This is a genomic window from Streptomyces sp. NPDC060232 (genome assembly GCF_042726555.1).
Taxonomy (GTDB): domain Bacteria; phylum Actinomycetota; class Actinomycetes; order Streptomycetales; family Streptomycetaceae; genus Streptomyces.
In genome coordinates, this window is record NZ_JBHXAG010000017.1 from 1 (window position 1) to 55,245 (window position 55,245).

At 72.5% G+C, this 55,245-nt stretch carries 54 protein-coding genes and 1 other RNA gene (1 of these 55 only partly in view); 29 read left to right on the top strand and 26 right to left on the bottom strand.

The features are described 5' to 3' along the window. Window positions 1–240 precede the first annotated feature (240 nt). On the top strand, window positions 241–624 hold the full coding sequence (locus tag ACFWFZ_RS23385) for a hypothetical protein (RefSeq protein WP_387124744.1): 384 nt from the start codon (window positions 241–243) through the stop codon (window positions 622–624). A 34-nt stretch (window positions 625–658) separates the two neighbouring features. Here ACFWFZ_RS23385 and ACFWFZ_RS23390 read toward each other — a convergent pair whose 3' ends face one another. The 3 genes from ACFWFZ_RS23390 to ACFWFZ_RS23400 form a co-directional block, all read right to left on the bottom strand. Beyond that, a complete protein-coding gene (locus tag ACFWFZ_RS23390) occupies window positions 659–1,669 on the bottom strand; it encodes an LLM class F420-dependent oxidoreductase (protein WP_387124745.1) in 1,011 nt (336 codons plus the stop codon). 97 nt (window positions 1,670–1,766) lie between these two features. After that, window positions 1,767–4,379, bottom strand: coding sequence for a peptidoglycan recognition protein (locus ACFWFZ_RS23395; RefSeq protein ID WP_387124746.1), 2,613 nt, complete (start codon window positions 4,377–4,379; stop codon window positions 1,767–1,769). Window positions 4,380–4,540: 161 nt separating this feature from the next. After that, window positions 4,541–5,362: a hypothetical protein gene (locus ACFWFZ_RS23400; RefSeq protein WP_387124747.1), complete on the bottom strand. Its 822-nt coding sequence runs from the start codon at window positions 5,360–5,362 to the stop codon at window positions 4,541–4,543. A 201-nt stretch (window positions 5,363–5,563) separates the two neighbouring features. Here ACFWFZ_RS23400 and ACFWFZ_RS23405 point away from each other — a divergent pair, with 201 nt between their 5' ends. Continuing rightward, entirely contained in the window at window positions 5,564–6,868 is a 1,305-nt protein-coding gene (locus tag ACFWFZ_RS23405; protein ID WP_387124748.1) for an RNA-guided endonuclease InsQ/TnpB family protein, read from the top strand. 34 nt (window positions 6,869–6,902) lie between these two features. On the opposite strand, the gene ACFWFZ_RS23410 is transcribed toward ACFWFZ_RS23405, so the two are convergent. The 3 genes from ACFWFZ_RS23410 to ACFWFZ_RS23420 all read right to left on the bottom strand — a co-directional run bounded on the left by ACFWFZ_RS23410 (window position 6,903) and on the right by ACFWFZ_RS23420 (window position 10,149). Next, window positions 6,903–7,898, bottom strand: a complete 996-nt coding sequence (locus ACFWFZ_RS23410) for an N-acetylmuramoyl-L-alanine amidase (RefSeq protein ID WP_387124749.1) — start codon at window positions 7,896–7,898, stop codon at window positions 6,903–6,905. 88 nt (window positions 7,899–7,986) lie between these two features. Continuing rightward, a complete protein-coding gene (locus ACFWFZ_RS23415; protein WP_386182911.1) occupies window positions 7,987–8,628 on the bottom strand; it encodes a class I SAM-dependent methyltransferase in 642 nt (213 codons plus the stop codon). A 117-nt stretch (window positions 8,629–8,745) separates the two neighbouring features. After that, window positions 8,746–10,149 carry an SMI1/KNR4 family protein gene (locus ACFWFZ_RS23420; RefSeq protein WP_387124750.1) on the bottom strand — a complete coding sequence of 468 codons (1,404 nt, stop codon included), beginning with the start codon at window positions 10,147–10,149 and terminating at the stop codon, window positions 8,746–8,748. Between the two features lie 130 nt (window positions 10,150–10,279). Here ACFWFZ_RS23420 and ACFWFZ_RS23425 point away from each other — a divergent pair, with 130 nt between their 5' ends. The 3 genes from ACFWFZ_RS23425 to ACFWFZ_RS23435 are packed head-to-tail and all read left to right on the top strand — an operon-like array spanning window position 10,280 to window position 13,063. Continuing rightward, window positions 10,280–11,128 (top strand): helix-turn-helix domain-containing protein, encoded by an 849-nt coding sequence (locus tag ACFWFZ_RS23425; protein WP_387124751.1) that lies wholly within the window; start codon window positions 10,280–10,282, stop codon window positions 11,126–11,128. Next, a complete protein-coding gene (locus tag ACFWFZ_RS23430) occupies window positions 11,088–11,348 on the top strand; it encodes a DUF397 domain-containing protein (protein ID WP_387124752.1) in 261 nt (86 codons plus the stop codon). Before ACFWFZ_RS23425 ends, ACFWFZ_RS23430 begins: the two co-directional genes overlap by 41 nt. 35 nt (window positions 11,349–11,383) lie before the next feature. Then, window positions 11,384–13,063, top strand: a complete 1,680-nt coding sequence (locus ACFWFZ_RS23435; RefSeq protein WP_387124753.1) for a protein kinase — start codon at window positions 11,384–11,386, stop codon at window positions 13,061–13,063. A 324-nt stretch (window positions 13,064–13,387) separates the two neighbouring features. Here the strand turns inward: ACFWFZ_RS23435 and ACFWFZ_RS23440 are convergent, their stop codons facing one another. Continuing rightward, the gene (locus ACFWFZ_RS23440) at window positions 13,388–14,920 is read right to left on the bottom strand and encodes a hypothetical protein (protein WP_387124754.1); all 1,533 of its coding nucleotides are present in this window, start codon (window positions 14,918–14,920) and stop codon (window positions 13,388–13,390) included. 373 nt (window positions 14,921–15,293) lie between these two features. Here ACFWFZ_RS23440 and ACFWFZ_RS23445 point away from each other — a divergent pair, with 373 nt between their 5' ends. The 3 genes from ACFWFZ_RS23445 to ACFWFZ_RS23455 all read left to right on the top strand — a co-directional run bounded on the left by ACFWFZ_RS23445 (window position 15,294) and on the right by ACFWFZ_RS23455 (window position 19,603). After that, entirely contained in the window at window positions 15,294–15,887 is a 594-nt protein-coding gene (locus ACFWFZ_RS23445; protein WP_387124755.1) for a hypothetical protein, read from the top strand. A 350-nt stretch (window positions 15,888–16,237) separates the two neighbouring features. Further along, complete coding sequence (locus ACFWFZ_RS23450) at window positions 16,238–18,370, top strand: acyl-CoA dehydrogenase (RefSeq protein WP_387124756.1); 2,133 nt, start codon at window positions 16,238–16,240, stop codon at window positions 18,368–18,370. Between the two features lie 15 nt (window positions 18,371–18,385). Next, complete coding sequence (locus ACFWFZ_RS23455; protein WP_387124757.1) at window positions 18,386–19,603, top strand: lipid-transfer protein; 1,218 nt, start codon at window positions 18,386–18,388, stop codon at window positions 19,601–19,603. A 79-nt stretch (window positions 19,604–19,682) separates the two neighbouring features. On the opposite strand, the gene ACFWFZ_RS23460 is transcribed toward ACFWFZ_RS23455, so the two are convergent. The 4 genes from ACFWFZ_RS23460 to ACFWFZ_RS23475 form a co-directional block, all read right to left on the bottom strand. After that, window positions 19,683–20,111, bottom strand: coding sequence for a hypothetical protein (locus ACFWFZ_RS23460; protein ID WP_387124758.1), 429 nt, complete (start codon window positions 20,109–20,111; stop codon window positions 19,683–19,685). 125 nt (window positions 20,112–20,236) lie between these two features. Next, a complete protein-coding gene (locus tag ACFWFZ_RS23465; RefSeq protein WP_387124759.1) occupies window positions 20,237–20,521 on the bottom strand; it encodes a hypothetical protein in 285 nt (94 codons plus the stop codon). Next, a complete protein-coding gene (locus ACFWFZ_RS23470; RefSeq protein ID WP_387124760.1) occupies window positions 20,508–21,053 on the bottom strand; it encodes an RNA polymerase sigma factor in 546 nt (181 codons plus the stop codon). The genes ACFWFZ_RS23465 and ACFWFZ_RS23470 overlap by 14 nt, the downstream gene beginning before the upstream one ends. A gap of 158 nt (window positions 21,054–21,211) precedes the next feature. Beyond that, window positions 21,212–21,565, bottom strand: coding sequence for a DNA-binding response regulator (locus tag ACFWFZ_RS23475; RefSeq protein ID WP_387124909.1), 354 nt, complete (start codon window positions 21,563–21,565; stop codon window positions 21,212–21,214). Window positions 21,566–21,772: 207 nt separating this feature from the next. On the opposite strand from ACFWFZ_RS23475, the gene ACFWFZ_RS23480 reads away from it, so the two are divergent. The 3 genes from ACFWFZ_RS23480 (at window position 21,773) to ACFWFZ_RS23490 (ending at window position 24,793) form a co-directional block, all read left to right on the top strand. Then, window positions 21,773–22,627, top strand: coding sequence for a MaoC/PaaZ C-terminal domain-containing protein (locus ACFWFZ_RS23480; protein WP_387124761.1), 855 nt, complete (start codon window positions 21,773–21,775; stop codon window positions 22,625–22,627). Between the two features lie 38 nt (window positions 22,628–22,665). After that, window positions 22,666–23,742, top strand: a complete 1,077-nt coding sequence (locus ACFWFZ_RS23485) for a Zn-dependent alcohol dehydrogenase (RefSeq protein ID WP_387124762.1) — start codon at window positions 22,666–22,668, stop codon at window positions 23,740–23,742. Window positions 23,743–23,851: 109 nt separating this feature from the next. After that, on the top strand, window positions 23,852–24,793 hold the full coding sequence (locus ACFWFZ_RS23490) for a 3-oxoacyl-ACP reductase (RefSeq protein ID WP_387124763.1): 942 nt from the start codon (window positions 23,852–23,854) through the stop codon (window positions 24,791–24,793). A 16-nt stretch (window positions 24,794–24,809) separates the two neighbouring features. On the opposite strand, the gene ACFWFZ_RS23495 is transcribed toward ACFWFZ_RS23490, so the two are convergent. Continuing rightward, window positions 24,810–25,922: a hypothetical protein gene (locus ACFWFZ_RS23495; protein ID WP_387124764.1), complete on the bottom strand. Its 1,113-nt coding sequence runs from the start codon at window positions 25,920–25,922 to the stop codon at window positions 24,810–24,812. Between the two features lie 223 nt (window positions 25,923–26,145). Between ACFWFZ_RS23495 and ACFWFZ_RS23500 the strand changes: the two genes are divergently transcribed. Genes ACFWFZ_RS23500 through ACFWFZ_RS23510 form a run of 3 tightly spaced genes read left to right on the top strand, consistent with a single transcriptional unit; the run spans window position 26,146 to window position 29,179 of the window. Continuing rightward, a complete protein-coding gene (locus ACFWFZ_RS23500; RefSeq protein WP_387124765.1) occupies window positions 26,146–27,003 on the top strand; it encodes a Nif3-like dinuclear metal center hexameric protein in 858 nt (285 codons plus the stop codon). Further along, window positions 27,000–27,743, top strand: coding sequence for a zinc ribbon domain-containing protein (locus ACFWFZ_RS23505; RefSeq protein WP_387124911.1), 744 nt, complete (start codon window positions 27,000–27,002; stop codon window positions 27,741–27,743). The genes ACFWFZ_RS23500 and ACFWFZ_RS23505 overlap by 4 nt, the downstream gene beginning before the upstream one ends. Further along, window positions 27,743–29,179 (top strand): bifunctional RNase H/acid phosphatase, encoded by a 1,437-nt coding sequence (locus tag ACFWFZ_RS23510; RefSeq protein WP_387124766.1) that lies wholly within the window; start codon window positions 27,743–27,745, stop codon window positions 29,177–29,179. The genes ACFWFZ_RS23505 and ACFWFZ_RS23510 overlap by 1 nt, the downstream gene beginning before the upstream one ends. Before the next feature lie 6 nt (window positions 29,180–29,185). On the opposite strand, the gene ACFWFZ_RS23515 is transcribed toward ACFWFZ_RS23510, so the two are convergent. The 3 genes from ACFWFZ_RS23515 to ACFWFZ_RS23525 all read right to left on the bottom strand — a co-directional run bounded on the left by ACFWFZ_RS23515 (window position 29,186) and on the right by ACFWFZ_RS23525 (window position 31,576). After that, window positions 29,186–29,518 (bottom strand): hypothetical protein, encoded by a 333-nt coding sequence (locus tag ACFWFZ_RS23515; protein WP_387124767.1) that lies wholly within the window; start codon window positions 29,516–29,518, stop codon window positions 29,186–29,188. A gap of 499 nt (window positions 29,519–30,017) precedes the next feature. Beyond that, window positions 30,018–30,374: a hypothetical protein gene (locus ACFWFZ_RS23520; protein WP_387124768.1), complete on the bottom strand. Its 357-nt coding sequence runs from the start codon at window positions 30,372–30,374 to the stop codon at window positions 30,018–30,020. Window positions 30,375–30,388: 14 nt separating this feature from the next. Continuing rightward, complete coding sequence (locus ACFWFZ_RS23525; RefSeq protein ID WP_387124769.1) at window positions 30,389–31,576, bottom strand: helix-turn-helix domain-containing protein; 1,188 nt, start codon at window positions 31,574–31,576, stop codon at window positions 30,389–30,391. A 348-nt stretch (window positions 31,577–31,924) separates the two neighbouring features. Between ACFWFZ_RS23525 and ACFWFZ_RS23530 the strand changes: the two genes are divergently transcribed. The 6 genes from ACFWFZ_RS23530 to ACFWFZ_RS23555 all read left to right on the top strand — a co-directional run bounded on the left by ACFWFZ_RS23530 (window position 31,925) and on the right by ACFWFZ_RS23555 (window position 35,682). After that, window positions 31,925–32,134, top strand: coding sequence for a hypothetical protein (locus ACFWFZ_RS23530; RefSeq protein WP_387124770.1), 210 nt, complete (start codon window positions 31,925–31,927; stop codon window positions 32,132–32,134). Between the two features lie 179 nt (window positions 32,135–32,313). Continuing rightward, entirely contained in the window at window positions 32,314–33,324 is a 1,011-nt protein-coding gene (locus tag ACFWFZ_RS23535) for a radical SAM protein (RefSeq protein ID WP_387124771.1), read from the top strand. Then, on the top strand, window positions 33,321–33,962 hold the full coding sequence (locus ACFWFZ_RS23540; protein ID WP_387124772.1) for a thymidylate kinase: 642 nt from the start codon (window positions 33,321–33,323) through the stop codon (window positions 33,960–33,962). The genes ACFWFZ_RS23535 and ACFWFZ_RS23540 overlap by 4 nt, the downstream gene beginning before the upstream one ends. After that, on the top strand, window positions 33,955–34,452 hold the full coding sequence (locus ACFWFZ_RS23545; RefSeq protein ID WP_387124773.1) for a hypothetical protein: 498 nt from the start codon (window positions 33,955–33,957) through the stop codon (window positions 34,450–34,452). Before ACFWFZ_RS23540 ends, ACFWFZ_RS23545 begins: the two co-directional genes overlap by 8 nt. Then, window positions 34,449–35,288: an STM4013/SEN3800 family hydrolase gene (locus ACFWFZ_RS23550; protein WP_387124774.1), complete on the top strand. Its 840-nt coding sequence runs from the start codon at window positions 34,449–34,451 to the stop codon at window positions 35,286–35,288. The genes ACFWFZ_RS23545 and ACFWFZ_RS23550 overlap by 4 nt, the downstream gene beginning before the upstream one ends. Further along, entirely contained in the window at window positions 35,263–35,682 is a 420-nt protein-coding gene (locus ACFWFZ_RS23555) for an NUDIX hydrolase (protein WP_387124775.1), read from the top strand. Before ACFWFZ_RS23550 ends, ACFWFZ_RS23555 begins: the two co-directional genes overlap by 26 nt. A gap of 458 nt (window positions 35,683–36,140) precedes the next feature. On the opposite strand, the gene rnpB is transcribed toward ACFWFZ_RS23555, so the two are convergent. Further along, window positions 36,141–36,542, bottom strand: an RNA gene (gene rnpB / locus ACFWFZ_RS23560) — RNase P RNA component class A. 77 nt (window positions 36,543–36,619) lie between these two features. Here rnpB and ACFWFZ_RS23565 point away from each other — a divergent pair. The 3 genes from ACFWFZ_RS23565 (at window position 36,620) to yaaA (ending at window position 39,065) form a co-directional block, all read left to right on the top strand. After that, complete coding sequence (locus ACFWFZ_RS23565) at window positions 36,620–37,354, top strand: MerR family transcriptional regulator (protein WP_387124776.1); 735 nt, start codon at window positions 36,620–36,622, stop codon at window positions 37,352–37,354. Then, on the top strand, window positions 37,351–38,184 hold the full coding sequence (locus tag ACFWFZ_RS23570; protein ID WP_387124777.1) for a hypothetical protein: 834 nt from the start codon (window positions 37,351–37,353) through the stop codon (window positions 38,182–38,184). The genes ACFWFZ_RS23565 and ACFWFZ_RS23570 overlap by 4 nt, the downstream gene beginning before the upstream one ends. A 77-nt stretch (window positions 38,185–38,261) precedes the next feature. After that, window positions 38,262–39,065 carry a peroxide stress protein YaaA gene (gene yaaA / locus ACFWFZ_RS23575; protein ID WP_387124778.1) on the top strand — a complete coding sequence of 268 codons (804 nt, stop codon included), beginning with the start codon at window positions 38,262–38,264 and terminating at the stop codon, window positions 39,063–39,065. Between the two features lie 64 nt (window positions 39,066–39,129). Here yaaA and ACFWFZ_RS23580 read toward each other — a convergent pair whose 3' ends face one another. Both ACFWFZ_RS23580 and ACFWFZ_RS23585 read right to left on the bottom strand, forming a co-directional pair. After that, window positions 39,130–39,879 carry a bifunctional DNA primase/polymerase gene (locus ACFWFZ_RS23580; protein ID WP_387124779.1) on the bottom strand — a complete coding sequence of 250 codons (750 nt, stop codon included), beginning with the start codon at window positions 39,877–39,879 and terminating at the stop codon, window positions 39,130–39,132. Window positions 39,880–40,049: 170 nt separating this feature from the next. After that, window positions 40,050–40,661, bottom strand: a complete 612-nt coding sequence (locus tag ACFWFZ_RS23585) for a TetR/AcrR family transcriptional regulator (protein ID WP_387124780.1) — start codon at window positions 40,659–40,661, stop codon at window positions 40,050–40,052. Window positions 40,662–40,764: 103 nt separating this feature from the next. Here ACFWFZ_RS23585 and ddaH point away from each other — a divergent pair, with 103 nt between their 5' ends. After that, window positions 40,765–41,652 carry a dimethylargininase gene (gene ddaH / locus ACFWFZ_RS23590; protein WP_387124912.1) on the top strand — a complete coding sequence of 296 codons (888 nt, stop codon included), beginning with the start codon at window positions 40,765–40,767 and terminating at the stop codon, window positions 41,650–41,652. A gap of 23 nt (window positions 41,653–41,675) precedes the next feature. Here the strand turns inward: ddaH and ACFWFZ_RS23595 are convergent, their stop codons facing one another. Continuing rightward, window positions 41,676–42,698, bottom strand: a complete 1,023-nt coding sequence (locus ACFWFZ_RS23595; protein WP_387124781.1) for a small ribosomal subunit Rsm22 family protein — start codon at window positions 42,696–42,698, stop codon at window positions 41,676–41,678. A gap of 58 nt (window positions 42,699–42,756) precedes the next feature. Then, window positions 42,757–44,073, bottom strand: coding sequence for a Bcr/CflA family multidrug efflux MFS transporter (locus ACFWFZ_RS23600; protein ID WP_387124782.1), 1,317 nt, complete (start codon window positions 44,071–44,073; stop codon window positions 42,757–42,759). Between the two features lie 108 nt (window positions 44,074–44,181). Between ACFWFZ_RS23600 and ACFWFZ_RS23605 the strand changes: the two genes are divergently transcribed. The 3 genes from ACFWFZ_RS23605 (at window position 44,182) to ACFWFZ_RS23615 (ending at window position 46,514) form a co-directional block, all read left to right on the top strand. Next, complete coding sequence (locus ACFWFZ_RS23605) at window positions 44,182–44,943, top strand: SDR family oxidoreductase (protein ID WP_387124783.1); 762 nt, start codon at window positions 44,182–44,184, stop codon at window positions 44,941–44,943. 60 nt (window positions 44,944–45,003) lie between these two features. Beyond that, window positions 45,004–45,867 carry a PhzF family phenazine biosynthesis protein gene (locus tag ACFWFZ_RS23610; protein ID WP_387124784.1) on the top strand — a complete coding sequence of 288 codons (864 nt, stop codon included), beginning with the start codon at window positions 45,004–45,006 and terminating at the stop codon, window positions 45,865–45,867. 71 nt (window positions 45,868–45,938) lie between these two features. After that, window positions 45,939–46,514 (top strand): GNAT family N-acetyltransferase, encoded by a 576-nt coding sequence (locus tag ACFWFZ_RS23615; protein WP_387124785.1) that lies wholly within the window; start codon window positions 45,939–45,941, stop codon window positions 46,512–46,514. Between the two features lie 4 nt (window positions 46,515–46,518). Here ACFWFZ_RS23615 and efeU read toward each other — a convergent pair whose 3' ends face one another. From efeU to ACFWFZ_RS23645, 6 genes are all read right to left on the bottom strand, one after another. Further along, a complete protein-coding gene (gene efeU / locus ACFWFZ_RS23620) occupies window positions 46,519–47,379 on the bottom strand; it encodes an iron uptake transporter permease EfeU (protein ID WP_387124786.1) in 861 nt (286 codons plus the stop codon). A gap of 26 nt (window positions 47,380–47,405) precedes the next feature. Next, window positions 47,406–48,698, bottom strand: a complete 1,293-nt coding sequence (gene efeB, locus ACFWFZ_RS23625) for an iron uptake transporter deferrochelatase/peroxidase subunit (RefSeq protein ID WP_387124787.1) — start codon at window positions 48,696–48,698, stop codon at window positions 47,406–47,408. Window positions 48,699–48,738: 40 nt separating this feature from the next. Then, complete coding sequence (efeO, locus tag ACFWFZ_RS23630; protein WP_387124788.1) at window positions 48,739–49,890, bottom strand: iron uptake system protein EfeO; 1,152 nt, start codon at window positions 49,888–49,890, stop codon at window positions 48,739–48,741. Between the two features lie 186 nt (window positions 49,891–50,076). Continuing rightward, window positions 50,077–51,006: a heme ABC transporter ATP-binding protein gene (locus ACFWFZ_RS23635; RefSeq protein ID WP_387124789.1), complete on the bottom strand. Its 930-nt coding sequence runs from the start codon at window positions 51,004–51,006 to the stop codon at window positions 50,077–50,079. Then, window positions 51,003–52,310, bottom strand: a complete 1,308-nt coding sequence (locus ACFWFZ_RS23640; RefSeq protein WP_387124790.1) for a FecCD family ABC transporter permease — start codon at window positions 52,308–52,310, stop codon at window positions 51,003–51,005. Before ACFWFZ_RS23640 ends, ACFWFZ_RS23635 begins: the two co-directional genes overlap by 4 nt. Window position 52,311: 1 nt before the next feature. Then, window positions 52,312–53,319, bottom strand: coding sequence for a hemin ABC transporter substrate-binding protein (locus ACFWFZ_RS23645; RefSeq protein WP_387124791.1), 1,008 nt, complete (start codon window positions 53,317–53,319; stop codon window positions 52,312–52,314). 114 nt (window positions 53,320–53,433) lie between these two features. Here ACFWFZ_RS23645 and ACFWFZ_RS23650 point away from each other — a divergent pair, with 114 nt between their 5' ends. Both ACFWFZ_RS23650 and ACFWFZ_RS23655 read left to right on the top strand, forming a co-directional pair. Then, the gene (locus ACFWFZ_RS23650; RefSeq protein WP_387124792.1) at window positions 53,434–54,876 is read left to right on the top strand and encodes an HtaA domain-containing protein; all 1,443 of its coding nucleotides are present in this window, start codon (window positions 53,434–53,436) and stop codon (window positions 54,874–54,876) included. 44 nt (window positions 54,877–54,920) lie between these two features. Further along, on the top strand, window positions 54,921–55,245 hold the start of the coding sequence (locus tag ACFWFZ_RS23655) for an HtaA domain-containing protein (RefSeq protein WP_387124793.1). It continues 1,115 nt past the right edge of the window; only the first 325 of its 1,440 coding nucleotides appear in the window; the start codon lies at window positions 54,921–54,923; its stop codon lies off the right edge, out of view.

Genomic DNA, 55,245 nt, shown 5'->3' on the forward strand with positions numbered 1-55,245 from the left:
TGGAGCAAGGAGCGGCGTTCGGTGCGTGCCCTCGGCGTGCGGGACGAATGTCCTCGTAGCGGAGCTACTAGGGCCTTTGGCTCGTGCGCCGAGGGTGCGTGCCGGGCGTCGCGACGCCGCGGGGCAACTCGATACAGACCCTAGGCGGCTGGTGCGGTGACCGCCCCTGTAGTCGGACGGCCCCATGGTCGGGGCGGGCGTCACGGCCCGCTCGGCCGTGGGGCTGTTTGAATGGGGCGTGTGATCGAGTACGTGTTGCTTGCAGGCGGGGTCGTCGGAGTCGGTTGGCTGGTGCGGCGCAAGCACCTGGCGCGGGCGGGGGCCGGGCCGGTGCCGGGGATCCCCGGGATGGCGCGGATGCCGGCCGGGCAGGGGCGGTGGCGGCCGGGTCGGGTGTACGCCGACGGGGGCGCGGCCCGCTGGGTTCCGGAGCGCGGGGAGGTCGTGGCGCTGCCCGGGGGGCGCGCCACCGGGCTGCGGGTTCCGTCGATGAAGGAGGGGATCTCCATCCATCCCGGGTCCCGGATCGTGACCTGCTCCTACGACGGCGGCGGGAGCATCGAGATCGCGGTGATGCCGCTGGACGTGCGCGAGCTGCTGGAGGCGGTGCCGCGGGCGGAGTGACCGGCCTCGCGGGGCGGGCCGCCTGCCGCCGCCCTCAGCTGTTGAGTTCCGCCAGGACGCGCAGGGTGTGCGGGTCCGGGGCCGTCACGAGGAGGTCCGTCACCGGGCCCTTGCGCCACAGCTCCAACCGCTCCGCGATCCGCTCGCGTGGTCCGACCAGCGAGATCTCGTCGGCGAAGGCGTCGGGGACGGCGAGTACCGCCTCCTCCTTGCGGCCCGCGAGGAAGAGCTGCTGGATGCGGCGGGCTTCGTCCTCGTAGCCCATCCGGGCCATCAGGTCGGCGTGGAAGTTGCGGGCCGCGTGGCCCATGCCGCCGATGTAGAAGCCGAGCATGGCCTTGACGGGGAGCAGCCCCTCGGCGACGTCGTCGCAGACCCTGGCGCGGGCCATCGGCGCGATCATGAAGCCGTCGGGGAGGTCCGCGAGCGAGGCCTGGTAGATGTCGGTGCGGGTCGGCGACCAGTACAGGGGCAGCCAGCCGTCCGCGATCCGCGTGGTCTGGGCGATGTTCTTGGGGCCTTCCGCGCCGAGGAGGAGCGGCAGGTCCGCGCGGAGCGGGTGGGTGATGGGCTTGAGGGGTTTGCCGGTCCCGCTGCCGTCCTGGCCCCGGTACGGGTGGCTGTGGAAGCGGCCGTCCAGGGCGACCGGGCCCTCGCGGCGCAGCACCTGGCGGATGACGTCGACGTACTCGCGGGTGGCGGTCAGCGGGCTCGCGGGGAACGGGCGCCCGTACCAGCCCTCGACCACCTGCGGGCCGGACAGGCCCAGGCCCAGCATCATCCGGCCGCCGGAGAGGTGGTCCAGGGTCAGGGCGTGCATGGCGGTCGCGGTCGGGGTCCGGGCGGCCATCTGCGCGATGGCGGTGCCCAGGCGTATCCGCGAGGTGTGCGCGGCGATCCAGGTCAGCGGGGTGAAGGCGTCGGATCCCCAGGCTTCGGCGGTCCACACGGAGGCGTAGCCGAGGTTCTCGGCCTCGGTGGCGAGGCCGAGGTGGGCGGGGGAGGGGCCGCGGCCCCAGTAGCCGAGTGCGAGTCCGAGGCGCATGAGCGGGTCCCTCCAGCGCGGCTGACGGTGCGTCAGGTGACTGTACGGGCAACGGCCCCCCGCCCGGAAGGGCGGGGGGCCGCGGCTCCGGGCTCCGCTACTTGCCGAAGTAGCCGGTGATGTCGGCGATGAGGTCGACGCTGCCTGCGTTGTTGTAGAAGCTGACCTTGCCGTCCACGACGGGGACGATGACCAGGTTGGGGATGGTCTGGCCGGCGGTGAAGTTGAGGTTCGAGGCGCTGGTGCGGGTCGTGCCGCTCGGGAAGACCGACACGTAGCTGGACGTGGTCGGGTTGGTCGCCGTCACGTTCAGGATCACCGCGGTGACGCCGGTGGCCGGCACCCCCTCGACGCCTGCGACGGTCAGGGTGACGACGCCGCCCTGGCCGACCGGCGCCTTGGCGGCGCCGAGCCCGGTACGGGTGTCCATCAGGCGCTTGGGGCCCAGGTTGGAGTGCTTGGCGCCCACGCTCGACGTGGTGAAGTAGCCGGTGATGTCGGCGATGAGGTCGACGCTGCCGGTGTTGTTGTAGAAGCTGACCTTCCCGTCCACCACGGGGACGATGACCAGGTTGGGGATGGTCTGGCCGGCGGTGAAGTTGAGGTTCGAGGCGCTGGTGCGGGTCGTGCCGCTCGGGAAGACCGACACGTAGCTGGACGTGGTCGGGTTGGTCGCCGTGACGTTGAGCACCACCGCGGTGAGGCCGTCCGACGCGGGGAGGCCGTCGACGGCCGAGAGGTCGAGGTCCAGGACCCCGCCCTGGCCGACCGGGGCGGTCGGCACGCCGCCCGTACCGTCCCGGGTGTCCAGGACCCGCTTCGGGCCGAGGTTCAGGTGGGTGGAGCCCTCGCCGCTCGCGAGGAAGTAGCCGGTGATGTCGGCGATCAGGTCGACGCTGCCCGCGCTGTTGTAGAACTGGACGATCCCGTCATGGACGGGGACGACGACCAGGTTCGCGATGGTCTGCCCGGGGGTGAAGTTGAGGTTCGAGGCGCTGGTGCGGACCGTGCCGTTCGGGTAGACCGACACGTGGCCGGCCTCCGTCGGGTTGGTCGCGGTCACGTTCAGCACCACGGAGGTCACCCCGTACGCCGGGACGCCCTGGACGCCCGCGACCTTCAGGGACACCACGCCGCCCGGTCCGACCTTGGCCCGCGGCACGCCCACGCCCTCGCGCGTGTCCATCAGTCGCTTGGGGAGGACCGGGACGTACTTGACGTCCGAGACGTCCGCCTCCACGGTGACCGGCAGGCTCGTGGACACCTTGCCGTTCTTCGCGGTCGCCCGGATCTGGATCCGGTGGCTGCCCAGGCCCAGCATGGTGGCGACGCTCGTGGCGTCACCCGCGACCGTCGCGACCGGGGCACCGTCCACCAGCAGCTCGAACGAGCTCACCAGCGGGGCGGCCGTGCTGGTGGAGAAGCCGACCACCAGCTGCCCCGGGGTCTTCGCGGTCCCACCCGGCGCGACGGGCGTGTCGTTCACGGAAACGATCTTCAGTCGGGCCGCGGGCCCCGACTTCCGGATCGTGTCCAGCTGCGGGTACAGCTGGTGGCCCGGGCACTCGGTGTTGAAGCCGTCCCGGTGGCCGGAGACCGTCCTGAACGGGTACGGCTGACCGGCGGTGAAGCTGGTGCCCGCGTAGTTCTTCTGCGTGGCACCCGCCGTCAGCGTCGTCGTGCCGTCCATGTCGACGTCGTACTGGCCCAGCTTGTACGCCGCCATCTTCGAGATGCCTTCGAGCGCGGCGGGCGAGGCCCCGGCGTTCGTGTAGTCGCCCAGGACCGCGACGCTCGTCGACTCCGAGTTGAAGCCGTAGGTGTGGGCGCCCATCACGGGCTGGTCCACACCGCCCTGACGGCCCTCGAAGAGGGTGCCGCACTTGTCGACGAGGAAGTTGTAGCCGAGGTCGCGCCAGCCGTTGGTCTTCACGTGGTAGACGTGCAGACCGCGGACGATGGCCGCGGAGTCGGTGCACTCGTACGGGGCGGTCGCCGCCGTGTGGTGGACGAACAGGGCCTTGATCTTCCCGCCGGCGAGGTAGATCGGGCCCTCGTCGTTCAGGGATTCGTCGGCGCCCCACTGGGCGCGAGATACGACGTCCGGCCGCGGCGCCGTCGACTCCGGGCCGGGCGCCACCGCGGCCGCCGCCGCCCGCGCGCCCGACGCCGGCGCTGACTTCCCCGCCGCGCCGCGGCCGGCCGTACCCGGGTCCACCAGGTCCAGCTCCAGGCCGGCGGGCAGTGCGGCCGAGCCGCCGCTCACCCGTACCTCGGCCCCGTCCGCGGCGCCGACCCACACGGGCTCCGTGGCACCGCGCGCGCCCGGCCGGTCGCCGTCGAGGCCCGCCTTGAGCGGCTCCAGCGTGACCCACTGCGTCCACGCCCCGGTCGCGGCGTTCCGGCTGCGGGCCTCGATCTTCCCCTGCACCTCGGCGGCGGCGTCCTTCCAGGACACGCCCATGAGGCCGAACCGCTCGGTGCCGTGCGCGGAGACGGACGCCTCCGTGGCGCTCTTCGGCTTCAGCGCGAGCCGGCGGACCGTGCCCTCGACCGGGCCGCTCGTCCCGGCGGAAGCGCCGGAAGCGCCGGACGTACCGGAAGCGCTGCTTCCCGCCCGGTCCGGGCCGGGTCCGGCGGCCACGGCCGCCCCCGGCAGGCACAGCGTCGCGACGACGCCGAGCGCGGCGGCAAGAGCCGTTCCGCGCATGCGACTTGCTATCACGTAGTTCCCCACCCGTTGTCAACTCATCGAATATGAGTACTGGTTGGGCCGATGCTACTGACACCTACCGACAGGGCGGCAAACGCACGTCGCCCCACCGGAGAACCGGTGGGGCGACGTGGTGGAGCCGTGAACGCGTCCGCGGATCAGCCGCGCTGGATGCCCGAGGTGTCGTTCAGGATGCCGCGACGGCCGTCCTGGGTCTGCGCGACGAGCGCGGTCCCGCCGCGCTGCTCGACCGCCAGGTACCAGGTGCCCGGTGCGAGTTCGGCGATCTGAGCGGACGAGCCGTCCTCCGCGAAGAGGGGACGGGCCACCGGCACCGCGAACCAGAACGGGCTGAAGTCCGCCGCCGGGGCGGGCGTCGGGGCCGCCTGGTGGCCGGCACCGGAGTCCTGCGGGCCGGGCGCCGGGGTCGGCGTGCCGCCGTACGGCGGGACCGGCTGCGGGGTGGAACCGTAGGGCTGCTGAGCGCCCGGGTAGCCGTAGCCGGCACCCGGCTGCGGCTGGCCGCCGTACGGCTGCGGTGCGGCGGGCCGCGCCTCCGGCACCAGCGAACCGGCGAGCGCCGGGACCTTCGCGCCGAAGACGGCCACACCGGCCAGGGCCAGGGTGGCGAGGAAGGCGATGACGGCGCCCGCGCCCAGGTCGAGCGTGCTCGGGCAGGTGATCAGCGCCCACAGCGCGGACCAGGCGGCCGAGACGGCGAGCACGGTGCCCCACGCCGCCAGCGGCATGCCGATGACCTTGCGGCTCTCCGGCTGGAAGCGGCCGGCGACGAGCAGACCCGCGGCGATGAACCCGAGCAGGAAGACACTGGGGAGCACCAGGCGGTAGGCGTCGGTGTCCCAGGCGCTCGGCAGATCTCCACCCGTGGTGGAGTAGAAATCGAGGAACGAGGCGATGAACAGCAGCGCCGCTGCTCCGATCACCACGCCGTCGCCTCGAGTGAGGGAGCGGATGTTCACGTCTTAGGTGTCCTTCTCGGTCTCGGTCGTCTCGTGGTGCCGCGGTCGCAGCGCAGATCGTGCCTGCAGCAGGGCGGGCGGCACCATGGTACGGAGGTATCCGCGGCTGAAAGGATCGGGGCGGGGTGGGAACCCCGGGAGAGTACCGGAACTCGGCCGTGTGCAAGCGGTCTTTGCAAGTCTAGGCCGTGCCGGCAGTGGATGACGGGCACATTGAACGGCGTGAAGGCAGATGCAGGGCGGAAGTACCGCGCCTACCCCACTGAGGATCAGGCCCGGGTCCTGACTCGGTGGGGGCATACGGCGCGCGCTCTGTGGAACGTGGCGCTTGAGCAGCGGGTATATCTGTGGGAACAGCGACGGTATACCTTGAGGTCGGCCGAGCAGTGCAAGCAGCTGACGACCGCCCGTGCCGATGTCGCCTGGATCGGTCAATTGCCCGCACAAGCCGGGCAGCAGGTCGTGCGCCAACTGGACCGCGCATACGAGAACTTCTGGGATCCCGCGCATCCGGCCCGTTTTCCGGCGCGGAAGAAGCGCGGGCGCCGTCTGTCCGTCTCGCTTCCCGGACAGGCGGTGGAGGTCCGAAAGCTGAACCGCACGTGGGCGGAGGTCCGTCTACCGAAGCTCGGATGGCTGCGGTTTCGGCTCTCCCGCGCTGTCGGGGGGACGATCCGCAACGCCACCGTGTCCCAGGACGGCTACGGCTGGCACGTCTCATTCGGAGTCCACACCGGCCGCAGGCCGGACGCGCCGAACGGAAAGCCTGCGTGCGGGGTGGACTTCGGTGTCACCGCGTCCGCGTTCGTCTCCACCGAGGTCGCACCTCGCCTGATGGCGCCGACGCTCACTGCCAACGAGCGGGAGCGCCTCAAGGCTCTGGAGCAGAGGAAGGCGCGCCAAGTCACTTACGCGAAGAAACACAACGGAGGGAAGTACGGGAACAGGCTGCGAAAGACGATCGCCCAGATCGCCGGGCTCACTGCCCGGGCAGCGAACCGCCGGCGGGACTTCACGCACAAACTCACCACGGATCTGGCCAAGAACCACGGCCTGATCGGTATCGAGGACCTGCGCGTGAAGAACATGACCGCATCCGCGAAGGGCAGCATCGACTCGCCCGGGCGAAACGTCCGGGCGAAGGCCTGCTTGAACCGGTCGGTGCTCGACAACATCCCTGGGGAGCGCCGGCGGCAGCTTGAGTACAAGGCCCGCATGTACGGCTCCGTTGTCGTACCCGTCGCGCCGTTCCACACGTCTCAGACCTGCGCCAGGTGTGGCCAGGTCGACTCGGAATCACGCAAGGGATGCGGTCGGCTGTTCGCCTGCACCCGGTGCGGGTACGAGGACGATGCCGACCACAATGCCTCGGTTGAAATCGAGGCCCGAGCCCGCCGCACGGGTGGCTCGGACATCAACAGCACGCGCAGCATCCCCAGGGTGCGAGTCCCGGCCACCGGTCGGAGGTGGACGCGTGAAGCCCCGAAGCCCGCACGTGCGAGCTGAAGGGAATCGCCCGCGCTCGTCGCGGCGAGGATCGTCACCCGCCGAGGAAGCCGACGATGCCGTCGGCGATGCCCTGGGCCGCTTTCTGGCGCCACTGCGGACTCGTCAGCTGCGCCGCGTCCTTGGCGTCACGCATGTTGCCGCATTCGATGAACACCTTGGGCCGAGTTGACAGGTTCAGCCCACCCAGATCGTCGCGGACCACCAAACCGGTGCCGCCTCCGAGATAGTTGGCGGGCGCCGAGCCGGTGGCGCGGGCGAAGTTCCCGGCGATCCGTTCGCCCAGCTCGCGCGAAGGTTCGACGATCTTCGCCGTGTCGGCGGCGCCGCTCTTGACCTTGGCCGGGAGGATGACGTGGAAGCCGCGGCTGCCGGCCGAGACGCCGTCGGCGTGGACGGACACGACGGCGTCGGCGTTCGCGTCGTTGCCGATGCGGGCACGCTCGGTGATGCAGGGGCCCCAGGCGCGGGCGCCCGTCTCGTGGGTGAGGACCACCTTCGCGCCCTGGGCCTCCAGGGCCGCCCGCAGGCGCTGCGAGACGTCCATCGTGAACTCGGCCTCCATGTAACCGGAATTCGTGGTGGTCCCGGTGGTGTCGCACTCCTTGCGGTTGGTGCCGATGTCGACCTGCTGGTCGATCTCGTCGGTGTGCTTGAAGTTGCCGGTGTTGTGCCCGGGGTCCACGACCACGGTCTTGCCGGTGAGCGGGCCCTTGGCGGGTGCCGGTACGGGGGCCGCCGCGGGCGCGCTCGCCTCCGTACTCGGGCTGCCGCTCGGGGTGGACCCGGGCTTCGCGTCCCGCTGACCCGGCGAGACGGTCGAGTGCGAGGCGGGCTGCGGGGCGGAGGGGGGCCGGTTCTCGTCCGCCCCGGCGCCGGACAGGGCCTGGGTCAGGACCCAGCCGGCGAGGCAGGCCGGGGCGAGCGCGGCGATCCCGACCACGAGCGTGGAGCGTCGGGTGAACCAGTGCCGGTCCGGATTCGCCGATGAGTCGGACTCGGGGGGCGGGGGGCTGTCGTCGTAGCGCACGTCCGCGATGCTAGACCGCTGCCCGCCCGCCCGACCGGGACTGAGCCATCCGGGGGCGTGGTGCGCTTATATGAGCGGCGGGTCGGCGTCAGATGCCCGGGCCGGTGCGGCGCAGGACGCGCAGGGAGTCGGTGACGGAGATCTCCTCGAAGGCCCCGGAGGCGAGGGCGCGCAGGTAGATCCGGTACGGGGCCTGGCCGCCGTCCGCCGGGTCCGGGAAAACGTCGTGGATGACGAGCGTGCCGCCCTCCGCGACGTGCGGGGCCCAGCCCTCGTAGTCGCCGGTGGCGTGCTCGTCGGTGTGGCCGCCGTCGATGAAGACGAAGCCGAGCTTGCCGCCCCAGGCCGCCGCGACCTGCGGGGAGCGGCCGACGATCGCGATCACGTGCTCCTCCAGCCCGGCCCTGTGGAGGGTCCGGCGGAAGGTGGGGAGGGTGTCCATCAGCCCGATCTCCGGGTCCACGACCGTCGGGTCGTGGTACTCCCAGCCCGGCTGCTGCTCCTCGCTGCCCCGGTGGTGGTCCACGGTGATCGCGGCCACGCCGGCCTCGCGGGCGGCGTCGGCCAGCAGGATCGTCGAGCGCCCGCAGTACGTGCCGACCTCCAGCAGCGGCAGCCCGAGCGCCCCCGCCGCGGCGGCCGCCTCGTACAGCGCGAGGCCCTCCCGTACGGGCATGAACCCCTTGGCCGTCTCGAAGGCGGCGAGGGTCTCCGGCTTGGGGCTGGCCATGTCGTTCCTCCTGCAGAGCTGCGTGTGGCGGCCCATGCTGCCCTACCGGCTGGTAGGACGCCATGGGCGGGGTCGCCGCAGGTGCGCGGCGCCGCGCGACGCCCGGGAACGTCGCGGCTACGCCAGTGGTCCGAGGTCGCCTTCGAGGACCGTCTGGATGATCTGGGGCCGGCCCCAGAGGCCCAGGATCTCGTTCGCGAGAGCCACGATCGGCAAGGGGTCCTGATCGCCGTGCACCTCGATGGCTGCGGCCGAAAGGCTGCGGGGTACGGCTCCGGCGTCCAGGAGGACCCGCCACTCCTCCGGGCCGAGTTCGAGGAACTCCAGCCCGGTGAGTTCGGCGATCTCCAACGGGTCGGCCAGCGTGCCGGGGTAGGCGGTCAGTGTGCGCAGGCGGGGCAGGCCGATGACGGGGGCGAGGCTGAGCGGTGCGTCGTCCCACACTCCGATGGACAGGACCTCCAGGCCGGGATGCGCGGCGGCCTCGACGCTGCTCAAGCTTGCGACATTGACCCGGGCGACCGCAGGCGGCCGCCGCTCCCCGGATCCGCCGGGTTCCGCACCGAACCGGCCCAGCACGAGGTCGGTGAGGGAGTCGGCGACCAACCCGGCGCCGACGCTCTCCTCGTGGGACAGCATGATGATCTGGCCCTTGTATCCACCGGGGCCGGGTGTCAGATCGACGGCGAGCCGGTCTCCGCCGCCGTTGTCGCCGAAGGCGATCCAGCCGGGAGAGCCGACGAGGCCCTGCACCATGGCGTCGGGCGAGGTGGCGACCGCCTCCATCGCCGCGAACTCCCAGCGGCAATACCGCGACGCTGCGTCGGCGACGTGCAAGCCGTCGAGATCGAACAGCTCGCAGCTGACCGCCGTGAACGCGGCCATCGCCGCTTCGTGGTCGCCACCCAGGTCCTCCCACCGTGCCCGTGTCACCCGGTAGAGGACCTTGAGCTCATCGGGCAGGGCGACGCCCAGGCGCGCCTCGGCCGCGGCGATCTCTTGCTCCGTCGCCCCGATGGCGTGCGGCAGGCGTTCACGCAGCGTCCGCTCCAGCAGCTCCAGGTCCGCCGAAGGAGCCGGCGCCGCCCCGGGGGCCGGTTCGGGGAGCCGCCGCCAGGGCTCGGGGAGAGAGCCGTCGACCAGGATGAGCGCCCCCGGGTGCGGGGTGCCGATGCCTGGCTCCACGGCCGGGCTGGGACCCAGCAGGCGCAGCGCGGTCTTCCCGGTCGGTTCTATGTCAGCGGTGAACGAGGCGTCGTCGACCCCGGCGTCCGCGAGCGCGCCCCGCACCCGCTCCACCGCCTCGAACTCCTCCTGCATGTCATCCACCTGTGCGGCACGGCCAGGGGGTGGCATCCGGCGGGTGAGAGCGAGGCTCCAGCCACTCCGGCCGATGCGTCCCGCGACGCGCACGGGCCTGGCAGTTCGCCCCCGCGCCTGTTCGGCCCGTAGGAGTCGCAGCACCGGTGCCCAGGTCGCGAAGTCGTTCACCGATGCGTCGGAGCGCCCTTGATCAGCCATGGGCAGACCGTACGCGGGGCCGCTGACATCGACGTCGTGCGGGGGGTTCCGGGCGAATCGGGTCACCGAGAGGTGGTCGGGTGGCTACGCTCGGCCACGGTACCGGCAACTGGCTTGGGGGTGACCGTTCATGGTCGGCGTGCGCGATCTCGATCCCAGCGCCTCACCGCTGGACTACTACGGCTCCGAACTGCGCCGCCTGAGAGAGGACGCGGGCCTCAACCAGGCGCAGCTCGGCAGCATCGTCTTCTGCACGGGCCCGCTGATCGGCCAGGTCGAGACCACGCGGAGGGTCCCGACGCGGGACTTCTCGGAACGGGTGGACGCGGCGCTCGGGACGGGCGGGGTGTTCTCACGGCTGGTCGGGCTGGTGCTCCGGCATCAGCTGCCGACGTGGTTCCAGCCGTATGCGGAGATGGAAGCACGCGCGGCTTACATCTCCACCTTCCAGGCGCAGTTGGTCTACGGCCTGTTGCAGACGGAGGAGTACGCGCGGGCCGTGCTGGGCGTGCGGAGCGAGGGGGACCTCGACGCCAAGGTGGCTGCTCGGATGGAGCGGCAGCGGATCCTCGACCGCGAGAACCCGCCACTGATGTGGGTCGTCCTGAGCGAGGCCGTGCTGCATCAGGAGACTGGCGGGCCAGTCGTCATGCGGAACCAACTGGCCCACTTGCTGGACCTGCGGGGGCGGGAGTGGGTCCGGGTACAGATCCTGCCGTTCGAGGCGGGTGCCCACGCCGGACAGATGGGTTCCTTCAACCTTCTGCGGTTCGACGACAACCCCGACATCGTCTACACCGAGGACTTCGTGCAGGGCCATATGACGGCCAATCCACAAGCTCTCAGGGAGGGTTCGCTCCGATACGATCATTTGCAGGCCGCCGCGCTCTCCCTGGAGGACTCGGCGGCGCTGATCGCCCGAGTAATGGAGGAGCGCTATGGACACCATCCAGAACCTGACGGGCACGCGGTGGCGTAAGTCCTCGTACAGCGCGGAAGGCAACTGCGTCGAGTGCGCCCCGCTCGGCGCACTGGCGTGGCGTAAGTCCTCGTACAGCGGCGACACCGGCGGCGACTGCGTCGAGGTGGCCGTTCAGCCCTCCCTCGTCGCCGTCCGGGACTCCAAGGTCCCCGAGGGGCCCGTCTTCACCGTCCGCCCCGCCGCGTTCGCCGCGTTCGTGAAGGCCGTCTCTGTATGATCCGCTCCCGACTCGGGGAGTAGGGGGCGGGGGACATGGAGCAGGTGGGGCCGGGGGGTCCGACGCAGGTGGGGCCGTTCGAGGTCGTCGGCGTGCTCGGGCAGGGCGGGATGGGGCGGGTGCTGCTGGCGGCCGGCCCGGACGGGCGGCTCGTCGCCGTCAAGCAGGTCCTCGCCCACTTCGCCGACGACGAGGGCTTCCGGGCCCGTTTCCGCCGTGAGGTCACCGCCTCGCGCAAGGTCTCGGCCGCCTACACGGCCGCCGTGATCGACGCCGACCCGGACGCCCCGACGCCCTGGCTGGCCTCCGTCTTCGTTCCCGGACCCTCCCTCGGGGCCGTGGTCAAGGCGGTCGGGGTGCTGCCCGAGGACGTCGTACGCCGCCTCGCCGCGGGCCTGACCTCGGCCCTGGCCGAGATCCACCGGGCCGGGCTCGTACACCGCGACCTCAAGCCGGACAACGTGCTGCTCGCCGAGGACGGCGTACGCGTCATCGACCTCGGCATCGCGCGGGCCACCGAGGGCGAGGCGGAGGGCGAGACCGGGCTGACGCGTACGGGCTGGGTCGTCGGATCGCCCGCGTACATGTCGCCCGAGCAGGCCGAGGGCCATGCGCTCACGCCCGCCAGCGATGTCTTCTCCCTCGGTTCGGTGCTGGTCATGGCGCTGACGGGCCGCAGTCCCTTCGCCGGGGCCTCCACGCTCAAGACGCTGTACGACGTGGCGCACGGCGAGCCGGACCTCGGCGGGGTCCCGGCGGGGCTGCGCGACCTCGTCGCGCGCTGCCTGGCCAAGGATCCGGAGGCCAGGCCGTCCCCGGCGGAGCTGCGCGCGCTGATCGGCCCGGTGCCCCCGGCGGGCCGTCAGTGGCCGTCCGCCGTGTACGGGATGCTCACCGAGCAACGGGCTTGGATCGACGGGCTGTTGGCCGGCCGTCCGGCGGATGGCGACCCGGAGCCGGAGTCGGCCCCTGAACCCGCTCACGTTCCGGAGGCCATGCCTGCTCCGGAGCCGGGGTCCGTCCCGGCTCCCGCGCCCGAGCCCGTGCCGGTCCTCCTGCCCGAGGCCGATCCGGTCGTGGTGCCGACGCGGGACACGCCGGCGCCCGCCCCGAAGGCGCCGCCGCTGCCGCCGGTGCCCCCGGGCGCCACCCGCCCTGACGGTCCGCGGCGCACCCGGCGACGCCGGGTCGCGGCGCTGGTGGCGGCCGGGGTCCTCATCGTGGCCGGTACCGGGACCGCGCTGTACGTCCGGGGCCGCATGAACGCCCCCATCGCCTATACCGCCCTCCCCGACTGCCGGGAGGCGCGCGAAAAGCTGTCCCTGGACCTGCGGCCGTCGACCGCGGACAGCTGGTCCGGGACGGACGACGGCGTGCAGAGGACCTGCAACGGGGGCGGCGGTACCGCCGCGTCGCCGACCGCGGTGGTGCGGTGGGACATGAGCCTCGGCGGGGACACGGACGCCAACGTGGCCGCGCGGAAGCGGCACTTCCAGTCGGACGCGGCCGGTCGGCGCGCGGCGTCCCGCCTCGGGTTCGGCACGGAGGCCTACTGGGAGTCCGTCGGCCCCGACTGGACCTGCGTCCTTGCCGTACGTGAGGGCAACCTCTCGGTCCGGGTGGGCCTCAAGGCGACGCCGTACACCAAAGGTGCCTGCGAGACGAAGGCGAAGGAAGCCGCCCGCGCCGCACTGAAGGCCGCCCCGCGAAGCTGACACGCCCCGCCCGGTCACCCTCAGCGGGCAGTGGTGAGCGCGGCGGAGGTGATCTCCGCGGTCGAATCGACCCTGCATCTTCGCCGAGCCCCGTGCCGCCGCCGTTCGTGTCGAGCGCAGAGCAGATGTCAGTGCGGCGCAGGGTTCTGTTGGTCGGTGCGCCGGGCCGCTGCCGTCGGTGCCGGGTCATACGCCTCCCGGCTTGCCGCGGCCGGTCGGGAGCATGCCGGAGTGTGACTGCGTGGGTCGGTTGGCGGACGGCGCCAGCTGACCCACTCACGGGCCAGACGAACGATCGGGTAGCGGCACCGTGTGCCGGGGGCGTCACATGGTGGTGGAGCAGAGGAGGATCCGGCCGTCGCGGGTCCCGATGAGCAGGCGGCCCGCCGGGGTGACGGTGAGTGCCGTCGGTATCAAAGACACGTTTCCCAGGGTGAGACGGTGTCGCCAGAGCACGGTGCCGGTATCGAGGCCGAGAGCGACGATCTCGCCGTCGTCGTAGGCGATGAAGGCGGTGGTCGCGTCGGCGTCCAGCGCGGTGGCGGAGTAGTCGGTGCGAAAGACCCACTGTGGTGTCCCGTCCGATGCCGCGCGACGTACGACGAACGAGTCACCGGGCTGGCGTCTCTGCCTGAAGACCGTGCCCGCGTGGATCAGGCTCCCGTCGGCGGCCTCCACGCCGGGCCCGCCGAAGTGCCTTTCACCGGGGACCCAGGAGCAGGGGAACAGGCACCGTACGTCCGCTTCCTCCGGCTCGGCCGGTCGGCCCGACCCTCGTCCGGGCTCCAGCTCGGCGGTGGCCACCCACGGAACGCCAGGGTTTGAACGCCGGGTGCCTTCCTCCTTCACGTAGGACAGGAACCATGTGCGGCCGGCGTGCCGGATATGGATGGGGTGGCTGCCGGCGACGGGCACACCCTTGATCCAGTACCCGGAGGGGGCGAGGGTCGCAGTGCCGTCCGCCGCACTCGACAGGGATACGTGGCCCGACGGCGTGACCTGGTCCACTTGCGCGCCGTCCGCCAGCGACAGCCGAACCACGGACTGCGGGCGTCGGTGGTGTCTTTCGGGGCGTACGAGGGAGACCCAGGCTGAGGTCTCGTCCCAGGCCACGGCGATCTCGCGGCCCCCTTCTTCGTCCGGGACGGACCATTGCCGTTCCCCCGACGGAAGCCAGCACTCCAATTGCACTCCGCCGAGCGTGGCGAGGATCCGGCCGTCCGAGAGCTCCTCCGCTGCCCGAACGGTGAGACGCGGGTCCCAGTCCGGGCCGAGCCCGGTCACCAGCCGGTACGCGGCCGCCCTGCCATCGGGACGGGGTGCTGGGACCCGGGGGCCGGCCAGATCGTGGGGTGTGATGGATCTGGGCGGCACCATGGTCCAGTCGGGCCGGATGACCACGGCGGTGTGACCGTGCGTGTGCGCTTCCTGGTCCTTCCAGTCATCGGGCGGGGCCATGAGCACGCGAAGTCGCTGTTCGTCGAGCCACTCCAGCCCCAGGACCTGGCGCCCGCCATGATGCTCGAATGCCGAGACGGACGCGCCTGTCTTCAGGTTGAGCAGGAGCAGGTCACCGTCAAAGAAGTACCCGCCGTCGTAGGAACCGGTTCCGACGGCGAGCAGCGGCAGGGTGGGGTGGAAAGCCATCGTCTGGACCGCGCAGCGAGAGCGGATCAGCGCGCGGCAGGACAGGGTGGCCGTGTCGTAGACACCGACCGTCGGGTGATCGGAGAAGTCGTGCGTACCCGCAAGAGCGACCAGACTCCGCCGTCCGTCAGCCACGGCAAGGGTCGGACAGCCGATCTCGGCGAAGGAGCGGTCGCCCAGAATCCGGTCGACAGAGAGCGAGAAGGTCATGGAGGCGATCATCTCAAGGCCCTGCAGGAGGGGGGATGCAGGACAACGGCTGTCTGGTCCCGCTGAACCTTGCGAAGGCGCCGTGACGTGACCTGCGGTTCGCAAGGTAGCGCGGGACGGAGACGCCGGGTTTCGTCCAGGTACACCTTGCGAAATCGGCGGCTTTGCCGACCACGCCCGCCACCCCGCGCCGCGCCTGACTGTCCCGTCTCATTGATCATGGCATGAAGGCGTGCTGTGACCTGGGTTCTGACAGGTCGGGTGGGATTCGTCTCGTGGGTGACGTGCTGGGAGGGCGGAGCGATGCTGGGGCGGTGTCGACAGTCTCATCGATCACGGTGGAAACCGGTGTGCTGAGCTGGGGTTCGTCAGCTTGACTGAGACGCTGAAGAGACGATTCTCGCTGCGCATGGCATTTTCCGGGGACTGGGCCAGCGTGATCGTCCCGGTGCCTGACGGGTTCCCGGCGTGGAATGCTGGGCCGATGAGGTTGATCGGTAGCGACGGGCATGGTGTCGAGCTGGGCGTTGTGGGCTATCAGTTCCCTGATGCGGTTGACCCGCGCCAGCGGCAGAGCTGGTTGATCGTCGAAGGGTCCGCCCATTGTCCGCAGGGGGCGTGGTCGTTCCGTTGGCAGGCATTGACCGCAGACGACGCCGTCGAGTTGGCGCGATGGCTCGGTCGGGCAGCGGCCCGCCCCTTCGGCTCCGAACACGACGACAGCGGTCGGCTGGATTTCACCGAGCCCAACTTGGCTTTCGCCTTCACCTGGACCGACCCGGGTCTGGTCGAACTGCGCGTCAGCCTGGACTTGGAGTTCTCGCCCCCCTGGCGACGCCAAGCCCGCTCGGGTGAGCCGTTCGTGGTCACGTCCCGGCTGACGGCCGAGGAAGTGTTGGCGGCGGCAACAGAGTGGGCGGCCGAGATCACGCCTTATCCGCCTGCGGGTGACGCCAACCTGCGGTGAGCCCGGGCGGCAGGTCCTGGGCTGCGATAGCCAGACGCTGGGCGGCTTCGGCCCGCAGGCCGTGATGTCCGCGCCAGTATGGTGAGGCGAACAGGCTGGTCAGGGCAGTGGTCTCGGGGTAGGTGGCGAGCTCGATGATAGGGACAGGCTGCCGAACATGGCCGCCGTCCTGCGCTGCACCTGACCAGCGACTCGCAGGGCAGTTCCGGACCTCGCAACGCCGCTCGCAACCTAAGTCCGGACTTCGCAACCTGCACTGAGACAGGACATACGGCGCTGCTCCGGCGGGCCGGGAAGAACACGCGCGTCTGACCTTCCGTCAGATTGAAACGTGTTCTAGTCTGCCGCGCATGGGCATCGGAATCACGCAGGAGCAGCGGGAGTTGGCCGAGGCGGTGCGCGGCTGGGTGGCGCGGGTCTCGCCTCCCGAAGAGGTGCGCAAGCTGCTCGACTCCCCGCCGCGGACCGGGGTACGGCCCGGCTACTGGGACGCGCTGACCGCCTCGGGGCTCCTGGAGCCGCACCTGGAGGGCGGGACCCTGCTCGATCTGGCCGTCGTCGTCGAGGAGGCGGCCCGGGGGGCGCTGCCCGGCGCGTACCTGCCGAGCGTGCTGGCCTCCGTACTGCTGGACCGGGCCGGGGCCGAGCCGCTCTCCGGCCGGGTCGGGGCGGTCGCGCTGGGGCCGGGGACCCTGACCGCCGTGGCCACCGAGGGTGGCGGGTACCTGCTCGACGGGCTCGCGCCGCCCGTGCTCGGCGCAGGCGAGGCCGATCTCGTGCTGCTCGCCGCGGAGGCCGCGCACGGGACCCGCTGGTTCGCCGTGGACGCCGCCGCGCTGGACATCCGTACCCACGAGAGCGCCGACCCGACCCGCCCCACCGCCGAGGTGCGGGCCCGCGGCGCGGTCGTCCCCGCGGGCCGGCTGCTGGAGCTGGACGCCGCCCTCGTCCGCGACCTCACCTGCGTGCTCTTCGCCGCCGACGCCTGCGGCACCGCCGCCTGGGCCCTGCACACGGCAGCCGAATACGCCAAGGTGCGCGAGCAGTTCGGCCGGCCCATCGGGCGGTTCCAGGGCGTCAAGCACCTGTGCGCCGACATGCTCGTACGGCTGGAGCAGGCCCGCGCGCTGGCCTGGGACGCAGCCGGGGCCATGGACGAGCCCGCCGACGTGCGCTCGCTGGTGGCGGCCCTCGCCGCGGGGACCGCCCTGGACGCCGCGTACTCCTGCGCCAAGGACTGCATCCAGATCCTCGGGGGGATCGGCTTCACCTGGGAGCACGACGCCCACATCCACCTGCGGCGGGCGATCGTCGCCCGCCAACTGCTCGGAGCCGGCGACGGGCACCGCCTACGGGCCGTACGGTGCGCGGCGGGCGGGGCGCGGCGCGGGTTGCGCCTGGAGCTGCCGGCGCGGGCCGAGGGGTACCGCGCGAAGGCCCGGGCCGCCATCGAGGACGCGCGCGGGCTCGACCCGGCCGCCGCCCGGCGGATCCTGGCCCCCACCGGCTACGCCGCCCCCTACCTGCCGCCGCCCTACGGGCTCGGCGCCGGGCCCGTCGAGCAGCTCGTCGTCCAGCAGGAACTCGCGGCCGCCGGGGTCAAGGTCTCCGACCTCGGCATCGCCACCTGGATCGTGCCCTCCCTGCTGGCCTACGGGACGCAGGCGCAGCGCGATGCCTACGCACTGCCCACCCTGCGCGGGGAGATCACCTGGTGCCAGCTCTTCTCCGAGCCGGGCGCCGGCTCGGACCTGGCCTCGCTGCGGACCCGGGCCGAGCGGCGGGAGGACGGCTCCTGGCTGGTCAACGGGCAGAAGGTGTGGACGAGTTCCGCCCACAGCGCCGACTTCGGGATCCTGCTCGCCCGTACCGATCCGGACGCGCCCAAGCACAAGGGGCTCGGCTACTTCGTCGTCGACATGAAGAACACCCCCGGCATCGACGTCCGGCCGCTGAAGGAGATCACCGGCGAGGCCCTCTTCAACGAGGTGTACCTCGACGACGTGGAGCTCCCGGCGGACGCGCTGGTCGGCGCGGCCGACGGCGGCTGGAAGGTCGCCCGCAACACCCTCGGCAACGAACGGGTGCACATGGCCGACCAGATGACCTTCGACACCGGGCTGGAGGCGCTGCTCGCGCGCGCCGCCGATCTCGACGGCGCCCACCGGGCCCGGATCGGCGCGCTGGCCGCCGAGGCGCACGCCCTGGCCTGCATCGGGCTGCGCACCACGCTCCAGCAGGTGTCGGGGCTGGAGCCGGGCGCGGGTGCGTCCGTACGCAAACTCGTCCAGACTCCGCACCAGCAGCGGACCGCCGAGCTGGTGCTCGAACTGCTGGGGCCGGCGGGCGCGGTGCGGGAGGGGGCGGGGGAGCGGGCCGTGCACGGGATGCTCATGTCCCGCTGCCTGACCATCGCCGGGGGCACCACGCAGGTCCAGCTCAACGTCGTCGCCGAGCGGATTCTCGGCCTCCCGAGGGACTGAAGGGACACCAGGGGCATGAAGTCGTACATCGTGGGCGTCGGCATGACGAAGTTCGAGAAGCCCGAGTCGCGGGACTGGCAGTACTGGGACATGGCGAAGGAGGCCGGGTCCGCGGCGCTCGCGGACGCGGGTGTCGACTACGGGCTGGTGCAGCAGGTGCCGGTGGGCTACTGCTTCCAGGCCTCCACCGCCGGCCAGCGCGCGGTGTACGGGCTGGGGCTGAGCGGGGTGCCGGTCTACAACGTCAACAACAACTGCGCGACGGGGTCGACGGCGCTGATGATGGCGCGGCAGTTCGTGGAGGGCGGCCTCGCCGACTGCGTGCTGGCGCTGGGCTTCGAGAAGATGAAGCGCGGCGCGCTGGGCGGGGGTGCTGCCGATGGCGGGGCCCGCGGCGGAGCCGCTGATGCATCCTTCGCGACCTCGCCGGTGGCCCGGCACTACGGGATCATGGCGGCGGGGCACGGCTTCCAGATGTCCCCGCCCACGGCGCAGATCTTCGGCAACGCGGCGCGGGAGCACATGGAGCGCCATGGGACCACACCCGCGCAGCTGGCGGCGGTCGGCGCGAAGAACCACCGGCACTCGGCGAACAACCCGAACGCGCAGTTCCAGGGCGTGTACTCGGTGGAGGAGATCCTGGCGGCGAAGGAGATCCACGCGCCGCTGACGAAGCTCCAGTGCTCGCCGACCTCGGACGGCGCGGCGGCGGCGCTGGTGGTGTCCGAGCGGTTCCTGGTGGCGCACGGGCTGCACGACAAGGCGGTGGAGATCGTCGGGCAGGCGATGACGACGGACACGGAGGAGTCGTTCGCGTCGGGCTCCTGCATCGACGTGGTCGGCAAGCCGATGAGCGCGGCGGCGGCCCGGCAGGTGTACGAGGCGTCCGGGCTCGGCATCGAGGACGTGGACGTGGTGGAGCTGCACGACTGCTTCTCGATCAACGAGCTGCTGACCTACGAGGCGCTGGGCATGTGCGAGGACGGCGCCGCGGGCAAGCTGGTGGAGAGCGGGGCCACGACGTACGGGGGCCGGTGGGTGGTCAACCCCTCGGGCGGCCTCATCTCCAAGGGCCACCCGCTCGGCGCGACGGGGCTGGCGCAGGCGGCGGAGCTGGTGTGGCAGTTGCGGGGCGAGGCGGGGGCGCGGCAGGTCGCGGGGGCCCGGGTGGGCCTGGCCCACAACATCGGCCTGGGCGGCGCGGCGGTGGTGACGATGCTGCGCCGGGGGTAGGCCTCCGAGGGCCGCGCGTTCGGCTCACGGCGGCGGAGAGCTGGGCTCCGCCCCCGTGAGCGAGACGCGCGGGGCCGGGTCAGAGCTTTTGGATGTCCTTGTGCACGACGTCGGAGCCAGGGTGGTCGGCGGCCAGGCGCACCTTGAGGGGGTGCCCGGCCGGCGCCTTGATGATCATGTCCGGGTACTCGCCCAGGCCGGTGCCGTGGCAGGAGGGCTCGGTGGTCAGATTGGACCAGCCGTCCGCGCCGTGCGGATCGTTCCACGCCACCCAGGCACAGTCGAGCTCGCCGCCGGTGATGGACACCGAGATGATCCTGACGGAGTTCACCGCGCCGTCGACGCGCTCGTAGATCACCGTTCCGGTGTTGTGGTGACGGCCCTTGCCGGCCTCCAGGTCGGCCTGGAGGACCGGGCCGGCCAGGGTGTCGGCGGCGGCCGGAGCCGCGGCTGAGGCAAGGGTCGCGGCCACGAGCGCGGCGGCGGCGGGCAGGGCGGACAAGCGCATGATCGACCTCTCCACGAACCGGGTTGAGGGGCCTCATCATGGTCCAGTACGCGGGCGGGCGCTGCGCCGGAATCCGTCAATCGGTGGCCCGGAACGAACGGTTGGGCGGCCCTGCCGGACCGGGGTCAGCGGGGCACCGGCTTCAGTTCGCAGCTGCCGTTCGTGCACTCCCTTCGGAGCCGGCCCCGGGAGACGGTTTCGGCCAGGCCGATCGCCCAGCACATGGGGCAGCCGCGCAGGGCGATCAGGCCGACCGGGGCCAGGAGCAGGGTGACCGGGCCGAGGAACGGGATGAGCGCGAAGGCCGCGATCAGCGCGCCGAAGCCCACCGCGCCGCGCGCCAGGTGCCGCGGCACGGACGCGCTCGCGAAGCCGGATCCGGAGGATGCTGCGGTGTCAGTGGTGGGCACGGGTGTCTCCCAGGGTGTGCTGGAGCGCGGCACGCGCCCGGTGGAGCCGCGACTTCATCGCGGCGGTGCTCAGGCCCAGGGCCTCGGCGGCGGCCCGGCCGCTGTGGCCCTGGACGTCCCGCATGATCAGCACCCGCCGCTGGTCCGCCGGCAGCCCGGCGATGGCCTCCGCCACCCGCCCCGCCTCCAGGCGCCGCAGTACCTCGTCCTCCGCCGACATGACGGCTGTGTCCGGCAGTGGCGGCCGCTCCCTCGGCATCAGCCGGGCCCGCCGCAGGCACTCGTTGCGGACGATGCGGAACATCCACGACGCCAGCGCCCCGGACGCCCTGAGCATCCCGATCCTGCGGTACAGGATGATCAGCGCCTCCTGGGCCGCGTCCTCGGCGTCCTCGCGCGACGCGCACAGGGAGTGCGCGAAGCGCCGTACGTTCGGATGCGATCCGGCGACCAGCGCGGTGAGCGAATCGAGGTCACCGGCCTGCGCGGCGACGATCAGGGCCTCGCCGGGCCAGTCCGTACGGTCAGCCACGGGCCCGGCCCCGCTTGCGCAGGACGGCGACGGTGCACGCGCAGAGCAGGACGGCGGCGCCGGCGACGACGACAACAGTGATCACGTCAAACCTCCAGGTCAGGTGCCGACCTCGGCGTCGGCAACATACACAAGAGGCGCGGGCACCCCGAAAGGATTCACCCCAGGGCCGGATCGACCACCGTCTCGCCCGTCGAGGCGCGGCGGACCGCCTCCGCCAGGTCCTCCACCCGGCCGTCCCGCAGGACCAGCCCCGCCGCGCCGGCGGCGAGCGCCGCCTCGCGCAGACCCGGGTGCGCCGAGCCCGTCATGACGAGGATCCGGCACTCCGGATCGTCCTCCAGTAGGGCGGTCACCGCCGCCAGCTCCTCCACCAGGGCGACCGCCGGGCGGGCCACCGGGTCCCGGACGACCTCGATGTCGGGCTGGAGGCCGAGCTGGAACGCCAGGGCCGGATTGTGCGGGTCCAGCAGGACCCGCAGGGCGCGGGCCTGGCGGTGTTCCACGGGCATTTCGTCCACCCGCCAAGCCTATCTGACGGGAAGTCAAGAGTCTTCCCAAGTGCGGGGGTGTGCGTTATACATTCCCTCACCGGCCGAGCCTAGAACGCGTTCTAGAACCGGCCGTCCCGCATACGACCTCGGTGCGGCCGACGGTGCGGACGACCGCGCCGAGGTCTTCCAGGCAGCGATTTTCCAACGACAGGGAGCCGCGTCCTCATGCCGATCGATGCCGCCAGGGCCCTCGCCGCAGACCCCCGCCAGGGGGACATCGGCTGGGACCACAAGGACATCCAGCTCTACCACCTCGGCCTCGGCGCGGGCCTGCCGGCGACCGACCCGGACGAGCTGCGCTACACCCTCGAATCCAAGCTCCACGTCCTCCCCAGCTTCGCGACCGTCGCCGGAGCCGGCATGGCCATGCTCGGCGGCCTCGGCCAGCCCGGCATCGAGGTCAACCTCGCCGACGTCCTGCACGGCGGCCACTCCATCGAGCTGCACCGGCCCATCCTCGTCAAGGGGCGCGCCACCTCCAGCTCCAAGGTCGCCGCCGTCTACGACAAGGGCAAGGCGGCCGTCATCGTGCTGCGCTCCGAGGTGGCCGACGCCGACGGGCCGCTGTGGACCAGCGACGCGCAGATCTTCGTACGGGGAGAGGGCGGCTTCGGCGGCGAGCGCGGGCCCTCCGCCCGGGAGGAACTGCCCGCGCGCACCCCCGACCGGGTCGAGGAGCGGCACATCCGCGAGGACCAGGGACTCCTCTACCGCCTGTCCGGCGACTTCAACCCGCTGCACGCCGACCCCGAGTTCGCCAAGCTGGCCGGCTTCGACAAGCCGATCCTGCACGGGCTGTGCTCGTACGGGATGACCCTCAAGGCCGTCGTCGACACGGCCCTCGACGGGGACGTCTCCCGGGTCCGCGCCTACCGCACGCGCTTCGCCGGGATCGTCTTCCCGGGCGAGACGCTGCGCATCCGGATGTGGCAGGAGCCCGGCCGCGTCCTGGTGTCGGTGACCGCCGTCGAACGGGACGACGCGCCGGTCCTCGCCGACACCGTCGTCGAACACGCATAACACTCCGCCCCCCTGACAGCACCGACAGGAGCCGCACCGTGCGCGCAGCACTGCAGAGCGAGATCGGGCAGGACAAGCTGGAAGTCGTCGACGACATGGAGGCCGTGGGCTTCGGCCCCGGCAAGGTGAAGATCCGGATCAAGGCCACCGGCCTGTGCCACTCGGACCTGTCCGCGATGAGCGGCGTGCTGCCGCAGCCGGCCCCCTTCATCCCCGGCCACGAGGGCTCCGGCGTGATCACCGACGTCGGCGACGGCGTCACCGGTCACGCGATCGGCGACCGCGTCCTCGTCTGCTGGCTGCCCCCGTGCGGCCACTGCCCGTCCTGCGGGCGCGGCCAGGGACACCTGTGCCTGGAGGCCTTCGGCAACGTCGCCACCCCCAACTTCAAGCGGGGCGACGGCGACATCTTCGGCTTCGCCGGCACCGGCACCTTCTCCGAGGAGATGGTCGTCCCCGCCGCCTGCGCCGTCCCGATCCCCGACGACCTCCCCTTCGACATCGCGGCACTCATCGGCTGCGGCGTCACCACCGGACTCGGCGCGGCCGTCAACACCGCCAAGGTGACAGCCGGTTCCTCGGTGGCCGTCATCGGCTGCGGCGGCGTCGGCATATCCGTCATCCAGGGCGCCAAGGTGCAGGGCGCGGCCCAGATCATCGCCGTGGACCCCGTCGCATCCCGCCGCGAGGCGGCCCTGCGGTTCGGGGCCACCGAGGCGGTCTCCCCGGAGGAGTTCGCCGACGCCAGGAACCGGATCACCGCCGGCGAGGGCTTCGACTACGTCTTCGAGGTGGTCGGCAAGTCCGCGACCGCGCAGAAGGCGTACGAGATGACACGGCGCGGCGGCTCCGTCGTCGTGGTCGGGGCGGGCGCCCTCGACGACAACTTCCAGATCAACATGTTCTCGCTGTTCTTCGACGAGAAGAAGATCCTGCCGTCGATGTACGGAGGCGGCGACGTGCTCCGCTCCTACGAGCGCACCATCGCGCTGTGGCGGGCCGGCCGGATCGACCTGGCGAACCTGATCACGCACCGGGTGAGCCTGGCCGAGGTCAACGACGCCCTGGACCAGATGCGCACGGGCGTCGCCCTGCGCACCTGCATCGAACTCTGACCGTCCCGGCCGGCTCTGACCGTCCCGGCCGGCTACGACCGTCCCGGCCGTCGCCGACCTGCGCCGACAGCTCTGACCGTCTCGACCCGCTCTGAGAGGAACGCTACGGATGTCACTCCCACTTGAGGGGCTCTGCGCCATCGTCACGGGCGCGGGCCGCGGGCTCGGCCGGGCCGAGGCGATCGAGCTCGCGCGGCTGGGCGCGAGCGTGGTCGTCAACGACTTCGGCCAGCCCGGCCGGGACGGCTCGGGCGAGGCCTCGGCCGCCCCGGCGCAGGAGGTGGCCGAGGAGATCCGCGCCGCGGGCGGGCAGGCCGTCGCGCACCTCGGCGACGTGGCCGACTTCGGGCAGGCGCGCGAGCTGGTCGAGCTGGCGGTGAGCACCTACGGAAAGCTCGACGTCCTGGTCAACAACGCGGGCATCCTCCGCGACCGGATGATCTTCTCGATGTCGGAGGAGGAGTGGGACTCGGTGATCCGCGTCCACCTCAAGGGCCACTTCAACACCACCCGCTTCGCCTCAGCGCACTGGCGCGAACGGTCGAAGGCCGCAGGCGGCCCGGTCTACGGCCGGATCGTCAACACCTCCTCCGAGGCCTTCCTCGGCGGCTCGGCAGGCCAGCCGAACTACGCGGCGGCCAAGGGCGGCATCGTGGGCCTGACGACCTCGACCGCCCTGGCCCTGGCGAAGTACGGGGTGACGGCCAACGCCATCTGCCCGCGCGCCCGCACCCGTATGACGCAGGACGTCTTCGCCGGCTTCGAGGTCCCCGAGGACGGCAGGCTGGACGCCCTCGCCCCCGAGCACGTCGCCCCGCTCGTCGGCTACCTGGCCTCACCCGCCTCCGCCAAGGCCAACGGGCAGCTCTTCGTCGTCCACGGCGGCATCGTGGTCGTCATGGAACGCCCGAAGGTCGCCGCCAAGTTCGACACGGGCAAGGAGTCCTTCTCCTACGAGGAGCTCGACGAGGTCCTCACCCCGCACTACGCCTCCCGCCCGGCGAACGAGACCTTCGCCGCGCCGGAGGTCCTGGGCCTCAAGCACGGCTGACCGCCGGGGCGCGGCCCTACCGCCCCGCCAGCGGAGCCTGCTGCAGGGGGACCGGCCGCGGTGAGGGCGGGGGCGGCGGATCCCTGCGGACCGGCGGGTCCACAGGGGCCGGCGGGTCCACGCGGACCGGCGGGGGAGGGGCGGCGGGAAGGGTCATCCCCGCGAGCCCGCAGGGCACCTCCGGGATCGCGTACGGGAGGTGCAGGCGGCCCTGCGGGCTCCACAGGCCGGCCCCGCCGAGCCACCCCGCCGGGGCCGCCGTCCGGAAGACGTGCCGGTCGGCGGGGCGCCACAGGCCGATGTCCCCCTCGGGCAGCCGCAGCGCCACCCCGCAGGTCTCCGGCATCAGGGCCTGGCCCGGCTGGACGGCGAAGGGCAGGGCGTCCCTCAGCCGCAGGCACTCGGGGAAGCGGACCGGACGCGAGCTGCCCAGCACGCCCCAGCCCAGGCGCGGTTCGCCCGGGGCGTCGGAGCGGATCAGCAGCAGTCCGCTGTCCGGGTCGGCCAGCAGCAGCCGGTCGTCGCTGTCCTCGGTGATCTGCAGCAGCGGGGTGATCCTGCCGTCGCCGCCCAGGTCCACGGTGACGGCCTTGGCGGTGCCCTCCAGCTCGCGGTCCAGGGCCAGCAGCCGGCCCGTCCGGTCCAGCCACACCCCGCCGGAGCAGCGCCCAGGGATCCGGGCCACCCGCTGCGGTCCGAAGGCGCACCCGGCCACCTGCCACAGTGTGGTCACGGTGTCCGACGCCGCCACGGCGAAGGCTCCGGAGCCGTCCGGGGCCGGCGGGAGCAGGAAGACCCGTACGCCCTCCTGCGTGTCCACGCCGCCCAGCTGGAGCTCCCCGGTGCGCGGCCCGGCCGCGGCGCCCGTCGGGTAGAGCAGGGCGAAGGCGTGCCGGTCCGCGACCCGGCGGTGGATCAGCACGCGCCCGTCGGCCAGCGGGAGGAGCTCGCTGTCCGCCTCCTCGGGCTGTGCGAGGGGCAGCGGCACCGCGTAGGGCTCGGGACCGGCGAGGGTCCAGCGTTCCGCGAAGCGCGCCTCGCCGTCCCCGGCGAGCCGGGCGGCGTACGACCCGTCCGCGGAGATCGTGAACGGGGCCGTGGTCGTCATCTCGATGGCACAGACAGTCATCCGGGCCGTCACCTCCGGTGAGGAAGCTAGTTTTCGGGATTCCGCCGAACAACACGACCAAGGCGGCTTCACACGTAAGGGTGTCCGCGCGGCGATTCGTCTGTGATGGGCGGTGCGCTTGTGCTGTGCGGCATCGAAAGGCAGGCGCTGCGGGCGGGCGGCGGGCCGCTTCGCAGGTACCGGCGCTGACCGGACCGGCCGCCACGGACGGTAGCCTTGGCCCGTGCCCCGTCTCTCTGAAGTCATCGCCGCGCTGGACGCTCTCTGGCCCCCCTCGCGGGCCGAGCAGTGGGACGCGGTCGGAACCGTATGCGGCGACCCCGACGCCGAGGTCAGCCGGGTCCTCTTCGCGGTGGACCCCGTCCAGCAGATCGCCGACGAAGCCGTGGAACTGGGTGCCGACCTGATCGTCACCCACCACCCCCTCTATCTGAGGGGCACCACCACGGTCGAGGCCGGCACCTTCAAGGGCCGCGTCGTGCACACGCTGATCAAGAACGACATCGCGCTGCACGTCGCCCACACCAATGCCGACACCGCCGACCCCGGCGTCTCCGACGCCCTCGCCGGCGCCCTGGACCTGCGGATCACCGGCCCGCTGGTGCCGGACCCGAGCGACCCCGAAGGCCGCCGCGGCCTCGGCCGCATCTGCGAGCTGGACCGCCCCGAGACCCTGCGGGAGTTCGCCGCCCGCTGCGCGGCCTGGCTGCCGCCGACCGCCCAGGGCATCCGCGTCGCAGGCGACCCGGACGCGATGATCCGGCGCGTCGCCGTCAGCGGCGGCTCCGGCGACAGCCTCCTCGCGGAGGCCCGCGCCGTGGGCGTGGACGCGTTCGTGACCGCCGACCTGCGTCACCACCCGGTGTCCGAGGCCCGCGAGCAGAGCCCGCTGGCCCTCGTCGACGCCGCCCACTGGGCCACCGAATGGCCCTGGTGCGAGCAGGCCGCCGCGCAGCTCGACGCGATCTCCGAGCGCCACGGCTGGGGTCTGCGCACCCACGTCTCGCGCACGGTCACCGACCCGTGGACGGTGCACGCGCCGTCCGTAGCCTCCCCTTCTATCTCTGGAGCCCCCAACTGAACGCCGAGCCCGCCGACCAGATCCGACTTCTCGATGTCCAGGCGCTGGACGTCCGGCTGTCTCAGCTCGCCCACAAGCGCAAGTCGCTGCCCGAGCACGCCGAGCTCGACACCCTGACCAAGGACCTGGCGCAGCAGCGCGACCTGCTGGTCGCCGCCCAGACCCAGGCGAGCGACACGGCGCGCGAGCAGACCAAGGCGGAGCAGGACGTCGACCAGGTGCGCCAGCGCGCGGTCCGCGACCAGCAGCGGCTCGACTCCGGCGTGGGCATCTCGGCCCGGGACCTGGCGAACCTGCAGAGCGAGGTCGTCTCCCTCGCCAAGCGCCAGGGTGACCTGGAGGACGTGGTCCTGGAGGTCATGGAGCGCCTGGAGGCCGCGCAGGAGCGCGTCTCCGAGCTGACCGAGCGCGTCTCCGCCCTGGAGGCCAAGGTCGCGGACGCCACCATCCGTCGGGACGCGGCCACCGCCGAGATCGACGCCGAGGTCGCGAAGGCCACCAAGGACCGCGAGGTGATCGTCACCTCCATGCCGGGCGACCTGATGGCCCTGTACGAGAAGATCCGCGTCAAGCAGGGCGGGGTCGGTGCCGCCCGCCTCTACCAGCGCCGCTGCGAGGGCTGCCGGCTGGAGCTCGACATGGCCGAGGTCAACGAGATCAAGGCCGCGGCCCGCGACCTGGTCGTCCGCCACGAGAACTGCGGCCGCATCCTGGTCCGTACGGCCGACTCGGGCATCTGATGCAGCGACTCGTCCGGATCGTCGTGGAGGCGGACGGCGGGTCCCGGGGCAATCCGGGGCCCGCCGGCTACGGCGCGGTCGTCCTCGACCCGGCCTCGGGCGAGACGCTGGCCGAACGCGCCGAGTACATCGGCGTCGCGACGAACAACGTGGCGGAGTACAAGGGCCTGATCGCCGGGCTCACGGCGGCCCGTGACCTCGCGCCCGACGCGGCGGTCCTGGTCCGGATGGACTCCAAGCTCGTCGTCGAGCAGATGTCGGGCCGCTGGAAGATCAAGCACCCGGACATGAAGCCGCTCGCGGCTGAGGCCGCGCGGATCCTGCCGCGCGCGCAGGTGACGTACGAGTGGATCCCGCGCGAGCGGAACAAGCACGCGGACCGGCTCGCCAACGAGGCGATGGACGCGGGCAGGCGCGGCGGGCAGTGGGAGCCGTCGGCCTCCTCGGCCGCCTTCACGACCGTGTCGGCCGTGCCGGCCCCGTCGGGTCCGCCCGGTGACGCCGCCGCGGGTGCGGCGGCGGCGCGGGCGGCCCTGGCCGGCGCCCGGCCCGGCCCCGACGCCGCGGCCGCCCGCGGCATCGCCGGCGCCGAAGAGGCCCAGGCGGGCGGCGCCGCGACGGCCGACGCCATGTCTCCTCGTACGTCGGCCACCGCGCCGGTGTCCGCGGAGGCAGGGGCCGACACCCTCTTCGCGGAGCCCGGCTCCGGTACGGGCGGACCGATCCCGTCGGCGGCGCCGGCGCCCGGCCGGGCCGATCAGGACCGGACGGCCACCGCCCCCGCGGGTGGGCAGGGCTGGGCCCCCGACATGGGGGCGCCGGCCACCTTCGTGCTGCTGCGACACGGCGAGACCGCGCTCACCCCGCAGAAGCGGTTCTCCGGCAGCGGCGGAAGCGACCCCGAGCTGTCCCCGGCGGGCCGCCGCCAGGCGGCGGCCGTCGCCGAGGCGCTCGCCGCCCGCGGCACCGTCCAGACGGTCGTCAGCTCCCCGCTGCTGCGCTGCCGTGAGACCGCGCAGGCCGTCGCCGACCGCCTCGGCCTCGCCGTGACGGTCGAACAGGGCCTGCGCGAGGTGGACTTCGGCGCCTGGGAGGGTCTGACCTTCGCCGAGGTGCGGGAGCGTTTCCCGGACGACCTGCAGGCCTGGCTGGACTCCCCGAAGGCCGCCCCCACCGGCGGCGGGGAGAGCTTCGCGGCCGCCACCCGCCGGATCTCGGCCACCCGCGACCGGCTGCTGGCCGAGCACGCGGGCCGCACGGTCCTGCTGGTCACCCACGTGACCCCGGTCAAGATCCTGGTCCGCCTCGCGCTCGGGGCCCCGCCGGAGTCCCTCTACCGCATGGAACTCTCGGCGGCGTCCCTGTCGGCGGTGGCCTACTACGCGGACGGCAACGCCTCGGTCCGCCTGCTGAACGACACCTCGCACCTGCGGTAGGCGCCCTCAGGGTGCGGGCTTGAGGTGGCCGAGGGCCTCCGTCGCCCGGGCGAGGGAGCGGGCCATGTTCCGCGCCTCGGCCCGGGCGGACTGGACGGCGTGCTCGGCCCGGCGGGGCGCGCCACCGTCCGGGGCGGTCCAGTCACCGCCGTCGGTCCGCCGGATGCGCTGCTCCAGGTGCTCCAACGCGTCTTCGAGGTGGCGGGCGAGGTCGAGCAGGCTCCCGGTCACGGAAGCGATCTCGGCGGGGTCCGCGTAGGAGCTGCGGGAGTCGGTCGCTTCGGCCAGGTCGCGTACGTGCGCGGCGGCAGCGGCCGCGCGCTCGGAGTGGTCGCTCATGAGCCGAGCGTGCCGCATCGGCCTCACGGCCGGAAGGTGTCGGCCCCAACGGGCCGCCGATAGGCATCGGCACCGACCGCCTCGATCGGAGCGGGGACCGGGGCCCGTGCCGGGCGTCCCGCAACGGCCGGCGCCCCGTGACGCCGGGCGTTCCGCAACGGCCCTGCCGACCGGCGGTCCGGGCTCCGGAGCGCCGTGCCCGGTCCGGGTCCAGGCGGTCGGCCAGGCCCGCGGCGGTGAAGGCGGCCTGAGCACCCCGCCCCCGCAAGAAGGGACCGCAGACCGGCGTCTTCCGGATCCTGGTCCTGGCGCTGCTGGCCGTCCTTGCCGTCGCCCAGATATCCGAGGCCGTCGCCGGGTGGCAGACCGCAGACATCATGACGGAGATGTACTGCGACAAGGTCACCCTCCGTAGCCTCGACCCCAACTGCGACTGACCGCACGCCAAGCCCCGCCCCGGCAAAGAGCAGGCCAGCGGGGGCGTTCGCCGTTTCGAGGGTCAGACGGTCTGCTCGATGTGCTCGAAGATGTCCGCGTCGGTCTCACGCTGCCAGTCGGGGAGGGCGTCCCAGTCGGCGACGTAGCTCGGCTTCGGCTCCGGGATGTGCTTGTGGATCTGGGCGATCCAGCACAGCGCGACGAACCGGCCCCTCTGCTCCCGGCTGAGCTTCGCCGTCTGACCGCCGCTCACGTGGACGAAGTCGCGGACCTGGCCGTAGACCGCGGCGGCGCACTGCCTCTCCCACTCCGGCGCCTCGTCCCACGGCGTGATGTATCTGGGCTTCGGCTCGCCGGGGAAGTGCTTCTTCACGCCGGCGATCCATGCCTCTCGGAAGATGCGGCCGTCGTCGCTCATATGGTCTTCCTTCATCAGACGGTGGCTCCGATCTTCTGCGAGAACCGGCGCAGCCCCGGCATCTCCGGGTTCATCATCAGCAGCTCCGAGGTGATCGCCCGTACCTTCGGCCGGGCCGCTTCCTCCGGCGCGTACGAGGCCAGGGCGCGGAGCGCATGGAACGTCTTGGTCGGCTCGTCGAGCGCCTGCCAGACCCGGGCAACGTCCATACACATCCGCCCTCGCCGCTCGGCCGTCGGCAGTAGGCGCGGATCGAGCTTCTCCGCGTAGGCGAGGGCCTGGTCGTCCTCGCCGAGCGCGTGGTGCACGCTGATCCGGAACCCCTGCGTCTGAGCCTCCCCGAACTCGCCTGGGATGTAGAGCCGCTGTGCGACAGTCTCCCGCCGCTTCGCCGTTTCCTCGGCCGCCCCGATCAACTCCATTGCCTGCCCCCGCCAACCGGCCTGCGCGGCGCTGTACGACGCCGTCAGCATCAGCGTGCCGCGCATCGCGAGTTCGTCCGGCCGTTGCCCCAAGCGGGTGGCCGCTTCGTGAAGATGGTCGATCGCGGCCTGATAGTCGCCGCTGCGCCGAAGGGACACCCCCATGGAGTGTGCCGCCTCGCCCATCACCACAGGATTACCCGTCAGCTCCGCCTGCGCACGCGCCCGTTCGGCCGCCACCCAAGCCATGCCCTGGTAGTTCTTGATGGCGAGCTGCGCGAGGAGGACGTACGCGCGGGCTGTGATGTCGTGGGTTTGCGAGGCGAGCGAGCCGGAGATCAGCGACGGAAGCGTGCGGCCGAGCTTGCTGTAATGCGCGGCCTGGAAGACCGTGCGGGCTTCGACAAGGGCGGCGAGCAGCGCTTCCCGAGACGTCGGCCGGGCATGAGGAAGACGGAACAGCGAACGCTCCACCAGCTCCTTCGGGTCGACGGCCGCGGCGGATGCGTTGCCGGGCAGCGCGGCAGCGATGCCGACCCCCAGCCCGAGCGTGAGCACTTTTCGGCGGTGCACGTCATCCCCTTCGAGTCCGACGTCGGCAGCAGTCAGCCCCAGGACACCACATAAAGCGGCCAGCGTGTCCTCGTCCGGATTGATCTTCCCGGTTTCGACCCGCGACAGCCACGACCCGGAATAGCCGACTGCCTTGCCCACGCCACCTTGCGACAGCCTCTTTACGTTCCGAGCCTGCCGCAGCACATCCCCCAGCAAATCGCCCATGCACAGAGTGTGCCGATGCATGCACAGGATTTGCAGACTCTTCGTCAGACATGGTCCGAACGGGGCTGCCTCGATTCACTGGTCATCACGCCGCCCCCGCAGGGCGGTCGCTCGCCGGCAGGGCACCGCTTCGTCTCCCATGTCGCACGGTGCCCTGCTGCAACTCCCTCGGAAAGGAGCACGCGATGCCCGGCACGGAACTCCCGCGCCGCAGCCCCGGCGTCAGCGGACGCAAGGTCTCCGTCCCCGAGCCGCAGCCCGGCGCACCGAGCCGGACTCTGCGGATAGGAGCGGCCGGGGCTCGGAGAAGTTCATGCGCCTCGCTGAGGTGCGTGGGGAGGACGCCCCTTGAGCAGGCGCCCGTCCTGGTTGTACGAGGGCGCCCGCGTCCTCGACCCGGCCAAGGGCCGTGAGGGGATCGTGCAGTTCATCGGCGAGTGGGAGAACCCTGAGACCCGCCGCGTCATCCCCGAAGCAGTCTTCCTGCGCCCCGAAGGCGGCGGTGTCGAGTGGATCGTGGCCGATCACCAGGCACTGCGGCAGGCCGACCCTCGCTGAACCCCGCTACGTCCCGCCCCGCACCTCCTACAGCACCAGCGCCCGGGGCGGGTGCACCACTTCCTCTCCGCACCTGACCAGGTAGTCGGCGCGGGGAGGAACGGCGCCGGGGACATGTCTGGGGACGTGCTCCCCGGCGCCACCCACGGACCACTCGAAAGGCAATCGAGAGGAGCACCATGGCAACCGCGACACCGGTGGTCAACTGGACCGCCCTGCACAACTTCGCCACGCTCGGCGGCCAGTTCCGCGTCTCCCTCACCCCGAAGTGCAACGTGGCCTGCTGGTTCTGCCACAACGAGGGCGACGTACCCCCGCCGTGCACCCGCACCCACCGGCACATGCAGCCGCGCACGGCCGAGCTGTGCGCCGAGCACTTCACGATGATCACGCGCGAAGTGATCGACGCGGGCCTCACCCGCGTCTACTTCACCGGCGGTGAGCCGCTGATGTCCCCGCTCGCACGCCCGGTCCTCACGTCCCTGCCCGTCCGCCGGCCCGGCGTCAGCTACACCATGATCACGAACGGCACCCTCGTACGCACTCAGCAGGACTGGCTCGCCGAGGCCGCCCTGGACCGTATGAAGGTCTCCCTGCACTACTTCTCCGACGAGTCGTTCCGAGCCATTGCGGGGACCCGCAAGAGCGTCACCACTGTGCTCGACGGCATTGACGCGGCCCGGGAAATCTGCGGCCAGGTCGAGATCAACACGCTCATGCAGAAGGAGAACGAGCACGAACTCACCCGCATCCTCGACTTCGCCCTGGACCGCCGGATGCCCGTCCAGTTCATCGAGCTGGTCGAGACCGGCTTCAACGCCAGCCGCACATCTTCCGCCATCGGCGCGGAAAAGATCATCAGCCACCTGCGCACCCTCACCGGCGACGAGCGGACCGAAGTCGCCGGAGTCGGCCAGGGACGCCGTGTGTTCCGCGTGGACGGGGTGGAGATCGACGTCATCCACCGCGACCTCGGCCGCCACCACGTCGGCCAGTGCGGCACCTGCCCCCTCAAGCCCACCTGCATCGAAGGATTCTGGTCCCTGCGCCTGGACCACGCCGGCGGACTCCAGCCGTGCCTCTTGCGGGACGACCTCCGCTTGGACCTGCTCCCGCTTCTCGACTCCCCGGACGGCATCACCCCCGCCATCGCCGCACACGTCGCCTCCTTCACCGAGGGCCTCCTGTGACCGGCCTCCGCGGCAAATACGCGCCGCTCACCACAGCAACCCCGGTCCTGCACCCGTTCATCGGTCTGGAAGGCGTGTCCGGCGTCGGGAAGTCCACCCTGGCCCGGCTCCTGGCACTACGCATGAACGGCTGGCACATCCACACCCCGCCCGACCCCCACAGTCCGCTCCTGCCCACCATCATTGCTGGCGTCCGCCCGCTGCCGCAGCTCGCCTTCCTGCTGTCAGGCTTGATGCACGCCTCCGACGAGATCCGCCGCCAGCTCAGTGACCGGCCCGTCATCGCCGACCGCTACCTGTCCTCGGTGGTCGCCTGTCACTCCGCCATCACCGGCACACCCATGGACCAGGTCGCCGCGATCGTGGACGCCTTCCACCCCTACCTGGTCGTCCCCGACGCCACGTTCTACCTGACCGTCTCGGACCGCTCCCTCAGGGAGCGCATGGGAACCAAGGACGACACGAAGCAGGACGACGAAGAGCTCTTCGGCGTCCCCGGCCGGCTCGCTCTGCTCCGCCAGAACTTCGCGGCCGCGGCTACCGCGGACCCCACCGCCGTCCTCCTCGAAGCCGACGGCCGCACCCCCGACGACCTCGCCGACATGATCACCGCCCACCTCAAGGAGCGCTGTGCTTAACCCCATCGACACCGCCACCGTGATCGGCGAGAACGAGGTCAGCGGCGCCTTCCCCGGCCAGATCCACGAGGGCGTCGCCTGGTGGGTCGGAGCCTGTTATGTCGCCCTCACCCGCACCAGCGCCCTAGCCGTCGCCGACGACGGGCACCCCGCCACGGCCGAATTCCGCCGACGCATCACCCAAGGCGCGGTCAACGCCCGCCACTTCGCATGCCACGTCACCGACCTCGGCCCCAGCAGCGAGGAAGCTCTCAAGGCCACGATGGACGACCTCGGCGGAGTACCCGGCGCCTACCTCCACACGAGCAAGGACGACGACCACACCACCATCACCATCCGCCTCTACGCCGCCGACGGCAGCCCCGTGACCGAAACCAGCGGACTCGCCGACCTCCGCCGCATGATCGACAACGACCGCATCCCCATCCCCGTCAACGAGCATGCCCGAGGCACCATCACCCGTCGCTTCTCGGACGGCACCGTCTCGTGATCAACGCCCGCGCCCTGATCGAGTCCGGCGCGAACATCCTCTTCGTCACCCTGGACTCCCTCCGTTACGACGTCGCCCGCGCCTGCGCACACGCAGGAGACACCCCCCGCATCGCCGCCTACCTGCCCGGGGGAGCCTGGGAGGAGCGCCGCACCCCCGGCACCTTCACCCTGCCCGCGCACACCGCCTTCTTCTCCGGCTTCCTGCCCAAGCTCCCCCAGCCGGTACAACCACCCCGCATATGGGAATGCCGCCCGCCCGCCTTCAAGACCGTCGACCCCGAGACCTTCGTCTTCGACGCCCCCAGCCTCCTCGCCGGCCTCAGCCGGTACGGATACCGCACCGTTTGCGTCGGCGGCGTCACCTACTTCTCCCGAGAGACCCCACTCGGCTCCGTCCTGCCCGCCATGTTCGACGAGGACCACTGGCGACCCGAGTTCTGCTCGCCCGAGCCGGACTCCACACGTCACCAGGTCGACCACGCCTTGGCCCTCGCCTACACCCACCGGGACCGGCCCCTGTTCCTGTTCGTCAACGTCTCCGCCACCCACGTCCCCCACGGTCACTACCTCGGCGAGTCCTCCGACTCCTGGCAGTCACAGGCCGCCGCCCTCACCTATGCAGACGAGCACCTCGGCCGCCTCCTGGAGCAGCTCACCGCGACCGGGCGATGGCTGGTGATCATGTGCGCCGACCACGGGGACGCCTTCGGGGAAGACGGTTACCGCGGCCGCGGAATCGCCCACCCCACGGTGATGAACGTTCCGTTCAACGCCTTCGTCACCGGCCCGCGGAGTAGCCTCCCGACGTATGCAGACACTTCCCGTACAGAGTGACGCAGCCGTCGTCGTCGCCCGTGACATCCAAGGACTGGTGGCGGTGCTGACCAGCCGGACTGCCAGGCACGGCGAGCTGTTCCTTCCCGGCGGACGTCTCGACCCCGGCGAGACACCGCTGGAAGGCGCCCGCCGGGAGCTGCGGGAAGAAGCAGGAATCACCGCCGTTGACTGGACCGAACTTGGCACCTACGCCATCACCCTCGCCTCGCCCGCCCGCATGTCGCTCTTCCTCGCCGAGGAACTCACCCTCGGGCCCCAACAGCTCGACGAGGGCGAAGAAGACTTCAAGCTGATGTGGTGGCCGATGCAGGACACCATCAAGGCAGCCGAAGACGGCCGCTTCCTCCTCCCCGGCGGCCCCCTCGCACTGCTCCTCGCCGACCGGCGCTGACAGCAACGCCCCGCCTCAGCAGCAGGCGGGTTCTATCGATCCCCGCAACACCCTGGAGTTCAGGGAGTTGCGGGGATCGTGGATTTTGGGGATTTGAGGGCGAGGTTCTTCGAGGCGCTGGACCGGGAGAACGGCAGTGTCACGGGTGCTGCTCGGGCGGTGGGGGTGAACCGTCACACGGCGGCCGGGCGGGCGCGCAAGGCTGGTGTCCGTGGTCGGGGGAAGCCCGGTACGAGCGGGCATCCGGGCCGGGCGGAGTATCACCGGCTGTGTGCGTTGGGGGTGCGGCGGCGGGGCGGAGCGCACGCCTTCGAGATGCGTTCCATTGCGTGTCCAGCGTGGGCATCTGACGCGATCCGGCCAAGTTCAACCTCGGTGGTGACAGAGCAGGGTCGACAGTCCACCACCGCGTTACCGCAGGTGAGGGGCAGGATCCCACTCCCGATAAGGGAGTGGGGCAGACGAGCCGGCCTGTACGCCGGGTTCTGTCACCCGGTGACCTCGCGGTCGCCGGGGAGACGGCCATCCATCTAGGACCGGCGTTGCCGCCGGCCTCGTGCGGTCTACCCGCGAACTCGGGCGGGCAGCCCTCAAGCGTTCGCGCAGACCCGTCCGGGGACGGATCCTCTTGACCTTGCTCCGGGTGGGGTTTACCTAGCCGCCTGGGTCACCCCAGGCGCTGGTGGTCTCTTACACCACCGTTTCACCCTTACCGAGGGCCGAAGCCCCCGGCGGTCTGTTTTCTGTGGCACTGTCCCGCGGGTCACCCCGGGTGGGCGTTACCCACCACCCTGCCCTGTGGAGCCCGGACGTTCCTCGGCGGGATCCGAGGATCCCGACGCGGCCGCCCGGCCGACTCGTCTGCCGTGGCGACCATGTTACCGGCTGTGCCGTCGCCGCTTGACCTTGCCGCAACGGCAGGGTTTCTACTGAGGGCATGCGGATCGGAGAGATCGCCGCGGTGGTCGGGGTCACCACCCGGGCGATCCGGCACTACCACCATGTCGGGCTGCTCCCGGAACCGGAGCGGCGCCCCAACGGATACCGGGCCTACACCGTCCGGGACGCCGTCCTGCTGGCCCGCGTACGGCGGCTCACCGAGCTCGGGCTCAGCCTTGACGAGGTGCGCGACGTCCTCGCGGACGACGCCGGGCGCGACCTGGCCGACGTACTGGAGGAACTCGACGCCGACCTCGCCCGGCAGGAGGCCGAGATCAAGGAGCGGCGGCGACGGCTCGCCGTGCTCCTGGCCGCGGAGCCTGGCGCGGGCGAGCCGACCTCGCCCGCGCTCGCCGCGCTCCTGGCGAAGGCGCCGCGCACCACCTCGCCGGCGGCGGCGAAGGACCGCGAACACCTGACGCTCCTCGACGCCTCGGGCGTCGGCGGCGAGGAGATCTACGCCGCACTCGGGCCGCTGGCCTCCGACCCCGGAATGCTCGCCCTGTACGAGCGGCTGGACGAACTCGCCGAGGCCCCCGCGGACGACCCGCGGATCCCGGGCCTGGCGGCGGAGCTGGTGGCGGCGGTCCCCGACGAGGTGTTCGCCGCGATCCCCCGGGACGGGGCGGTCGTGACCGGGTTCAAGGAGGCGCTGCTCGCCGAGTACGCCCCCGCACAGGCGGAGGTCGTCCGCCGCGTCATGGAGGCCTTCATCGAGAGGGGACGGGGATGACACGCGCGGTACGGGCGGCCCGGATCGTGGTGGCTGCGGTCCTGCCGGCGGAGCTGGCGCTCGTGGTGTGCGTGGCGGCCGGGGTACGGCTGCCCGCGCCGGCCCTGGCCGCCGCCGAGGCGGTGGTGTTCGGGGTGCTCCTGCTGGAGGCGTGGGTGTTGCACAGGCTCTACGCCACCGCCCGCGCAGCCGGTGGCGAGGAACCTCGGGCCGCCCTGCGGACGGCGGTCCGCGCCGTGGTCCCGGTCCAGGTCCGGCGGCTGCTGCGGCACGAGCTGCACGCCGGCGCCTCCCTCGGCTGGTGGGTCCTGCGCCGCAAGCACGGGGTGCGCCCGGGGGACCTTGCCGCCGCGTACACCGGACCGCAGACGGCCATGACGTACGGGATGGTCTTCGTGTCGGTGGTCGAGACCGTCGCGCTGGCCCTCCTCATCCCCTGGCCGGCGGTCCACCGGGTGGTGCTCGTGCTGGACGTGTACGGGATCCTGCTGGTGATCGCCCTGCACGCCGCCTGCGTCACCCGGCCGCACGTGGTCGGCGCCGACGGCACGCTGCGGATCCGCTACGGCGCCCTCTTCGACCTCGCCGTCCCGCCGGACGCGGTGGCCTCCGTACGGGTGGAGCGCCGCTATCCCGAGGGACGGCTGGTCACGCTCTCCGAGGACGGAGTGCTCGACCTCATCGTCGGCGGCCAGACCACCGTGACCCTGGAGCTGAACCGCCAGCTCACCTTCACCCGCCCGCTTGGCGCCCGCGCGTCGGCCAGCACCGTCCGCTTCCACGCCGACGACCCCCGCGCGCTGGTCTCGGCCCTGCGCCAGCCGGCGTAGTCGCTGAGGGCGGGCGGGCGTCTACCCTGGCCGGGGGGCCGCACCCCTGCGTCGTGTCGTATCGAAGGAGAACCACCGTGCTCGTGCTGCTGCCGCCCTCCGAGGGAAAGGCCGCCGGCGGCTCCGGCGTACCGCTGGAGCCGCAGGAGCTGTCGCTGCCCGGTCTGGCGCAGGCCCGGGCGGCGGTGCTGGAGGAGCTGGTCGAGCTGTGCGCGGGCGACGAGCTCAAGGCCCGTGACGTGCTGGGCCTGAGCGAGGGCCTGCGCGGAGAGGTCGCCAAGAACGCGCAGCTGCGCTCGGCGGCGGCCCGCCCGGCGGGGGAGATCTACACCGGCGTGCTCTACGACGCCCTGGGCCTGGCCGAGCTGCCCGCGGCGGCGCGGGCGACCGCCGAGGACGCGCTGCTCGTCTTCTCGGGGCTGTGGGGCGCGGTGCGGGTCACCGACCGGATCCCCTCGTACCGCTGCTCGATGGGCGTGAAGCTCCCCGGTCTGGGCGCGCTCGGCGCGTACTGGCGCGGGCCGATGGCCGAGGTGCTGCCCGAGGCCGCCGGGGACGGGCTGGTACTGGACCTTCGTTCGGCGGCGTACGCGACGGCGTGGAAGCCCAAGGGCGAGGTCGCGGGCCGGACCGCGACCGTGCGGGTGCTGCACTCGCAGATGGTGGACGGCGTGGAGAAGCGCTCCGTGGTGAGCCACTTCAACAAGGCGACCAAGGGCCGCCTGGTCCGGGACCTGCTGGTGGCGGGGGCCGTGCCCGGCTCGCCGGCGGAGCTGGTGACAGTGCTGCGGGACCTGGGTTACGTCGTCGAGACGCAAGCCCCCGCGAAGGCGGGCCGGGCCTGGTCCCTCGACGTGGTCGTGACGCAGATCCACCACTGACGGCGCACCGCGGCGGTGGCCTGGGACACGGCACCCGGCGCCTGGCGTCCGGGCGCCGCATGGGTCAACGGCCCAGCGGCCAGGCCACCGTTGCCGGGGTGCGGTCGGAGGTGTCCGCGTACGCGGCGCAGGCGTCGGTCAGGGTTTCCAGGAGGGTGAGCGGGTCCGGGAGGGGGTGCTCCACGCCGCGGATCCAGGTCACCGCCTGGTCGCCGGGGAGGGCCGCCGGCGGGACCAGGACGTAGCTGCCGCGGCAGTGCCAGCGCAGGCCCGGGTGTTCGTCCATCGTCTCGGGGTGGCAGTCCAGCGCGCACGGCCACCACTCGTCCTCGTCCTCGGGGGTGCCGCGGGTGGCGGTGAAGAAGAGCATCCGGGCCTGGTCGCCGCTGCCGCCCGATTCGGCGACGGGGCCGACCTTGATGCCGGCCTCCAGGAGCCGCGCGAGGGCGGCGGCGCCGGCTTCCAGCGGGACATCGAGGACGTCGTGGACCATGCCGGTCGCGGTGATGAAGTTGGCCTGGGGCTCGTTGCGCGCCCACCGCTCGATCTGCGCGCGGTCGGTGGTCGACTGCGTCTGCCAGGCGAAGGAGACCGGATGTCGGGCCGGGGTCGGACAGCCGATGCGGTCGCACGAACATCGGTAGCCGGCGGGATGGGCGGCAGGGGCGAGCGGCAGACCGGCGGCGGCGACGGCCAGGAGGAGCGCCTCACGCTCCCGTGCGGGGTCCTCGGCGGTGGGTTTCTGCCGCCGGCGCAGCCACTGGGAGATCCTGCTCTGCTCGCCGCGTTTGACGCGGCCGGACTCAGACCCCATCTATCCCCTCACCTCACCGTTGCCCCGGCAGACCTTCACATGGTCCCACCATCCTGCGCCCCGGGTGACCGCTCTCGATGACCGGGGGGCCGGGGATGGGTGAGGGTCAACCACAACATATCCACACAATCAGGGCAAACATTCCCGGGTGAACGCAGCTTGTCCGGCGGCTAGCGGGCGGTGACGTTTGCCACCCCGCCGAGCACCCTGTCCACGAGTGCGTCGGTGTACGCGTGCGTGAGGGGCGCGGTGCGCAGCAGCCAGCGGTACGTCAGCGGCCCGAGCAGCATCTCCACCGTCAGCCGCAGGTCCGTGCCGGGCGCGAGCTGGCCGGCCTCGCGGGCCGTGCGCAACCGGGCCTCGTACAGGGCGAGCTGCGGCTCCAGCAGCTGCTCGGTGAAGCGGGCGCCGAGCTCGGGGTCGGTGGCTCCGGCCGCGGTCAGGGCGCGCGCGGGGGCCTCGTACCTCTCGTCGTTGAACTCGTCGACCGTCGCCCGCAGGACGTGCTTCAGGTCGGCGGCGAGGTCCCCGGTGTCGGGGAAGCCGCTCCACCCGGCGTCCGCCTCCGCGTCCCCGGCGAGGGCGAGGGAGGCTTCGAGGAGGACGGCCGCCTTCGACGGCCACCAGCGGTAGATGGTCTGCTTGCCGACGCCGGCGCGGGCGGCGATGGCCTCGATGGTCAGCTTGTTGTAGCCGACCTCCCCGACCAGGGCGAGCGCGGCGTCGAGGATGGCGCGCCGGGAGCGGTCGCTGCGGCGCGTGGCGTCAGGGGTCTTGGTCATGCCCGAAAGTATCGCACCGAGACGTCTCGTCTCCTCGGCTTCCCCAGGAACCCTCCGAAGCCCCCCGGAGTTCATCGTTTTCGTAAACCACCCCATCGGTCCACTGCGTCGTACCGGTCCCAGGAGAGACGATTCCTTCCACGCACTCGTCCCGAGTCGTGAAAGTCGTGAGGAGCCTTCTTTGCGCAGAGACGCCACACCCCGGCGCTACCTGATGTGCCCACCCGCACATTTCAGGGTCACGTACTCCATCAACCCGTGGATGGATCCCACGAAACCGGTGGACCTGCCCCTCGCCCAGGCGCAGTGGGAGGACCTCAGGGACCGGTACCTGTCCCTGGGCCACACCGTCGAGACCCTCGTGCCCGATCCCGCGCTGCCCGACATGGTGTTCGCGGCGAACGGGGCGCTGGTGGTCGACGGCCGGGTCCTCGGGGCCCGGTTCGCCCACCCGGAACGGGGCCCCGAGGCCCGGATCCACCTCGACTGGTTCCGCGACCGCGGCTACCAGGACGTCCACGAGCCCGCCCACGTCAACGAGGGCGAGGGCGACTTCGCCGTCACGGCGAGCTACATCCTCGCCGGCCGCGGCTTCCGCTCCAGCCCGCTGTCGCACTCCGAGGCCCAGGAGTTCTTCGGCCGCACCGTCATCGGCCTCGACCTGGTGGACCCGCGCTACTACCACCTGGACACCGCGCTCAGCGTCCTGGACGGCGACGAGGTCATGTACTACCCCGACGCCTTCTCGCCCGGCAGCCAGGGCGTGCTGCGGCGGCTCTTCCCCGACGCGCTGATCGCCGACGGCCGGGACGCGGCCGCCCTCGGCCTGAACGCGGTGTCCGACGGCCGGCACGTGCTGCTCCCGCAGGCGGCCACCGGGCTGTTCGGCCCGCTGCGCGACCGGGGGTTCGAGCCGATCCCGATGGACCTCGGGGAACTGCTCAAGGGCGGCGGCAGCGTGAAGTGCTGCACCCAGGAGCTGCGCCCGTAGGGTCCTGCGGTCACGGCAGGACCCTAGGAGGCCTCGTCGTCCGAGGGCGGCGGCCAGGCCTGGCCCCAGTCGGCGTCCCGAGCGGCCTTGTAGAGGCCGCCGTGGCGCTTGGTCACGTTGACCCGGGTCAGGCCTGCCCCGTCGCCCTGCTCGGGACCGCACAGCTCCAGCAGGACCAGCCCCTTGCGGATCTGCGGCCTGCGCGTGATCCGGGAGGCGGCCGGCTCCACCGGGAAGCGGGTCGCGGCGACGTAGCTGAACTTCTCGTCCTCGTAGGGGAGCGAGCCGCCCTTGACCTGCCGGTGCAGGGAGGACCGGCTGACCCGCGCCGAGAAGTGGCACCAGTCCTGGCCGACCTCGACGGGACAGGTCCCGTCGTGCGGGCACGGCGCGGCGACCCGCATCCCGGCCGCGATCAGCTGGTCGCGGGCCTCGCGGATGCGCAGGTACCCCTCCGGCGTGCCCGGCTCGATCAGCACCACCGCGCGGCCCGCCCGCGCCGCCTCGGCGACGACGGCCGTGCGGGCCTGCGCGGTCAGCTCGCCGAGTACGTACGACACCGTCACCAGGTCGGCGTCGGGGACGGCCATCCCGGCGCCGATGACGGCCCGCCGCCACTCGGCGCCGCGCAGCACGGGCGAGGTGGAGGCCGCCGCCAGCTCCCGGCCGAGGGCCAGCGCCGGTTCGGCCCAGTCCAGGACCGTGGTCTGCCGCGGGCCGTCCCAGGTGGCGTCCACCGCCCAGGTCGCGGCGCCGGTTCCGCCGCCGACGTCCACGTGCGAGCCCGGAGCCCAGTCGGGTGCCGCCTCGGCGAGGGCCTCCAGGGCGGCCCGTACGGCCTCGAAGGTGGCCGGCATGCGGTAGGCCGCGTACGCCGCGACGTCCGAGCGGTCGCGCAGTACGGGCGCGTCGGTGGGGGTCCGCCCCCGGTAGTTGGCGATGAGCCGTTCGACGGCGGCCGTGGCCTGCTTGGGCGGGAGTCCGTCGAGCAGCCCGCCGAGCGTGCTGCGGAGGGTCTCGGCGGTGGTGGGGGCGGAGGCGTTCACCTGCCGAGTTTAATGTGGGCCGGGGCCGGGACCGTCCGCGAGGGCCCGGCCCCTCGGCTCACTCCCCGGCTGGGACGGGCGCGGCCTGCGCGTCCCGCTTCTGCCACGGCCGGCACAGGGCCAGGAAGCAGCTCGCCGAGAGCACCGCGCACACCAGCTGCACCAGGGCCATCGGAACGGCCGTGTCCTCGCCCGCGATCCCCACCAGCGGCGACGCGACCGCGCCGACCAGGAACGAGCAGGTGCCCAGCAGCGCGGAGGCCGATCCGGCCGCGTGGGGGGTCCGCATCAGCGCCTGCGCGTTGGTGTTCGGCAGCACGATGCCCATCGCGGACATGAGGACGAACAGCGCTGTGGCGATGGGGGTCAACCCGACCCCGCCGAAGACTCCCGTCGCCATCAGCAGCAGGGACACCGTGGAGGCCGCGACGATCGCGAGCCCGACGGCCAGCACCTTGTCCAGGCTCACCCGGCCGACCAGCAGCTTGCCGTTGATCTGGCCGACGAGGATCAGGCCGACGGAGTTCAGGCCGAAGAGCAGGGAGAAGGTCTGGGGCGAGGCCCCGTAGATCTCCTGCACCACGAAGGGGGAGGCGGAGATGTACGCGAAGAGCGCGGCGAAGGCGAAGCCGCCGGTCAGGGTGTAGCCGGTGAAGACCCGGTCGCCGAGCAGGCCGCGCATGGTCCGCAGCGCGGAACCGACGCCGCCGGTGTGCCGCCGCTCGGGCGGCAGGGTCTCGCCGAGGCCGCGCCAGACCATCAGGGTGAGGATGGTGCCGACGCCGGTGAGGACGACGAAGACCCCCCGCCAGTCGGCGAAGCGCAGCACCTGGCCGCCTATGAGCGGCGCGACGATCGGGGCGGCCCCGGAGATGAGCATCAGGGTGGAGAAGAAACGGGCCATCTCGTCGCCGTCGTACAGGTCGCGTACGACGGCGCGCGCGATGACGACACCGGCGGCCCCGGCCAGTCCCTGGAGCAGCCGGAAGGAGATCAGCAGCTCGGCGGTCGGGGCGAGGGCGCAGATCGCGGTGGCCAGGACGTAGACGGCCATACCGGCGAGCAGCGGGCGGCGCCGGCCCCACCTGTCGCTCATCGGGCCGATGACGAGCTGGCCGAGGGCCATGCCGGCGAGGCATGCGGTGAGGGTCAGCTGGATCGTCGCGGCGGGGCTCTTCAGGGCGTCGGTGACCTGCGGCAGCGCCGGCAGGTACATGTCCATGGAGAGCGGCGGGAGGGCGGTGAGCCCGCCGAGTATGAAGGTGACGAGCAGGCTCGTACGGCGTGCCGCCTTCAGGGGCGCGGTGGTGGACGCGGAGGGCGATCGGGGCGACGAGTCGTGCGAGGGTGCCGTCGCGGGGCCTCTCTCCGACATGCGAACTCCAGTCTTCTCATCTGCTCTTATGCACCCCTGACCGACCCATGCTCTCAGCAATCGGAACGTCCGGGGACCGGAGCGCGCTGTGACGTACCCTGCGGCCCCATGGACGAACGTACGAAGAAGACCGCCGTGGTGACCGGCGCGGGCTCCGGCATCGGCCGCTCCGTGGCCCTGACCCTGGCCGCGGCGGGATGGGCCGTGGCCGTGGCCGGCCGCCGGGCCGAACCGCTGGAGGAGACCGCCGCCGCGGCCGGGACCGACGCCGACGTGCTGTGCGTACGGGCCGACGTGAGCGACCCGGACGACGTGACTCGGCTGTTCGAGTCAGTGCGCGCCCGGTACGGGCGCCTCGACCTGCTCTTCAACAACGCGGGCACCTTCGGGCCCGGCGGGGTCCCGCTGGAGGACATCACCTACGAGGCCTGGCGCTCGGTCGTGGACGTCAACCTGACCGGCGCCTTCCTGTGCGCGCAGGCCGCCTTCCGGCAGATGAAGCGGCAGGACCCGCAGGGCGGCCGCATCATCAACAACGGCTCCATCTCCGCCCACGTGCCCCGCCCGAACTCGATCGCCTACACCGCGACCAAGCACGCGGTGACCGGGCTGACGAAGTCCCTGTCGCTGGACGGGCGCCCGTACCGGATCGCCTGCGGCCAGATCGACATCGGCAATGCGGCGACGGAGATGACCGAGCGGATGCAGACCGGCATCATCCAGGCCAACGGGCAGCTCGCCGTCGAACCGGTCATGGACGCCGCCGACGTCGCCCGCACGGTCCTGCACATGGCCGAGCTGCCGCTGGAGGCGAACGTGCAGTTCGCGACGGTGATGGCCACGTCCATGCCGTACATCGGCCGCGGCTGAGCCCGTCCCTCCCCTGGATCTCCGTTGCCACCGCGCGGGGCGGGCGCCGATCATGACCGCATGACCGATACCGAGGTACTGCGCTACACCGCCTTCTCCGGCGACCCGGACGGCGGCAACCCCGCCGGGGTCGTGCTCGACGCCTCCGGGCTGGACGACGCCGCGATGCTGGAGATCGCCGCCGGGCTGGGCTACAGCGAGACGGCCTTCCTCACCGGCCCGCCCGAGGGGCTCGGCGGGCAGGAGGGCCGCTCCTTCACGGTGCGCTACTTCAGCCCGAAGGCGGAGGTGCCCTTCTGCGGCCACGCCACCATCGCCACGGCCGTCGCGCTCGCGGAGCGGATCGGGCCCGGTGAGCTCCTCCTCGCCACCCGGGCGGGCACCGTGCCGGTGTCCGTCACCGACGAGGGCGGCCGTCCGCGGGCCACGCTGACCAGCGTCGAGCCGCACACCGAGGAGATCGGCGCCGCCGACCTCGCCGAGGCCCTCGCCGCGCTGGACTGGCCGCAGGCCGACCTCGACCCGGCCTTCCCGCCGAGGATCGCCTACGCCGGAGCCCGCCACCTGGTGCTCGGCGCCGCCACCCGGGCCCGCCTCGCGGACCTCGACTACGACTTCGCCCGGCTGGAGGCGCTGATGCGGCGCCTGGACCTCACCACGGTCCAGCTGGTGCACCGCGCGGGCCCGGCGGAGTTCCACGTACGCGACCCGTTCCCGGTCGGCGGCGTCGTCGAGGACCCGGCGACGGGCGCCGCGGCGGCCGCCTTCGGCGCGTACGCCCGCGAGCTCGGCCTCGTCCCGGACGAGGCCGAGCTGACCCTCCACCAGGGCGCGGACATGGGCCGCCCGGGCGTCCTCACGGTGGAACTGCGCGCAGGCGACCCCCGCGTCCGCGTGGGCGGCACGGCGGTCCGCATCCCGTGAGCGCCGAAGCAGCCCCTCCGGCGTTCGAGGAGCGGGGCCCGGGACGGAGCCCCGGCAGGCTGAGCACACGAGTGGGCGCGGATCTGCGGGTGGTCGGCTTCGCCGAGGCCGACGTGCCCGCCGCGCTGGCGGTCCAGGTGGCCGACCTGGAAGCAGAGGCCTGGCCGGGCTCCACCCCGGGGCACGACCCGGCGCTCGCGCCGCGCACTCTCCTGCTCGTCGACGACGAGGGGACGGTCGCCGCCGCCCTGTCGCTGCTCCGCAAGGAGATCCGGCTCGGCGGCCGCACCTACCGCGCCGCCGGGCTGAGCGCCGTCGTGACGCGGACCGCGGTGCGCGGGCGGGGGCTCGGTGGCCGGCTGGTGGCCGCCGCCCGGGCGGAACTGGCGGCGGACCCGGCCGTGGACCTGGCGCTGTTCAGCTGCGACCGGCCCCTCGCGCCGTTCTACGAGGCGGCCGGCTTCGCACCGCTGGCCGGCACGGTCCTCGTCGGCGGCACCCCCGAGGAGCCGCTGGCCACCGACGCCCCGGGTTTCGACAAGGCGGTGATGGCGGCCTTCTTCACCGACGCCCCCGCCGGAGACCGCGAGGCCTTCACCGGCGTGCGCGTCCCGCTCCACCCCGGGAGCATCGACCGGCTCTGGTGAACCGTCAGGCGGCGGGGGTGGCGTCCGGCGCCTCGGAGGGCGCGGCCGCGCTCGCCGGGCGGCGGCCACCGCGTTCGGCGAAGAACAGCACCAGCACCGGGACCACGTACAGCGCCCACACGGTCAGCTGGAGGACGGTCGGGTCCGGCTGGAAGTTGAAGACTCCCTTGAGCAGGGTCCCGTACCAGCTGTCCGGCGGCACGGCCGTGCTGACGTCGAAGGCCCGGTCGTTCAGGCCGCCCAGGAAGCGGGCCTCCTGGAGGTCGTGCACGCCGTACGCGAGCACGCCCGCGGCCACGACCACCAGCATCGCGCCGGTCCAGCGGAAGAACTTCGCCAGGTCGATCCGCACGGCGCCCCGGTAGAAGAGGTACCCCAGCACGCTCGCCGTCGCGATGCCCAGCAGCACCCCGATCAGCGGCGCCGGGGAACCCTCGCCGCTGGCCCGTACCGACGCCCACACGAACAGCGCGGTCTCCAGGCCCTCCCGGCCGACCGCCAGGAAGGCGGTCGCGACCAGCGCGCCGGTGCCCATGGCGAGCGCCGAGTCCAGCTTGCCGTGCAGCTCTGCCTTCAGGTGCCGCGCGGTGCGCTTCATCCAGAAGACCATCCACGTCACCAGCCCCACCGAGATGATCGACAGGCTGCCGCCCAGCAGCTCCTGCGCCTCGAAGGTCAGTTCCTGGGAGCCGAATTCGAGCAGCGCGCCGAAGGCGAGCGAGAGCGCGCACGCGATGGCGATGCCGAGCCACACCGGACGCAGGGCGTCCCGGCGCTCCGTCTTCACCAGGTACGCGACGAGGATGCAGACGACCAGACTGGCCTCCAGCCCCTCGCGCAGGCCGATCAGATAGTTGCCGAACACGTTGGTTCTTCCTCTCCGGCGGATACTTACGCGAACAGCGTCCGGCCCCACCAGTCGTCCTTGTCGCGGACGCCCGGCGGGACGGCGAAGACGGCCGAACCCACGTGCTGGATGTACTCGTTGAGGACGTCGGACTTCGCCAGGCTGCGCTGGATCGGGACGAAGCCCTTGCGGACGTCACGCTGGTAGGCGAGGAAGAACAGGCCCGCGTCGAGGCGGCCGAGGCCGTCCGTGCCGTCGGTGAAGGAGTAGCCGCGCCGCAGGATCGTCGCACCGCTGTTGGAGTCCGGGTGCGCGAGGCGTACGTGCGCCTGCGGCTTCATCGCCTTCAGGAAGGGCTCGTCGTGCTCCTTGGACCTGCCCACGGGGGCGCCCTCGCCCTTGTCGCGGCCGAAGATGTCCTCCTGCTCCTGCAGCGGGGTCCGGTCCCAGGTCTCGATGTTCATCCGGATCCGGCGCGCCACCAGGTACGAGCCGCCCGTCAGCCAGTCGCTGCCGTCGCCCGCGCCGACCCACACGTGCTGGTCCAGGGCCGCCCGGTCGGTGCCCGAGATGTTCCGGGTGCCGTCCTTGAAGCCCATCATGTTGCGCGGGGTCTGCTCGTCGGGCGTCGTCGAGGAGGTCTTGCCGAAGCCGAGCTGCGACCAGCGCACCGCGACCCGGCCGAAGCCGATCCGGGCCAGCTGGCGGATGGCGTGCACGGCGACCTGAGGGTCGTCGGCGCACGCCTGGACGCACAGGTCGCCGCCGGAGCGGGCCGGGTCCAGGTTGTCGCCGGGGAAGAGCTCCAGGTCCACCAGTGCCTCGGGGCGCCTGCCCTCCAGCCCGAAACGGTCTCTGGCGAACAGCCCCGGCCCGAAGCCGACGGTCAGGGTGAGCCGGGAGGCCTTCAGGCCCAGGGCCTCGCCGGTGTCGGTCGGCGGGGCCTCCGGCAGGCCCTCGTACACGTCGCCGACCGGGAGGCCCGCCGTCATCAGGCGGGCCGCCGCGGTCCACTCCTTCAGGAGCTTGACCAGCTCCGCGCGGTCCTTCGTCTTCACGTCGAAGGCCGCGAAGTGCAGGCGGTCCTGCACGGCGCTCGCGATCCCGGCCTGGTGCTCGCCGTGGAAGGGCACGGCCGCGCCGGCGGCCGACGCCGACACCATGTCCGAGCCGCCGCCGAAGGCCGCGGCCGCACCGCCGGCCGCGGCGGCGCCGAGCGCGAGCCCGGCACCGCCCCAGCCGAGCACCGCACGACGGGAGGGGGCGGCCCCGGAGGCCGCGGCGGGGCTGCCGCCGTCCTGCTGCGGCTGTCCGCCGGCCGCGTCCGACTCGGTCATCGTGTACTCCCGTCCCTTTCCGTGTGCTTTCCGGTGCGCGTCACTTCGCGACCGCGGCGGCGAGCTTGGAGAGCGGCTCGGCGAGCGCGTTCACGCCGTCCGAGAGCTCCTTGCGCTCGGCCTCGCCGACCTTGTCGTACGAGGTGAACTCGTAGGAGGTCTTGTCGGCGCGGTACTTGTCCAGAAGGGTGTTCAGGGCGGCGAACTGGGTGTCCAACTGCTTGGACAGCTCCGGGTCGTTCTTCTCGGCGATCGGCTTGAGCAGCTCGTACGCCTTCTGTGCGCCCTCGACGTTGGCCTTGAAGTCGACCAGGTCGGTGTGGGAGTAGCGCTCCTCCTCACCGGTGACCTTGCCGGTGGCGACCTCGTCGAGGAGCTCCTTGGCGCCGTTGGCGATCGAGGTGGGGGTGATCTCCGCCTGGCCGACCTTCTTCTGCCAGTCGGTCAGGTCCGTGATCAGGGTGTCGGCGAGCTTCTTGTCGTTGTCGTCGATCTTGTTTTCGGCCCACAGGGACTTCTCCAGGCGGTGCCAGCCCGTCCAGTCCTTGGCCGGGTCCTGGCCGGCCTCCAGACCGTCCTCGCGGACGTCGACCTTCGGGTCTATGTCGCCGAAGGACTCGGCGACCGGCTCGGTGCGCTCCCAGCCGATGCGGGAGGGCGCGTAGGCCTTCTTCGCGGCCTCGACGTCGCCGGCCTTGACCGCGTCCGCGAAGGCCTGCGCCTTGGGGAGGGTCTCCTCGGCCTGCGCGACGACGTACGCGCGGTAGGCGGCGACGGCGGCGTCCGCCTCCGGGCTGCGCTTCTCGCCGCCGGCCTGGCCGCCGGTCGCCGTGACCTTCTGGGCGATGCCGTCGCCCTTCATGCCGGGCTTGCAGACGATCTCGTAGTCGCCTGCCTTGATCTCGGCGGTGATGGAGGCCTTGGTGCCCGGGCCGATGTTCTCGCGCTCGGTGACGATGCGGGCGTCCGGGAAGAGGACGTAGACCTCGGTGACCTTGGAGCCCTTGTTCTCGACGTCGATCTGCACCTTGCCCGCCGGGAACTCCGTCTTCGACACGTCGCAGGCGCTGTCGGAAGCCGCCACGCGGATCGCGTCGTCGCCGCCGTTGCCGCTCTTCTCCGAGCAGCCGGTGACGACGGTCAGAGCGGCCACCACGGAGGTGGCGACGACGGTGAGGCGGGCGGGGTGCATAGGGGGCTCCTGGGCGTCAGGCGAGGGCCGTCCCAAGGGGGAGAGGCCGGTGAGGCAGACCTAACTTAACCGAGCCTTACTTGCCCCATAGCCCCTCGTGCAGTGATTCAACTCTCACGTTCCGGGCCCGGACACGGCGGTGTCACGGACCCTCCACGGCCAGCCCACGGGCTGGTCAAGCCGGGGTCAAGAGGGCAGACCGTCCGGTATGCGGAAGCCCTCCGCGGCCCGTACGGGGACGACCAGCGGGGCCCCCGTGCGCGGGTGTGGGAGCACCTCGACGGGCTGCCGGTACACCCGGCTGAGGAGGGCGTCCTCGAACACCTCGGCGGGCGGGCCGTCCGCGGCGATCCGCCCGCCGTGCAGGACGGCGGCCCGGTCCGCGTAGGCGGCGGCCAGCCCCAGGTCGTGCAGGACGACGACGACCGCGTCCCCGGCGGTGGCCCGCTCCCGGCAGACGTGCAGCACGAGTTCCTGGTGGCGCAGGTCGAGGGCGGCGGTCGGCTCGTCGAGCAGCAGCAGCGGGGCCCGCTGGGCCAGTACGCGGGCCAGCGCGACCCGGGCTCGCTCGCCGCCGGAGAGCGCGGAGAAGGGGCGCCCGGCGAACCCGGTGACCTCGGCGGCGGCCATCGCGGCGGCCACGGCCTCCTCGTCCGACTCGGCCAGGGGGGTGCCGGCCCAGGGCGCGCGGCCCATCCGTACGACGTCCTCCACCGGGAAGGGGAAGGACAGTGCGGCCGACTGGGGCAGGACGGAGCGGCGCAACGCCAGGTCGGGGGCGCTCCAGTCGCCGACCGGGCGGCCGTCGATCCGCACCTCGCCGGAGGCGGCGGGCAGGTCGGCGGCGAGCGCGCCCAGCAGGGTGGACTTGCCCGCGCCGTTGGGGCCGACCAGGGCCAGCACCTCACCGGCGCGGGCGGTCAGTCCGATGCCGGCGAGTACGTCGCGCCGGCCGAGCCGGACGTGCAGGTCGACGGCCTCGGCGAGGGCCGCGCCGGGGGCCGGCCGGGCCGGGACGGTGCGGCGGCCGCGGGAGAGGAGGCGGGTGAGGGCGCCGGCTGTGCGGGTGGGCGATGTGCGGGTGGGCGGTGTGCCGGTGGGGGGTGTGCGGGTCACGCCCAGCCTCCTTGCTTGCGGCGGGTGCGGCGCAGCAGCCAGAAGAAGAACGGGCTGCCGATCAGGGCGGTCAGGACACCGAGGGGGAGCTCGGCGGGTTGGGCGAGGGTCCGGGCGGCGAGGTCGCCGGCGACCAGGACGACCGCGCCGGCCAGGGCGCTGCCGGGGACGAGGAAGCGGTGGCCGGGGCCGTTGGCCATGCGCAGCAGGTGCGGGACGAGCAGGCCGATGAAGGTGATGACGCCGGCGACGGCCACGGCGGCCGCCGTCAGCAGCGCGACGACCAGGATGAGGGCGAGGCGCAGGCGTTCGACGTCGATGCCGAGGTGGCGGGCGGGCCGCTCGCCGAGGGAGAGGAGGTCGAGCCGGCGGGCGTAGAAGGGTGCGACGAGCAGGCCGGCGACGGCGCAGGGGAGTACCGCGAGCACCCTGGGCCAGGTGGCCTGGGCGAGGGAGCCCAGCTGCCAGAAGGTGATCTGGTTGACCTGGCCGCTGTCCGCGAAGAACACGAACAGGCCGATGAGGGCGCCGGCGAAGGCGTTGACGGCGATGCCGGTGAGGATGAGCGTGACGACCTCGGTCTTCCCGCCGTTGCGGGAGAGGAGGTAGACCGAGCTGACGGTGACCAGCCCGGCGACGAACGCGCAGACGGTGATGGTCCAGTTGCCGAAGAAGCTGAGGCCGAGAGCGATGGCGGCGACCGCGCCGACGGCCGCGCCGGCCGAGATGCCGATGACGCCGGGCTCGGCGAGGGGGTTGCCGAAGACGCCCTGCATGAGCGCGCCCGCGCAGCCGAGGCTCGCGCCGACGAGCAGCGCGAGCACGACGCGGGGGAGGCGTACGTTCCACAGCACGCTCTCGCCGACGCGGTCGAGCGGTGCCCCGCCGAGGCCCAGGCGGTGTTGGGCGGAGGCGAGTACGTCGGGGGTGGGGATGCGGTAGGCGCCGGTGCCGGCCGAGGCCAGGGCGAGGAGGAGCAGGGTCGTGAGGAGGGCGAGGGTGAGCCAGAGGGCCTTGCGGTGGGGGCGTGGTGGGGCTGCCCCTGCCCCTGCCCCTGCGGCGGGCCTGGCGGGGTCGGGTGTGGTCGCGGGGGCTTCGCCGGGGGCGGGGCTTTCGGTGGGGCCGGGCGCGCGCCGGGGCGTCTCCTCGGGCGCCGAACGGTGCCCAGGGTCGGAAGGTGCGGCGGCGGTGCGTTCGGCGCCCTGCGGGGATCGCCCCGGCCCACACCCGGCCCCCGCGGGCTGAGCCGGCGCGGCGCCCGAGGGGGCACCGCCGTCCGCTGCGCAGTCGTGGGAAAGGGCCATCTCAGGCTCCCTTGGTGTAGAGCTGGGTGATCAGGGAGGAGAGCACCTGGTCCGTGCGGGGGCCGTAGTTGAGGAGGACGCCGTCGTCGACCGTGACCACGCGGCGGTCCATGCCGGCCGGGGTCTGGGCGACGCCCGGGATCTTCACCAGGCCGTCGATGCCGCCGACCGATTCGAGGCCCTTGGACATGACCAGGATCGCGTCCGGGGCGGCGGCCGCCAGGGCTTCGCTGGTGATCGGGGTGAAGTCCTTGCCGAGGCCGGACTCCTTGCCGGTGTCGACCGCGCCGGCCGCTTCGAGGAGTGAGGCCGCTCCGGAGTCCGAGCCGCCCAGCAGGTAGACGGAGGCGGTGCCGCGGAGGTAGAGGAAGGCCACCCGGGGTTGCTTGTCCGCAGCCGGAACGTTCCTGCGGGCGGCGGCGATTCGGTCCGCGGTGCGCTGGTTCAGCTGTGTACCGGCGTCCTTGACGCCGAGTGCGGCGGCCACGGTGTCGATCCGCTCCGGTACGTCGTCCAGCCCTTTGGCGGGTGCGACGACGAGGACCGGGATGCCGGCCTCGCGGATCTGCCGGACCGCTTCGGCGGGGCCCGTGGTGGTCTCCGCCAGGACGAGCGTGGGGCGCAGGGAGAGCACGCTCTCGGCGGAGACGTCGTGGCCGCGTGTCACCACCGGGAGTGCGGCGGCTTGTTCGAACGTGGCGGTGATGTCGCGGGCGACGACCTGCCTGCCGAGGCCGAGGGTGTGGACGATCTCGTTGAGGCTGCCGGTCAGCGGGATCACCCGGTCGGCGGAGGTGACGGTGACCTGCGTGCCGTCGGCCGAGGCCACGGTCACCGGCAGAGCGGGGTGCGGCGTCGCGGCGAGTGGCTCCACCTGGTCCGGGGCGGCGGCGGGGGCGGATGGGTCCGGAGGGGTGGCCGTACCTCCGCAGGCCGTCAGCGCGAATGCCAGTGCTGCCACGGCAACTGCGAGACGGGGAAAGCGGTGTGACGCGGCGGGCGTAGGCACGAAGGCACCGTCCTGATCGTCCGACTGGGGTTCTGGGGACCGGGGGTTTTCATCCGGCCGAGGTATAGCTTAGGTTAGCCTAACCTTACTCGCCAGATCCTGGAGGGGGCGTTCATGCCCGCGAGACCTGTCCGTACGCTCACCGTCGCCCTGCTGGCGGGCCTGTTGGGGGCTCTGCTCCCGGCGACCTCCGCTCGCGCGGGCGCCGTGCAGGGGGGTCGGCTGGACTGGGGCATCAAGTCGTCCTTCCAGAGTTATGTCACCGGTCCGGTGGCAAAAGGCGGTTTCCAGCTGAAGAGCGGAGCGGCCACGGTCGGCGGAAGCCTGTTCCGCTTCCATTCGGCGGCCGGCTCCTACGACCCCGGGACCGGCGCGTTCGAAGCCTCGTACGCCGGTGGGGTCACCTTCCGGGGCCACCAGAAGTCCGACGGCGTGTACGAGCTGGACATGACCGTCAGCCGCCCCACCGTCAAGATCAGCGGTGGCAGCGGGACGCTGTACGTGGACGTCTCCAGCAAGGCCAAGGACACCGGCACGGTCAGCAACCAGAGCCAGGTGCCCTTCGCGACGCTGGGTGTCGGCGGGATCGACATGAAGGGTGGCAGGACCCCGCTGACCCTCACGAACATCCCGGTCACCCTCACCGCCCAGGGCGCCCGGGCGTTCGCCGGCTACTACCCGGCCGGCACGCAGCTCGACCCGCTCTCCCTGTCGGCCGACGTGAAGACGGCACCGCCGTCCTCGCCGCCGGCGGCTCCGCAGCCGAGCGCCACGGCCCAGGCCTCGCAGGCGCCCGGCGGCTTCGCCGACGCCGCCGTCGACTGGGGGGTGCGCCGTACCTTCCGCGAGTACGTCACCGGCTCGATCGGCCAGGGCCGGTGGACCCTGGCCGACGGGGCCCAGGACGGCGGCGCGCTGTTCCGCTTCCCGCAGGGCAGGGGCGCGTACGACGGCCGGCAGGGCACCCTGGAGGCCGCTTTCGCCGGCACCGTCCGGTTCACCGGCGCCCACCTGGACCTCACGCTCGGCAAGGTGGGCGTGAAGGTGGAGAACGGCAAGGGGGTGCTGTCCGCGGACGTGACGCGTGCCGGCACGACGAAGGACGCCGTCGCGCTGGTCGAGTTCGACGCCGAGGGGCTGAAGGCCGAGGGCGCGCTGGTCACCTTGACCGAGGCCCCGGCCACCCTCACCGAGGGCGGCTCCCAGGCCTTCGACTCCCTGTACAAGGCGGGCACCGAGATGGACCCCGTCTCGCTCGCCGTCGCCCTCGACGCCACCGCGCAGCTGCCGGCCCTGCCCGACCTGGGCTCCACCGCCTCGCCGTCGGCGGCGCCCGCCCCCACACCGTCGGCGGCGCCCGCCCCCGCCGCGGAGTCGGGCTCCTCCCCGAACACCGGGCTCTACGCCGGCCTGGCCGCGGCCGTCCTGCTGCCGGCCGGCGCCGGAGCCCTCCTGATCGTCCGCAGGCGGCGCACGGCCGCTACCGCCACGGAGCCCGCGACGCAGGCCGACGGGCCGGTGGCCGCAGCGGGCGCGCCCCCCGGCGCACCCGAGTAGCACCCTCTTCTCCCTTCCCTTCCCTCTCCCAGGAGTTCCCCGCCATGTCGTCCATCCGCCGCCCGATCTCCCTCGCGGCCGCCGTCCTGACCGCCGCCGTCCTCGGCGCCACCGCCCTCACCCTGCCGGCCGCCGCCGCGGGCGGCCCCCCGACCGGGCCGGTGAAGATAGTCGGAGGCTCCCTCGACTGGGGCGTCCTCGCGAGCTACCGCGCCTATGTGACCGGCATGGCCAAGGGCACCATCACCGTCGCCGACGGCGCCCGGCAGAACGCGGACGGCACCCTGCGGTTCGTCGAGCCGACCGGGCAGTACGACCCGGCCGGCGGCCACGTCGTGAAGGCGGCCTTCAAGGGCAGCGTCACCTTCT

Coding starts and splice junctions, on each gene's coding strand:
- ACFWFZ_RS23390 (WP_387124745.1), bottom strand. CDS start 1,669: ATGCGCCTCGGACTCGCACTCGGCTACTGGGGCCGCGGCCCCTCCCCC.
- ACFWFZ_RS23395 (WP_387124746.1), bottom strand. CDS start 4,379: ATGCGCGGAACGGCTCTTGCCGCCGCGCTCGGCGTCGTCGCGACGCTG.
- ACFWFZ_RS23405 (WP_387124748.1), top strand. CDS start 5,564: ATGACGGGCACATTGAACGGCGTGAAGGCAGATGCAGGGCGGAAGTAC.
- ACFWFZ_RS23415 (WP_386182911.1), bottom strand. CDS start 8,628: ATGGCCAGCCCCAAGCCGGAGACCCTCGCCGCCTTCGAGACGGCCAAG.
- ACFWFZ_RS23420 (WP_387124750.1), bottom strand. CDS start 10,149: ATGGCTGATCAAGGGCGCTCCGACGCATCGGTGAACGACTTCGCGACC.
- ACFWFZ_RS23425 (WP_387124751.1), top strand. CDS start 10,280: ATGGTCGGCGTGCGCGATCTCGATCCCAGCGCCTCACCGCTGGACTAC.
- ACFWFZ_RS23430 (WP_387124752.1), top strand. CDS start 11,088: ATGGACACCATCCAGAACCTGACGGGCACGCGGTGGCGTAAGTCCTCG.
- ACFWFZ_RS23435 (WP_387124753.1), top strand. CDS start 11,384: ATGGAGCAGGTGGGGCCGGGGGGTCCGACGCAGGTGGGGCCGTTCGAG.
- ACFWFZ_RS23440 (WP_387124754.1), bottom strand. CDS start 14,920: ATGACCTTCTCGCTCTCTGTCGACCGGATTCTGGGCGACCGCTCCTTC.
- ACFWFZ_RS23450 (WP_387124756.1), top strand. CDS start 16,238: ATGGGCATCGGAATCACGCAGGAGCAGCGGGAGTTGGCCGAGGCGGTG.
- ACFWFZ_RS23455 (WP_387124757.1), top strand. CDS start 18,386: ATGAAGTCGTACATCGTGGGCGTCGGCATGACGAAGTTCGAGAAGCCC.
- ACFWFZ_RS23460 (WP_387124758.1), bottom strand. CDS start 20,111: ATGCGCTTGTCCGCCCTGCCCGCCGCCGCCGCGCTCGTGGCCGCGACC.
- ACFWFZ_RS23475 (WP_387124909.1), bottom strand. CDS start 21,565: ATGCCCGTGGAACACCGCCAGGCCCGCGCCCTGCGGGTCCTGCTGGAC.
- ACFWFZ_RS23480 (WP_387124761.1), top strand. CDS start 21,773: ATGCCGATCGATGCCGCCAGGGCCCTCGCCGCAGACCCCCGCCAGGGG.
- ACFWFZ_RS23490 (WP_387124763.1), top strand. CDS start 23,852: ATGTCACTCCCACTTGAGGGGCTCTGCGCCATCGTCACGGGCGCGGGC.
- ACFWFZ_RS23495 (WP_387124764.1), bottom strand. CDS start 25,922: ATGACTGTCTGTGCCATCGAGATGACGACCACGGCCCCGTTCACGATC.
- ACFWFZ_RS23510 (WP_387124766.1), top strand. CDS start 27,743: ATGCAGCGACTCGTCCGGATCGTCGTGGAGGCGGACGGCGGGTCCCGG.
- ACFWFZ_RS23515 (WP_387124767.1), bottom strand. CDS start 29,518: ATGAGCGACCACTCCGAGCGCGCGGCCGCTGCCGCCGCGCACGTACGC.
- ACFWFZ_RS23520 (WP_387124768.1), bottom strand. CDS start 30,374: ATGAGCGACGACGGCCGCATCTTCCGAGAGGCATGGATCGCCGGCGTG.
- ACFWFZ_RS23525 (WP_387124769.1), bottom strand. CDS start 31,576: ATGGGCGATTTGCTGGGGGATGTGCTGCGGCAGGCTCGGAACGTAAAG.
- ACFWFZ_RS23535 (WP_387124771.1), top strand. CDS start 32,314: ATGGCAACCGCGACACCGGTGGTCAACTGGACCGCCCTGCACAACTTC.
- ACFWFZ_RS23555 (WP_387124775.1), top strand. CDS start 35,263: ATGCAGACACTTCCCGTACAGAGTGACGCAGCCGTCGTCGTCGCCCGT.
- ACFWFZ_RS23565 (WP_387124776.1), top strand. CDS start 36,620: ATGCGGATCGGAGAGATCGCCGCGGTGGTCGGGGTCACCACCCGGGCG.
- ACFWFZ_RS23570 (WP_387124777.1), top strand. CDS start 37,351: ATGACACGCGCGGTACGGGCGGCCCGGATCGTGGTGGCTGCGGTCCTG.
- ACFWFZ_RS23580 (WP_387124779.1), bottom strand. CDS start 39,879: ATGGGGTCTGAGTCCGGCCGCGTCAAACGCGGCGAGCAGAGCAGGATC.
- ACFWFZ_RS23585 (WP_387124780.1), bottom strand. CDS start 40,661: ATGACCAAGACCCCTGACGCCACGCGCCGCAGCGACCGCTCCCGGCGC.
- ACFWFZ_RS23600 (WP_387124782.1), bottom strand. CDS start 44,073: ATGTCGGAGAGAGGCCCCGCGACGGCACCCTCGCACGACTCGTCGCCC.
- ACFWFZ_RS23605 (WP_387124783.1), top strand. CDS start 44,182: ATGGACGAACGTACGAAGAAGACCGCCGTGGTGACCGGCGCGGGCTCC.
- ACFWFZ_RS23610 (WP_387124784.1), top strand. CDS start 45,004: ATGACCGATACCGAGGTACTGCGCTACACCGCCTTCTCCGGCGACCCG.
- efeB (WP_387124787.1), bottom strand. CDS start 48,698: ATGACCGAGTCGGACGCGGCCGGCGGACAGCCGCAGCAGGACGGCGGC.
- efeO (WP_387124788.1), bottom strand. CDS start 49,890: ATGCACCCCGCCCGCCTCACCGTCGTCGCCACCTCCGTGGTGGCCGCT.
- ACFWFZ_RS23640 (WP_387124790.1), bottom strand. CDS start 52,310: ATGGCCCTTTCCCACGACTGCGCAGCGGACGGCGGTGCCCCCTCGGGC.
- ACFWFZ_RS23650 (WP_387124792.1), top strand. CDS start 53,434: ATGCCCGCGAGACCTGTCCGTACGCTCACCGTCGCCCTGCTGGCGGGC.